Annotated in this window: 57 protein-coding genes; 23 read left to right on the top strand and 34 right to left on the bottom strand. The window is 61.4% G+C overall.

Annotation, left to right across the window (positions count from 1 at the left end; genetic code table 11):
• Positions 1–142: 142 nt before the first annotated feature.
• From A6U98_RS03230 to pcsA, 11 genes are all read right to left on the bottom strand, one after another.
• Positions 143–928, bottom strand: coding sequence for a FadR/GntR family transcriptional regulator (locus A6U98_RS03230; protein ID WP_064648023.1), 786 nt, complete (start codon positions 926–928; stop codon positions 143–145).
• 16 nt (positions 929–944) lie between these two features.
• Positions 945–1,913: a galactofuranose ABC transporter, permease protein YjfF gene (yjfF, locus tag A6U98_RS03225; protein ID WP_064648021.1), complete on the bottom strand. Its 969-nt coding sequence runs from the start codon at positions 1,911–1,913 to the stop codon at positions 945–947.
• Entirely contained in the window at positions 1,910–2,923 is a 1,014-nt protein-coding gene (locus tag A6U98_RS03220) for an ABC transporter permease (RefSeq protein ID WP_018241994.1), read from the bottom strand. The genes yjfF and A6U98_RS03220 overlap by 4 nt, the downstream gene beginning before the upstream one ends.
• On the bottom strand, positions 2,920–4,443 hold the full coding sequence (gene ytfR / locus A6U98_RS03215; RefSeq protein WP_027684735.1) for a galactofuranose ABC transporter, ATP-binding protein YtfR: 1,524 nt from the start codon (positions 4,441–4,443) through the stop codon (positions 2,920–2,922). The genes A6U98_RS03220 and ytfR overlap by 4 nt, the downstream gene beginning before the upstream one ends.
• Positions 4,444–4,672: 229 nt before the next feature.
• Positions 4,673–5,635: a galactofuranose ABC transporter, galactofuranose-binding protein YtfQ gene (ytfQ, locus tag A6U98_RS03210; RefSeq protein WP_003539585.1), complete on the bottom strand. Its 963-nt coding sequence runs from the start codon at positions 5,633–5,635 to the stop codon at positions 4,673–4,675.
• A gap of 145 nt (positions 5,636–5,780) precedes the next feature.
• Complete coding sequence (locus tag A6U98_RS03205; protein WP_062943246.1) at positions 5,781–6,857, bottom strand: BMP family ABC transporter substrate-binding protein; 1,077 nt, start codon at positions 6,855–6,857, stop codon at positions 5,781–5,783.
• A 49-nt stretch (positions 6,858–6,906) separates the two neighbouring features.
• Positions 6,907–7,827 (bottom strand): ABC transporter permease, encoded by a 921-nt coding sequence (locus A6U98_RS03200; protein WP_064648019.1) that lies wholly within the window; start codon positions 7,825–7,827, stop codon positions 6,907–6,909.
• On the bottom strand, positions 7,824–8,909 hold the full coding sequence (locus A6U98_RS03195) for an ABC transporter permease (protein WP_064648017.1): 1,086 nt from the start codon (positions 8,907–8,909) through the stop codon (positions 7,824–7,826). Before A6U98_RS03195 ends, A6U98_RS03200 begins: the two co-directional genes overlap by 4 nt.
• Positions 8,899–10,467: an ABC transporter ATP-binding protein gene (locus A6U98_RS03190; RefSeq protein ID WP_064648015.1), complete on the bottom strand. Its 1,569-nt coding sequence runs from the start codon at positions 10,465–10,467 to the stop codon at positions 8,899–8,901. Before A6U98_RS03190 ends, A6U98_RS03195 begins: the two co-directional genes overlap by 11 nt.
• Positions 10,468–10,506: 39 nt before the next feature.
• Entirely contained in the window at positions 10,507–11,487 is a 981-nt protein-coding gene (locus A6U98_RS03185) for a quinone oxidoreductase (RefSeq protein ID WP_064648013.1), read from the bottom strand.
• A 9-nt stretch (positions 11,488–11,496) separates the two neighbouring features.
• Entirely contained in the window at positions 11,497–12,225 is a 729-nt protein-coding gene (pcsA, locus tag A6U98_RS03180; RefSeq protein WP_017960412.1) for a phosphatidylcholine synthase, read from the bottom strand.
• A 357-nt stretch (positions 12,226–12,582) separates the two neighbouring features.
• Between pcsA and A6U98_RS03175 the strand changes: the two genes are divergently transcribed.
• Complete coding sequence (locus A6U98_RS03175) at positions 12,583–13,395, top strand: ferredoxin--NADP reductase (RefSeq protein WP_064648011.1); 813 nt, start codon at positions 12,583–12,585, stop codon at positions 13,393–13,395.
• Between the two features lie 49 nt (positions 13,396–13,444).
• Here A6U98_RS03175 and A6U98_RS03170 read toward each other — a convergent pair whose 3' ends face one another.
• The 5 genes from A6U98_RS03170 to A6U98_RS03145 all read right to left on the bottom strand — a co-directional run bounded on the left by A6U98_RS03170 (position 13,445) and on the right by A6U98_RS03145 (position 16,998).
• Complete coding sequence (locus tag A6U98_RS03170) at positions 13,445–14,059, bottom strand: GntR family transcriptional regulator (RefSeq protein WP_064648009.1); 615 nt, start codon at positions 14,057–14,059, stop codon at positions 13,445–13,447.
• 301 nt (positions 14,060–14,360) lie between these two features.
• Complete coding sequence (locus A6U98_RS03160; protein ID WP_064648005.1) at positions 14,361–15,263, bottom strand: NADP-dependent oxidoreductase; 903 nt, start codon at positions 15,261–15,263, stop codon at positions 14,361–14,363.
• An 81-nt stretch (positions 15,264–15,344) separates the two neighbouring features.
• Positions 15,345–15,743, bottom strand: a complete 399-nt coding sequence (locus tag A6U98_RS03155; protein WP_028734184.1) for a DoxX family protein — start codon at positions 15,741–15,743, stop codon at positions 15,345–15,347.
• Positions 15,744–15,772: 29 nt separating this feature from the next.
• Positions 15,773–16,153: a glutathione S-transferase N-terminal domain-containing protein gene (locus tag A6U98_RS03150; protein ID WP_064648003.1), complete on the bottom strand. Its 381-nt coding sequence runs from the start codon at positions 16,151–16,153 to the stop codon at positions 15,773–15,775.
• The gene (locus tag A6U98_RS03145; RefSeq protein WP_064648001.1) at positions 16,150–16,998 is read right to left on the bottom strand and encodes a class III extradiol ring-cleavage dioxygenase; all 849 of its coding nucleotides are present in this window, start codon (positions 16,996–16,998) and stop codon (positions 16,150–16,152) included. The genes A6U98_RS03150 and A6U98_RS03145 overlap by 4 nt, the downstream gene beginning before the upstream one ends.
• A 151-nt stretch (positions 16,999–17,149) precedes the next feature.
• Here A6U98_RS03145 and A6U98_RS03140 point away from each other — a divergent pair, with 151 nt between their 5' ends.
• Positions 17,150–18,046 carry a LysR family transcriptional regulator gene (locus tag A6U98_RS03140; protein ID WP_064647999.1) on the top strand — a complete coding sequence of 299 codons (897 nt, stop codon included), beginning with the start codon at positions 17,150–17,152 and terminating at the stop codon, positions 18,044–18,046.
• Positions 18,047–18,218: 172 nt separating this feature from the next.
• Here A6U98_RS03140 and A6U98_RS03135 read toward each other — a convergent pair whose 3' ends face one another.
• The 8 genes from A6U98_RS03135 to A6U98_RS03105 form a co-directional block, all read right to left on the bottom strand.
• Positions 18,219–18,578, bottom strand: coding sequence for a VOC family protein (locus A6U98_RS03135; protein ID WP_064647997.1), 360 nt, complete (start codon positions 18,576–18,578; stop codon positions 18,219–18,221).
• Positions 18,579–18,652: 74 nt separating this feature from the next.
• Positions 18,653–19,855 (bottom strand): ABC transporter permease, encoded by a 1,203-nt coding sequence (locus tag A6U98_RS03130; RefSeq protein WP_064647995.1) that lies wholly within the window; start codon positions 19,853–19,855, stop codon positions 18,653–18,655.
• The gene (locus A6U98_RS03125; protein ID WP_064647993.1) at positions 19,845–20,561 is read right to left on the bottom strand and encodes an ABC transporter ATP-binding protein; all 717 of its coding nucleotides are present in this window, start codon (positions 20,559–20,561) and stop codon (positions 19,845–19,847) included. Before A6U98_RS03125 ends, A6U98_RS03130 begins: the two co-directional genes overlap by 11 nt.
• 12 nt (positions 20,562–20,573) lie before the next feature.
• Positions 20,574–21,866 (bottom strand): efflux RND transporter periplasmic adaptor subunit, encoded by a 1,293-nt coding sequence (locus A6U98_RS03120; protein ID WP_064647991.1) that lies wholly within the window; start codon positions 21,864–21,866, stop codon positions 20,574–20,576.
• A gap of 162 nt (positions 21,867–22,028) precedes the next feature.
• On the bottom strand, positions 22,029–22,403 hold the full coding sequence (locus A6U98_RS03115) for a GFA family protein (RefSeq protein WP_064647989.1): 375 nt from the start codon (positions 22,401–22,403) through the stop codon (positions 22,029–22,031).
• A gap of 8 nt (positions 22,404–22,411) precedes the next feature.
• Positions 22,412–22,621 (bottom strand): hypothetical protein, encoded by a 210-nt coding sequence (locus A6U98_RS03110; RefSeq protein WP_018241980.1) that lies wholly within the window; start codon positions 22,619–22,621, stop codon positions 22,412–22,414.
• 32 nt (positions 22,622–22,653) lie between these two features.
• On the bottom strand, positions 22,654–22,812 hold the full coding sequence (locus A6U98_RS36630) for a hypothetical protein (RefSeq protein WP_156667809.1): 159 nt from the start codon (positions 22,810–22,812) through the stop codon (positions 22,654–22,656).
• A 211-nt stretch (positions 22,813–23,023) separates the two neighbouring features.
• Positions 23,024–23,578 carry a cytochrome c gene (locus A6U98_RS03105; protein ID WP_064647987.1) on the bottom strand — a complete coding sequence of 185 codons (555 nt, stop codon included), beginning with the start codon at positions 23,576–23,578 and terminating at the stop codon, positions 23,024–23,026.
• A gap of 228 nt (positions 23,579–23,806) precedes the next feature.
• Here A6U98_RS03105 and A6U98_RS03100 point away from each other — a divergent pair, with 228 nt between their 5' ends.
• The 8 genes from A6U98_RS03100 to A6U98_RS03065 all read left to right on the top strand — a co-directional run bounded on the left by A6U98_RS03100 (position 23,807) and on the right by A6U98_RS03065 (position 29,364).
• The gene (locus tag A6U98_RS03100; RefSeq protein WP_064647985.1) at positions 23,807–24,310 is read left to right on the top strand and encodes a cytochrome b/b6 domain-containing protein; all 504 of its coding nucleotides are present in this window, start codon (positions 23,807–23,809) and stop codon (positions 24,308–24,310) included.
• Between the two features lie 153 nt (positions 24,311–24,463).
• A complete protein-coding gene (locus A6U98_RS03095; RefSeq protein ID WP_197496336.1) occupies positions 24,464–24,877 on the top strand; it encodes a hypothetical protein in 414 nt (137 codons plus the stop codon).
• A gap of 93 nt (positions 24,878–24,970) precedes the next feature.
• Positions 24,971–25,198 (top strand): hypothetical protein, encoded by a 228-nt coding sequence (locus tag A6U98_RS03090; RefSeq protein WP_064647984.1) that lies wholly within the window; start codon positions 24,971–24,973, stop codon positions 25,196–25,198.
• Positions 25,195–26,661 (top strand): TolC family protein, encoded by a 1,467-nt coding sequence (locus A6U98_RS03085; RefSeq protein WP_064647982.1) that lies wholly within the window; start codon positions 25,195–25,197, stop codon positions 26,659–26,661. The genes A6U98_RS03090 and A6U98_RS03085 overlap by 4 nt, the downstream gene beginning before the upstream one ends.
• A 13-nt stretch (positions 26,662–26,674) precedes the next feature.
• Entirely contained in the window at positions 26,675–28,021 is a 1,347-nt protein-coding gene (locus A6U98_RS03080) for a copper oxidase (RefSeq protein WP_064647980.1), read from the top strand.
• 32 nt (positions 28,022–28,053) lie between these two features.
• On the top strand, positions 28,054–28,533 hold the full coding sequence (locus A6U98_RS03075) for a plastocyanin/azurin family copper-binding protein (protein WP_064647978.1): 480 nt from the start codon (positions 28,054–28,056) through the stop codon (positions 28,531–28,533).
• 23 nt (positions 28,534–28,556) lie between these two features.
• On the top strand, positions 28,557–28,844 hold the full coding sequence (locus A6U98_RS03070) for a copper-binding protein (protein WP_064647976.1): 288 nt from the start codon (positions 28,557–28,559) through the stop codon (positions 28,842–28,844).
• Positions 28,845–28,899: 55 nt separating this feature from the next.
• Positions 28,900–29,364: a DUF411 domain-containing protein gene (locus A6U98_RS03065; protein ID WP_064647974.1), complete on the top strand. Its 465-nt coding sequence runs from the start codon at positions 28,900–28,902 to the stop codon at positions 29,362–29,364.
• A gap of 187 nt (positions 29,365–29,551) precedes the next feature.
• On the opposite strand, the gene A6U98_RS03060 is transcribed toward A6U98_RS03065, so the two are convergent.
• The 4 genes from A6U98_RS03060 to A6U98_RS03045 form a co-directional block, all read right to left on the bottom strand.
• Positions 29,552–30,178, bottom strand: a complete 627-nt coding sequence (locus A6U98_RS03060; RefSeq protein ID WP_064647971.1) for an isoprenylcysteine carboxylmethyltransferase family protein — start codon at positions 30,176–30,178, stop codon at positions 29,552–29,554.
• Between the two features lie 92 nt (positions 30,179–30,270).
• Positions 30,271–30,978 (bottom strand): YafY family protein, encoded by a 708-nt coding sequence (locus A6U98_RS03055; protein WP_064647968.1) that lies wholly within the window; start codon positions 30,976–30,978, stop codon positions 30,271–30,273.
• The gene (locus tag A6U98_RS03050) at positions 30,975–31,907 is read right to left on the bottom strand and encodes an NAD(P)-dependent alcohol dehydrogenase (protein WP_064648297.1); all 933 of its coding nucleotides are present in this window, start codon (positions 31,905–31,907) and stop codon (positions 30,975–30,977) included. Before A6U98_RS03050 ends, A6U98_RS03055 begins: the two co-directional genes overlap by 4 nt.
• A 342-nt stretch (positions 31,908–32,249) precedes the next feature.
• Entirely contained in the window at positions 32,250–32,990 is a 741-nt protein-coding gene (locus A6U98_RS03045) for an SDR family oxidoreductase (protein WP_064647966.1), read from the bottom strand.
• 467 nt (positions 32,991–33,457) lie between these two features.
• Here A6U98_RS03045 and A6U98_RS03040 point away from each other — a divergent pair, with 467 nt between their 5' ends.
• The 8 genes from A6U98_RS03040 to A6U98_RS03005 all read left to right on the top strand — a co-directional run bounded on the left by A6U98_RS03040 (position 33,458) and on the right by A6U98_RS03005 (position 42,163).
• Complete coding sequence (locus A6U98_RS03040) at positions 33,458–33,838, top strand: DUF2255 family protein (RefSeq protein ID WP_064647964.1); 381 nt, start codon at positions 33,458–33,460, stop codon at positions 33,836–33,838.
• A gap of 91 nt (positions 33,839–33,929) precedes the next feature.
• Positions 33,930–34,913: an aldo/keto reductase gene (locus A6U98_RS03035; RefSeq protein WP_064647962.1), complete on the top strand. Its 984-nt coding sequence runs from the start codon at positions 33,930–33,932 to the stop codon at positions 34,911–34,913.
• A 135-nt stretch (positions 34,914–35,048) separates the two neighbouring features.
• Positions 35,049–35,843 (top strand): carboxymuconolactone decarboxylase family protein, encoded by a 795-nt coding sequence (locus A6U98_RS03030; protein ID WP_064647960.1) that lies wholly within the window; start codon positions 35,049–35,051, stop codon positions 35,841–35,843.
• A gap of 142 nt (positions 35,844–35,985) precedes the next feature.
• Positions 35,986–36,879, top strand: coding sequence for a LysR family transcriptional regulator (locus A6U98_RS03025; protein ID WP_064647958.1), 894 nt, complete (start codon positions 35,986–35,988; stop codon positions 36,877–36,879).
• Positions 36,880–37,708: 829 nt separating this feature from the next.
• Positions 37,709–38,086 (top strand): c-type cytochrome, encoded by a 378-nt coding sequence (locus tag A6U98_RS03020; protein WP_064647956.1) that lies wholly within the window; start codon positions 37,709–37,711, stop codon positions 38,084–38,086.
• 17 nt (positions 38,087–38,103) lie between these two features.
• Positions 38,104–38,556: a (2Fe-2S)-binding protein gene (locus A6U98_RS03015; RefSeq protein WP_064647954.1), complete on the top strand. Its 453-nt coding sequence runs from the start codon at positions 38,104–38,106 to the stop codon at positions 38,554–38,556.
• 3 nt (positions 38,557–38,559) lie between these two features.
• On the top strand, positions 38,560–40,782 hold the full coding sequence (locus A6U98_RS03010; protein ID WP_064647952.1) for a molybdopterin cofactor-binding domain-containing protein: 2,223 nt from the start codon (positions 38,560–38,562) through the stop codon (positions 40,780–40,782).
• Positions 40,783–41,215: 433 nt separating this feature from the next.
• Positions 41,216–42,163, top strand: coding sequence for an AraC family transcriptional regulator (locus tag A6U98_RS03005; RefSeq protein WP_064647950.1), 948 nt, complete (start codon positions 41,216–41,218; stop codon positions 42,161–42,163).
• 99 nt (positions 42,164–42,262) lie between these two features.
• Here the strand turns inward: A6U98_RS03005 and A6U98_RS03000 are convergent, their stop codons facing one another.
• Entirely contained in the window at positions 42,263–43,168 is a 906-nt protein-coding gene (locus tag A6U98_RS03000) for a LysR family transcriptional regulator (protein ID WP_064648296.1), read from the bottom strand.
• A 393-nt stretch (positions 43,169–43,561) separates the two neighbouring features.
• Here A6U98_RS03000 and A6U98_RS02995 point away from each other — a divergent pair, with 393 nt between their 5' ends.
• From A6U98_RS02995 to paoC, 4 genes are all read left to right on the top strand, one after another.
• Positions 43,562–43,798 carry a superoxide dismutase gene (locus A6U98_RS02995; RefSeq protein ID WP_245304480.1) on the top strand — a complete coding sequence of 79 codons (237 nt, stop codon included), beginning with the start codon at positions 43,562–43,564 and terminating at the stop codon, positions 43,796–43,798.
• A 149-nt stretch (positions 43,799–43,947) separates the two neighbouring features.
• A complete protein-coding gene (locus A6U98_RS02990) occupies positions 43,948–44,637 on the top strand; it encodes a type 1 glutamine amidotransferase domain-containing protein (protein WP_064647947.1) in 690 nt (229 codons plus the stop codon).
• A gap of 16 nt (positions 44,638–44,653) precedes the next feature.
• On the top strand, positions 44,654–45,637 hold the full coding sequence (locus tag A6U98_RS02985) for an amidohydrolase family protein (protein WP_064647945.1): 984 nt from the start codon (positions 44,654–44,656) through the stop codon (positions 45,635–45,637).
• 254 nt (positions 45,638–45,891) lie between these two features.
• A complete protein-coding gene (paoC, locus tag A6U98_RS02980) occupies positions 45,892–48,102 on the top strand; it encodes an aldehyde oxidoreductase molybdenum-binding subunit PaoC (RefSeq protein WP_064647943.1) in 2,211 nt (736 codons plus the stop codon).
• Positions 48,103–48,138: 36 nt separating this feature from the next.
• Here the strand turns inward: paoC and ugpC are convergent, their stop codons facing one another.
• From ugpC to A6U98_RS02955, 5 genes are all read right to left on the bottom strand, one after another.
• Positions 48,139–49,218: a sn-glycerol-3-phosphate ABC transporter ATP-binding protein UgpC gene (ugpC, locus tag A6U98_RS02975; RefSeq protein ID WP_064647941.1), complete on the bottom strand. Its 1,080-nt coding sequence runs from the start codon at positions 49,216–49,218 to the stop codon at positions 48,139–48,141.
• Between the two features lie 26 nt (positions 49,219–49,244).
• A complete protein-coding gene (locus tag A6U98_RS02970; RefSeq protein WP_064647939.1) occupies positions 49,245–50,294 on the bottom strand; it encodes a carbohydrate ABC transporter permease in 1,050 nt (349 codons plus the stop codon).
• Positions 50,291–51,328 carry a sugar ABC transporter permease gene (locus A6U98_RS02965; protein WP_064647937.1) on the bottom strand — a complete coding sequence of 346 codons (1,038 nt, stop codon included), beginning with the start codon at positions 51,326–51,328 and terminating at the stop codon, positions 50,291–50,293. The genes A6U98_RS02970 and A6U98_RS02965 overlap by 4 nt, the downstream gene beginning before the upstream one ends.
• A gap of 11 nt (positions 51,329–51,339) precedes the next feature.
• Positions 51,340–52,599, bottom strand: coding sequence for an ABC transporter substrate-binding protein (locus A6U98_RS02960; RefSeq protein ID WP_064647934.1), 1,260 nt, complete (start codon positions 52,597–52,599; stop codon positions 51,340–51,342).
• 65 nt (positions 52,600–52,664) lie between these two features.
• A complete protein-coding gene (locus A6U98_RS02955) occupies positions 52,665–55,187 on the bottom strand; it encodes a hypothetical protein (protein ID WP_064647932.1) in 2,523 nt (840 codons plus the stop codon).
• A gap of 244 nt (positions 55,188–55,431) precedes the next feature.
• Between A6U98_RS02955 and A6U98_RS02950 the strand changes: the two genes are divergently transcribed.
• Positions 55,432–56,487, top strand: coding sequence for a LacI family DNA-binding transcriptional regulator (locus A6U98_RS02950; RefSeq protein ID WP_064647930.1), 1,056 nt, complete (start codon positions 55,432–55,434; stop codon positions 56,485–56,487).
• The last annotated feature ends 149 nt before the right edge of the window (positions 56,488–56,636 follow it).

The raw sequence follows: 56,636 nt of genomic DNA, 5'->3' as shown, positions 1-56,636 counted from the left end.
CCATGAGGCGGCTTTATCGCCTCATACTGCAAAATTCCCTAAATCGGAATCGATTTGAGGATAAATTATGCAGCCATTCAAAGTGCTGCAGCATCCTTTGCTGCTCTTGAAAAGACGCGCGACGCTGTCGATAAGCAAGCCTTCACAAAGGTGAAATTGCGGCCGAAATTGGTCCTAAGACGGCCTCAGAACCGCGGGCTACGAAGGCTTCATGCACATGATGGCGGCCGTCCAGGATGACGTCCTCCATCGCGCGGCGCGCAGCGCTGCTATCGCCGGAAACGATCCCATCGACGATGCGCATATGGGTGTCGGCGATATTGGCGAAGCCGTTTTCGGTTGGCGGCGTGCTTATGCGGAACATGCCGACGAGAGCCGCTTCAATCAGGCTGCCCAGTGTCCGCATGAAGGGATTGTGCGAGGCTTCCGCGATCGCGAGGTGAAAACGAAGGTCGGCGAGCGCCAGACTGTCGGCCGTATGACCGGCCGCCGCCATCTCGAGCGCCAACTCGCGCAGCGTCTCGATCTCCTCGGCATTCGCCCGCTCGGCGACGAGACCGGCGGCGAAGGGTTCGAAGGCGAGACGAATATCGTAGAGCTGCAGCAGGAATTCTTCCGTCACGCCATTGTCGAAGTGCCAGGCGATAATCTCGCTGTCGAACATGTTCCAGAGGTTCTTTTCGGTCACCCGCGTGCCGACTCGCGCCTTGGCGACGACCATGCCCTTGGCGGCAAGCGTCTTCATCGTCTCACGCAAGACGGTGCGGGACACTTTGAAGCGTTGCGCCAGTTCCGTATCGCCTGGCAGGATCGAGCCAACGGGATAGGTGCCGGCGACGATCGCCTTGCCGAGTTCGTCGACGACCTGGGCATGGCTCGTCCGGGTTCTGCGCCCCGTCTTGCGTGTCTCGTCCAATTTGTAGCGCAAGCGATCCGTCTCCCCCTCAGGCGTACCTCTTGTTCAGACTGGAAACGAACAGGATGGCTTTCTGCATCAGAATGAATGCAAATAGCAGAAGGCCAATCAGGATCTTGGTCCACCAGCTCGACAGCGTGCCGTCGAAGGTGATGTAAGTCTGAATGAGCCCCTGGATCAGGATACCGATCAAGGTTCCCGCCACGAATCCCGCTCCTCCGGTCAGCAGCGTCCCCCCAATGACCACCGCCGCGATGGCATCGAGTTCGACGCCGACTGCTGCAAGAGAATATCCGGCAGAGGTGTACAGCGAAAAAACGATCCCGGATAGGCCCGCGAGAAAGCCCGACAGCGCATAGATCTGGATTGTCGTGCGGCCGACAGGCACACCCATCAGCCGGGCCGTCTGCGTGCCGCCGCCGAGTGCATAGACGTTGGTGCCGAAGCGGGTGCGCTGGGCGATGAAGATGCCGACGGCAAAGACCAGAAGCATGATACCGCCGATCAGCGTCAGCCGCCCGCCGCCGGGCAGACGGTAATAGAGGCTCGTCAGCGTCGAATAATATTCGTGGTTGATCGGGATGCTGTCGATCGAGAGCACGAAGGCCATGCCGCGCGCCAGGAACATGCCGGCAAGCGTGACGATGAAAGCCGGCATTTCGAGATAATGGATGATCGCGCCCATTATACCGCCAAAGGCAGTCGTGATGACGAGCACGATCGCAAAGGCGAGCAGCGGATGAATCGAGGTGTTCTGCAGGATCACCGCGAGGAACACGCCGGTAAAGGCGATGACCGAGCCGATCGACAGATCGATGCCGCCCGAAATGATGACGAAGGTCATGCCGACGGCGGCGATGCCGAGAAAGGCATTGTCGGTCAAAAGATTGCCGATGACACGCGTCGACAGAATGTTCGGATATTGCAGCGCGCATCCCGCGTAGGCGAGCACGAAAATGACGATGGTCGCAAGCAGCGGCAGGTATTTGGAGTTCATTTCGGCTGCTCCCTACCGCCCTGCCGGCGGCTGGCGAAGATGGCGAGCGATTGTACCGCCGGCGACTGGATGACGAGGATGACGATAATGATGACGGCCTTGATGATCAGGTTGAATTCAGGTGGGAAGCCAGCGGACAGGATGCCTGTGTTCACCGCCTGGATGATCATCGCGCCGATCAGCGATCCGAGAATGCTGAAGCGGCCGCCGAGCAGCGAATTGCCGCCGACGACGACGGCGAGGATCGCGTCGAGTTCCAGCCATAAGCCGGCATTGTTAGCATCGGCGCCCTTGATGTCGGCTGCGACGATGATGCCTGCAATCGAGGCGCAGATCCCACTCAGCATATAGACCGCCATCAGCAGCACCGGCGTTTGAATGCCGGAGAGCGTGCTGGCGCGGCGATTGATGCCGACGGCCTCGATCAGCATGCCGAGCGCCGTGCGGCGGACGAGCAGGATGACCAGCAGGCCGACGAGAAGCCAGATAACGACAGGCATCGGCAGAAGCAGCAGCGAACCGCTGCCGAAGAAGGTGAGCCCATCATCGTTGAAGGTCAGGATGGCGCCTTCGGTGATCAGCTGGGCGATGCCACGGCCGGCCACCATCAGCACCAGCGTCGCGATGATCGGCTGGATATTGAGGACCGCCACCAGGAAACCGTTCCAGACGCCGCAGGCAAGCCCGATCGCAAGTGTCAGGATAATGGTGTAGGCAACTGAATTTCCTGAGACAATCGACGAGGCGGCGACGGCTCCGCAGATCGCGATGACCGCACCGACGGATAGGTCGATGCCCTTGGTGGCGATGACCAGCGTCATGCCGATCGCCAGCAGCGCCACCGGCGCGCCGCGGTTCAGCACATCGATCAGGCTGCCATAGAGCCGGCCATTCTGAACCACAACATTAAAAAACTGCGGTGACGTGATGAAATTCAACAAAAGAATGACAACGAGTGCGATCAATTGCGGCGCCAGGCGATAGGCCAGCGCTTTCACGGAGGACCTCATGCATCCTCCATCTTGTGTTCGGCGGCGGCAATGGCTTCGACGATGCCGGCAGCGGTGATGCGCTCGCCTGTCAGTTCGGCGATATGCTGTCTGTCGCGAAGTACGATGACACGTGAACTATAGGCGACAAGCTCTTCAAGTTCCGAGGAAATCACGATCAGCGACATGCCGCCGGCACAGAGTTCTTCGATGAGCCGGATGATCTCGGCATGGGCACCGACATCGATGCCGCGGGTCGGCTCGTCGAGGATCAGAAACTTCGGATTGGTCGCCAGCCAGCGGGCGAGGATCGCCTTTTGCTGATTGCCGCCGGAGAGCAGCCGGATCGGTTTTTCGCGATCGGTAGTGCGGATATCGAGCGCCTTGATGTAGCGGTCGGCGAGCGTATTCTGCTCGGCGCGCGAGAGCGGCCGCGTCCAGCCGCGGCGTGCCTGCAGCGCCAGTGCGATGTTCTCCCTGATCGACAGGTCGCCGATGATGCCATCGGTCTTGCGATCCTCGGGGCAGAAGCCGAAACCCTTTGCGATCGCGGCGCGCGGGCTCGAAAGCGTGACCGGCTGGCCGTCGATCGTGGCGCTGCCGCTGTCGGCATGCTCGATGCCGAAAAGTAGTTCGGCGGTTTCGGTGCGGCCGGAGCCGAGCAGACCGGCAACGCCGACCACCTCTCCGGCGCGCACCTCAAGGTCGAATGGTTTGACCTTGCCGCGTTTGCCGTAGCCTGCAAAATGATATCGGACGTCGCCGGCCGCAAGGCTGCGTTCCCTGACCGTCTCCTCGACATGGGCCAGTTCGCGACCGAGCATCATGGCGATCAGGCCCTGGCGCGGCAGATCGGCGACGTCGCGGGTGCCGACGAGCTTGCCGTTGCGCAGCACGGTGATACGATCGCTGATCGCATAGACCTGCTCGAGAAAATGGGTGATGAAGACGATGCCCAGGCCGCGCTTCTTCAGATCTTCGATGATGCGGAAGAGCAGCGCCACTTCCTGATTGTCGAGGCTCGCCGTGGGCTCGTCGAGGATCAGCACCTTGCCGGAAAGATCAACGGCACGGGCGATGGCAACCACCTGCTGGACAGCGACGGAGAAACGGCCAAGTTCGGCGGTAACGTCGATATCGACGCCATAGCCGGCGAGCAGATCGCGCGCCTTGCGGTTCATCGAACGCACGTCGGTCATGCCGAAACGCCTTGGCTGGCGTCCGAGAAAGAGGTTTTCGGCGACGCTCAGATTGGAAAGGAGATTGACCTCCTGGTAAACCGTGCCGATTCCCAGCTTCTGGGCGGCGAGCGTATTGGCCGGATTGATTTCCTGGCCGTCCAGCGTCAGGCTGCCCTCGTCACGATGATAGGCGCCGGTGATGCACTTGATCAGCGTCGACTTGCCGGCACCGTTCTCGCCCAGCAATGCGTGCACCTCGCCTCTGCGGAGCGTGAAATCGACCTTATCCAGCGCCACTGCGCCGGGAAAGAATTTCGATATTCCAGAGGCCGCGAGAACGTTCTCGAAATCGTGAATCATAAGGGTCTGTTTTCCTGATATTGACGGCAAAAGCCGCGCCGCGGCCGGACATGACGTCCCAAGGCGGCAAAGGCAGTTCCGCACCGGTCCATGACGGGCCGGTGCGGTTCTACAGCGCCGCCTCGTCTTTTGAGACGCATAAGGACGCTGTAGCGCTTTGAATTGCTGCATGATTTTATCCGGAAATCGAATTCCGATTTCAGGAATTATGCAGCGGCGTCACATCAGATCAGTAGCCCTGACCCTTCTTCTCTTCGTAGACCTTCATCGGCTCGTCGGCCGGCGTGTAGAGCTTCGACTCGGTCTGGATCCACTTCGCCGGAGCCTTCTTGTCCTTCAGATAGGCTTCGAGCGCATCGAAGGCCGGACCTGCCATATTCGGCGTCAGCTCGACCGTGGCATTGGCCTCGCCTTCGGACATGGCCTTGAAGATATCGGGCACGGCGTCGATGGAGACGACGAGGATATCCTTGCCTGGCTTCAGGCCGGCTTCCTTGATCGCCTGGATAGCGCCGACGGCCATGTCGTCGTTATGGGCGTAGAGAGCGCAGATATCCTTGCCGCCATTCTCCGCCTTCAGGAAGCTTTCCATGACTTCCTTGCCCTTGGTGCGGGTGAAGTCACCGGTCTGGCTGCGAACGATCTTGAGGTTGTCGTGGCCGGCAAGGGCCTCTTCGAAGCCCTTCTTGCGAGCGATGGCCGGCGACGAGCCGGTGGTGCCCTGAAGTTCAACGACATTGCACTTCTTGTCGCCCACGGTCTTGACCAGGAAGTCGCCTGCGACCTTGCCTTCGTGGACCAGGTCCGACGTCACTGCCGTCAGGTAGAGATCGTCGGGAGCCTTGATGGTACGGTCGAGAAGAATGACCGGGATTTCGGCTTCCTTGGCTTCCTTGAGAACGTCGTCCCAGCCGGTTTCGACGACCGGAGCAATGAGAATGGCATCGACGCCCTGAGCAATGAAGGAGCGCAGTGCCTTGATCTGGTTTTCCTGCTTCTGCTGCGCATCGGCAAACTTCAGATCGATGCCGCGCTTCTTGGCCTGCTCCTTGGTCACGGTCGTTTCAGCCGCACGCCAGCCCGATTCCGAGCCGATCTGCGAGAAGCCGACAGTGAGGCCGGCGGCCGAAGCCGAACCGAACATGCAGGCAGCCAGAATCGTGGCACTCAAAAGTGCAGTCTTCAATTTCATGATTTCCTCCCAATGCCGCATCTCGCGGCGCAGGGTCAAAAAATCATATAGTATTACTTTTGTAAATCGGAATCTTGGGATGCATTGCAGCAAAAAAAGAGCGCCCACAGGGGCGCTCTTCGCATCTGCGAGATAGCTTGCGGGATTATTTACCCGGCAGCTTATCGTCCACACCTTCGACATAGAAGTTCATGCCGAGCAGCGTGCCGTCATCGGCCTTCTCGCCGGCCTTCAACCAGGGCGTGCCGTCCTGCTTGTTGATCGGGCCGGTGAAGGGATGCAGTTCGCCTGATTTGATCTTGGCTTCGGTCTCTTCGGCGAGTTTCTTCACGTCGTCGGGCATGTTGGTATAGGGCGCCATCGTCAAGATGCCGTCCTTGAGGCCGTCCCAGCTCTGCTCTGACTTCCAGGTGCCGTCGAGAAGCGCCTTGACGCGCTTGACGTAATAATTGCCCCAGGTGTCGATGATCGCGGTCAGCTGGACGTTCGGACCAGCCTTGATCATGTCGGAAGCCTGGCCGAAGGCCTTGACGCCGCGCTGCTCGGCGACCTGCATTGGAGCAGTCGTGTCCGTGTGCTGCGTAAGGATATCGACGCCCTGGTCGATCAGCGCCTTGGCGGCATCGGCTTCCTTGCCCGGGTCGAACCAGGTGTTGACCCAGATAACCTTCATCTTGAAGTTCGGATTGACCGACTTGGCGCCAGTTTCGAAGGCATTGATGCCCATCACCACCTCGGGGATCGGGAAGGAGGCGATATAGCCGGCCGTGCCGGTTTTCGAGAGCTTGCCGGCGATAATGCCACTGATGTAGCGGCCTTCATAAAAGCGGGAATTGTAGGTCGCGACATTGTCGGCGGCCTTGAAGCCTGTCGCATGCTCGAACTTCACTTTCGGGAACTTCTTGGCGACGGCAATAGTCGGGTCCATGAAACCGAAGGACGTGGTGAAAATCAGCGAGCAACCGGAGCGGGCCATGCGCTCGATGGCGCGTTCGGCATCCGGGCCTTCCGGAACGCTTTCGAGGTAGGGCGTCTCGATCTTGTCGCCGAATTCCTTCTCGACTTGGAGGCGGCCGTTCTCATGGGCCTGCGTCCAGCCACCGTCGGTGCGGGTGCCGACATAAACGAAGCAGACCTTGGTTTTGTCAGCCGCCTCGGCGGCCGAACCGATGCTCAAAACGAGGGCAGCTGTCGCTGCGAGAGCAAGTGCAAGTTTTTTCATATTGATCCCTGTTGGTTGGAAGTTTCGAAACCCGTCTTGTTATTGTTGCTCACCGGTCCGGCACGAAGGCTTTGCCGAGCGAGGCCGGCGTATTGATCAACGTCGTGCGCCGATTATGCGAGATGATGATGAGGACCACAACCGTCGCCGCATAGGGCAGCATCGAGAGGAACTGCGAGGGAATGCCGATGCCGAAGGCCTGCGCGTGCAGTTGCAGGATCGTTACCGCCCCAAAGAGATAACCGCCGGCCAGCAGGCGCCAAGGCCGCCAGGAGGAGAAGACGACGAGCGCCAGCGCGATCCAGCCGCGCCCGCCGGACATGTTCTCTGTCCATTGCGGCGTATAGATCAGCGACAGCTGCGCGCCAGCAAGGCCGGCGCAGGCGCCGCCGAACATCACGGCGAGGTAGCGCATGCGGATGACATCGATACCGAGCGCATGCGCCGAGGCGTGATTATCGCCAATGGCACGAATCTTCAAGCCGGTGCGACTCTTGAAGAGGAACCAGTTGACGGCGATAACGAGCAGGATCGACAGGTAGAAGATCAGATCCTGCTTGAAGAGGACCGTTCCGACATAGGGAATGGCGGAAAGCACCGGGATTTCGATCGGCAGCAGCCGGACGCCGGGCGCGCCGACAAAGGCCTCGCCGAGCATGCCGGAGGCGCCAAGGCCAAGGATCGTCAGCGCAAGGCCTGTCGCCACCTGATTAGCGACGAGCGTCAACGTCAGGAAGGCGAAGAACAGCGAAAACAGCGCGCCGCTGACGACGCCGCCGACAATGCCGATATAGGCCGAGCCGGTGAGCTGTGCCGCGGCAAAGGCACCGACCGCGCCCATGATCATCATGCCTTCGACACCGAGATTGAGAACGCCGGAGCGCTCGGTCACGAGTTCACCAAGTGCGGCGATGACGAGCGGTGTGGAGGCGGTGATGACGGTCAGCAGAATGGCTTCGAAGATGCTCATGCCGCCCTGCCCCTTACCCGCGACCAGACCAGGCGGATTTTGTAATAGATCAGCGTATCGCAGGACAGCACGAAGAAGAGCAGCAGGCCCTGGAAGACGCGGGTGACCTTGTCGGAAACGCCGAGCGAAAGCTGGGCTGCCTCGCCGCCAAGATAGGTCAACGCCAGCACCAGGCCCGATGCGATGATGCCAAGAGGATTGAGGCGGCCGAGGAAGGCGACGATGATGGCGGTGAAGCCGTAGCCCGGCGAGATCGCCGGCTGCAAATGGCCGATCGAGCCGGAAACCTCGCTGATGCCGGCAAGGCCGGCAAGAGCGCCCGAGAAGAGAAAGCTGAACCAGATCATCTTCTTCGACGAGAAGCCGGCAAAGCGCCCTGCCCGCTCCGATTGGCCGAGCACAACGATCTCGAAGCCTTTCAGCGTATAGCGCAGCATGAACCAGGCACCGATTGCGGCGACAATGGCGAAGACGAAGGCCCAATGGGCGCGGCCCGACTCTTCCCAGATCGCCGGCAGTACCGCTTCCGGTGCAAAATCCAGCGAAACAGGAAAATTGAAACCCTTCGGATCGCGCCAGGCGCCGCGGATCAGCCAGTCGAGGAAAAGCTGGGCGATATAGACCAGCATTAGCGATGTCAGGATCTCATTGGTATTGAAATGCGCCTTCAGCAGCGCCGGAATGGCGGCGAAGAGCGCACCGCCGAGCGCACCAAGAACCAGCATCAGCGGCAGCACGAGCGGCGAATGCCAGTCGTAGAAGACGATCGGCAGATAGGAGCCGGTGATGGCGCCGATGGTGAACTGGCCTTCGGCGCCGATATTCCAGTTGTTCGAGCGATAACAGACGGCCAGGCCGACGGCGATCAGGATCAGGGGCGCGGCCTTGATCGCCAGTTCGTGCAGCGACCAGACCTCGAGCAGCGGCTCGATGAAGAAGGCTTCCAGTGCGGCGATCGGGTCCTTGCCGAGCATGGCGAACATGATGGCGCCGAACACCAGCGTCAGAAAAAGGGCAAGCAGCGGCGAGACGAAGGCGAAAAGCTTCGAGACGTCGGGGCGTTTTTCGAGTTCAATGCGCATGGGGCGCCTCCGGAGCAGAGCTGCTCTCGTGAAGGCCGCCCATCAGCAAGCCGATCCTTTCCCGCGTCAGTTCGCCGGCCGGGAACGGGCGGGAGAGACGGCCTTCGCAGATGACGGCAATATCGGTCGCCACTTCGAAGATCTCGTCTAGATCCTGGCTGATGACGACGACAGCCGACCCGCTTCTTGCGAGATCCACGAGCGCCTGGCGAATGCGGCTTGCAGCCCCGGCATCGACGCCCCAGGTCGGCTGGTTGACGACGAGCACCGCCGGCTGGCGGTCGAGCTCGCGGCCAACGATGAACTTCTGCAGGTTCCCGCCGGACAGCGAGCCGGCGGCCGGATCATCGCCGCTCTTGCGGACATCCATCGCCTCGGAAATGCGCCTTGCGGCAGATTTCACCGCTGCGTGGCGGATGATGCCGAGCAGGCCCAGAAACGCCTTGCGGTCCGACTGGTTGCGGGCAAGGACGAGATTGTCGGACAGTTTCATGGCGGAGACGGCGGCATGGCCGTGGCGCTCCTCCGGCACGAAGCCGGCGCCGAGGAGACGGCGGGCGGTAATACCCTGATTGCCGATCGGCTTTTTGCGGATGACGATCGCCTCGGCCGAGGCGACCGGATATTCGCCCGACAGTGCGTCGAAGAGCTCGCTTTGCCCGTTGCCCGCAACGCCGGCAATGGCGAGGATCTCGCCCGAGCGCACCGCCATCGACACATCGCGCAGCGGCATGGCAAAGGGGGTGCGCGCGGTGACGGAAAGATTGGCGACGGCAAGCTGGACCTCGCCCTTGTCGCTGCGCTCCGGATGCGTCACGGTCGCCACCTCGCTGCCGACCATCATGCGGGCGAGCGAGGCAGGCGTTTCCTGCTTCGGATCGCAGGCGCCGGTCACACGGCCATGGCGCAGCACGGTGGCGCGATCGCAGATGCGCTGCACCTCCTCCAGGCGGTGGCTGATATAGAGAACCGAACGCCCCTCGGCGCGCAGTTTGAACAGCGTCTCGAACAGCCTGTCGGCTTCCTGCGGCGTCAGCACCGAGGTCGGCTCGTCGAGGATGATGAGCTTCGGGTTCTGCAGCAGCGCGCGGACGATCTCGATGCGCTGGCGCTCGCCGACCGAGAGATCGGCGACATGGGCATGCGGATCGAGCGGCAGGCCGTAGGCGATGGACAGCGCCCTCGCCTCTTCGGCGATTTTGTCAATCGGGATGGCGTGATCGAGCGACAGCGCGATGTTTTCGGCAACCGTCAGCGCCTCGAACAGCGAAAAATGCTGGAAGACCATGCCGATGCCGAGCTTGCGGGCCTCCCCTGGCGATGCGATCGCAACCGGCTGGCCCTGCCAGAGGATATGCCCGCCTGTCGGCTCGAGAACGCCGAACAGCATCTTCACCAGGGTGGATTTGCCTGCACCATTTTCGCCGAGAAGCGCATGAATTTCGCCCGGCGCGATATCGAGATCGATTTCATTGCAGGCTGCAAAGCTTCCGAAGAACTTCGTCAGCTTCTGGACCGATAATAACGCACCGGAATCCGGCACATTCAATGGCGACACGTTCCCCTCATTTCTTCTGCCAACCGGTCCGTTCGGATCTCATGGAATCAGCAGCGTCGTTCCTGTTGTTTTTCTTGTTTCCAGATCCGCGTGAGCCTGCCCAACCTCACGCAGCGGATAGGTTTGATTGATATTGATACGCACTTTGTTGCTTTGCACAATATCAAATAGCGCTTTCGCACTGTCGATCAGTTCCTGGCGCGCGGCGATGTAGGTGAAGAGCGTCGGCCGCGTTGCAAAGAGCGAGCCCCTCTGCGCCAGCGCCGCGAGGGTGAAATTCTCGATCGGACCGGAAGATTGGCCGAAGGAGGCAAAAAGGCCGCGCGGCTTCAGACAATCGAGCGACTGTGGAAAAGTATCGCGGCCGATCGAATCGTAGACGACATCCACGCCCTTGCCGCCGGTGATGTCGCGGACACGGTCGACGAAGCTGTCGCTCTTGTAGTTGATCACATGGTCGTAGCCATGGGCGAGCGCCAGCTCGATCTTGTCTTCGGAGCCCGCCGTGCCGATGACGGTCGCGCCGAGCGCCTTTGCCCATTGGCCGGCGATCAGGCCGACGCCGCCGGCAGCGGCGTGGAACAGCAGGATCGTCTGCGGACCGACCTTGAAGGTGCGGTTCAAGAGATATTCGGCAGTCATGCCTTTCAGCATCATCGCCGCTGCCGTTTCGAGCTCGATTCCCTCGGGCACATGCACCAGATGCCGCGTCTCGACATTGCGTTCTGCGCTATAGGCGCCGTCGGCGCCGGCATAGGCGACACGGTCGCCGACCTTGAAATCCTCGACGCCGGGGCCGACCGATGTCACGGTGCCGGCCCCCTCCTTGCCGGTGACGAAGGGCAGGTGCGGCGCCTTGTAGGTGCCGTTGCGGAAATAGACGTCGATGAAATTGAGACCGACCGCCGCCTGCCTGATCTGCACCTCGCCCGCCGACGGCGAAGGAAGATCGATCTCGACATAGTCGAAAACCTCCGGCCCGCCCGTCCTCGAAAATGAAACCGCCTGTGTTTTGGTCATCAGCCTATCCTAATCTTCGCGTCCAAGGGCGGGGAAGAATTGCAGCACCGCGCCGATGACGTAAAGATAGGCTCCGGTCACGATGAAGAGAATGAGCGCCCATTCTGGTGTGTCGAAATGCATCAGCAGCGAAAAAATGCCCAGCGCCGACCACAGGAAAAAGACGCCGAGATTGAGCGGGCGCAGCCTTTTCACCCGGACCGGGTGGAGGAAATTGATCGGCAGGAACGTCAGCACCACCGAAACGATGACAACAGTGAGCGCCGTCGTGGCGCTAGCATCGATGACGAACAGCGTGAAAACGATCATGTTCCAGACGACGGGGAAGCCGGAGAAGAAATACTCGTCCGTCTTCATGCCCATATCGGCATAGTAGATGGCGCTGGAGACGACGATCATGCCGGCGGCGACGAAGGACCAGGGCTCGCCGATCATGCCGCTCTGATAGAGCGCGAAGGCCGGCAGAAGCACATAGGTGACGTAATCGATGATATTGTCGAGCGTATCGCCCGACCAGTTCGGCAGCACTTCCTTGACGCGCACCTTGCGGGCGATCGGCCCATCTATGCCGTCAACGAGAAGGGCAAGTCCCAGCCACCAGAACATGTCGATGAAGCGGTGTTCGGCGGCGGCAACGACGCCGAGAAAGGCAAGGAAGGAGCCGGATGCCGTCAGGATATGGACGGAAAAGGCGCGCATCTCCGCATAAGGAACACGCTTGTAGTTGAAAATCTTCATATTCCCCCGACCGCCCTATCGCGCTCGCCCCGGCAAGCATCTTTTTTTTCGCCACTATCGCCGAACCCTGTTGCTGAATCGGGTTCGCCGCCGTAGGTCTTTGTTGTCGCACCGTTTTTGCCAAAATCGGCATCCGTTTCCGGCGTGCTGCTCTAATATGCATCCTTTGCCGGGCTTCGCCAGCGGGAAATACGACATTCCCCACCCGCCCCCTGCTCCCCATTGAATCCTGACAATGACATGCATATTTCCCTTTAGAAGCGTCGCGTGGAATGGAATGCCTTTAATTCCGGCCCGATATGTAATATCTCGCTCGCATCCGACAGTTCATCCGACGAAACGGGATCCTCTACCGCAATGAACGCGCCTGCAAAGACCGAAGACTTCGCCTCGTCCATCCCCGCCGGCGTTTATGCCGAGACGGTGCTCGATGTCACGCACTATACCGACCGGCTCTTTCGCTTCACGATGACCCGGCCGCAGGGCTTCCGTTTCCGTTCCGGCGAATTCGCGATGATCGGCCTGATGGTCGAGGGCAAACCGGTCTTCCGCGCCTATTCGATCGCCAGCCCCGCCTGGGCCGAAGAGCTTGAATTCTTCTCGATCAAGGTGCCGGACGGTCCGCTCACCTCACATCTGCAGGCGATCAAGCCGGGCGACCAGGTGCTGATGCGCAAGAAGCCGACGGGCACGCTGGTGCTCGACGCGCTGACGCCCGGCCGTCGTCTCTACATGTTCTCGACGGGAACGGGCATTGCGCCTTTCGCCAGCCTGATCCGCGACCCCGAGACCTATGAGAAGTTCGAGGAAGTCATCCTCACCCATACGACACGTGATGTCGCCGAGCTGAAATACGGCTTCGACCTCGTGCACGAGATTCAGAATGACGAGTTGCTGAAGGAAGTCGTCGGCGACAAGCTGCGCCACTATCCGACAGTCACGCGCGAGGATTTCGAATATCGCGGCCGCATCACCGACCTGATCTCGTCCGGCAAGCTGTTCACCGATCTCGGCGTGCCGCCGCTCGATCCGGAAATCGACCGCGGCATGATCTGCGGTTCCTCGGCCATGCTGAAGGATACCAAGGAACTGCTCGAAAAGGCCGGCCTCGATGAAGGCGCCAACAGCAAGCCCGCCGAATTCGTCATCGAGCGCGCTTTCGTCGGCTAAAGCATTTGTGACAATCAGACCTGTGGCGGCTCCGGAAACGGAGCCGTTTCTATGTCTGGCTGAGGTAATCGATCAGCACCGCCATGGCGGCGCGTGCCTCATCCGGCCTGCCCTGGTGGATGGCGCGGATGACGGCGACGTGCAGCGCGATGGCGCGGTCCATGCGCTCCGGGCTTGCCTTGGAGTACCAGAGGCGACGTGAATGGGTCTGCACCGGGCCGAGTGCTGCCGTGATGAAGCCGTTCGGGCAGGCATCCTCGAGAATTTCGTCGAAGGCCTTGTCGGCGGCAAAGAAGCCGGCGAGATCGCCGGTCACCGCGCATTCCTCCATCGCCCGGGCGCAGTCGATGAGGCGGACGCGCTGCTCGTCGCTCGCATGTTCAGCGACAAGGCTTGCCGCGATCGGCTCCAGCTCGCGGCGCACCTGCATGACATTGCCATGATCGTCCGGCGCGATCTTGGCGACCTGCAGCCCGACGCGCGGCTTCACCAGGATCAGCCCCTGCCAGGCGAGCTTCTGGATCGCCTCGCGCACCGGTGTCCGCCCATGGCCCGCCATATCGATCAGCTGCTTTTCAGTGACAAGTGCGCCGGGCTTCAGCGCCAGCGTCACGACCAGATGCTCCAGCGCGAGATAGGCAAGATGGCTCTGAGAAGTCTGCATGCCAGCGGATCCATCGCTCAAGACTGATATATCACATTCTTGCACGCCCAACAACTGCGGGCAAGTTATGCTGATATATCAATACTTGGCTACGGAAAAGTGTCGACGACAACCTGTCCGGGGTTGCCTGGATGCTGGACTGCGTTGTCCCAAGGACCAGATCGTCTTCGGCAATAAGCCGATGGATATTGTGCTGCAACTGTGGATGAGCCGCCTTGAAGCCCTTCGCGAAATAGCGCAGTTGGCGCGGCGCGTTTTGCTGGAGTGACAGGGCCCCGACGGTCGGCCCTGTCTTGATCCCTCAATGTTTGAGCACGACTTTGCCGGGGGCTCCCGCTGCGACAGCATTCTGCGCCGCACCAATCTCATCCAGGGTGAAAGTATGGGAAATCGGGATGACCAGGAGGCCGCGCACGGCAGCATCCAGCACGGCGTCGAGCGTCGCCGCATCGGTGCGGTGGAAGAGTTCATGGATGGTGACGCGGTCTGCGGCATTGGCGCCTTCCGGCACCGGAACGATGCTGGCGACCGTGCCGCCATCACTGATATGGCCGATGAGATTGCCGGCCACCGGGCCGGCCGTGCTGATCGCGTAGGCAAAGTCGGGGCTTGCGGCAGGCAGCGTGATGTCGAGCGCTTCGCCGGCCAGGGCCTGACCTTCGCTCAGCCGCTCGGGACGGACGCCGGCTACCGGCTGGGCGCCGATCTGCTTGAGATACTGGATGGCGGAACGGCCGACTGTCCCGAGGCCGCCGGAGACCAGAACCCGGTCCCCAGCCTTGACGCCAAGCGCCTCGACGGTCTGGCGCCCGGTCAACCCGGCCTTGACCAGCGATGCACCCTCTTCGAAGCTGAGGCCAGCCGGCAGCTTGGCGACGGAGGTGGCGGGAAGCACACCATATTCGGCATGGGCGCCTTTGCCGTTTGCCGCGAAATCGGCGACAACCCGATCACCGACCGCAAAACCGGTGACGCCGTCGCCGAGTGCTGAGATGGTGCCGGCCGCATCGCCCCCGAGCACAGCCGGCAGCGGAAGCGGGATGAACTTGGCCATGAAGCCCTGGCGAAGAATGAGGTCGAAAGGATTGACGGCGGATGCCTCGATCTTGATCCGGATTTCGCCCGGTCCGGGCATCGGCGTCGGGATATCGCCGATTTCGAACTGATCGACATCGCCGTAGGATTTGAGAAGGGCCGCTTTCATTGTGGTCTCCAGATTTTGTCGTCGCGTTTGGGCGTGAGACCAGGCTGCCGGCTGGCAGCCCGGTACAGGCGCTTCCCGCCGTTATGCCGTGGCCGGACGACGCGCGGTGTCCAGCGTCCATGCGCCACCACCGGCAAAGGCGATGTAGAGGAAGATGAAGCAGAACAGGATGGCGACTTCGCCCATGTTCAGCGCCGGCCAGAAGCCATAGGGCATATGGCCCATGAAGTAGGCGGCCGCCATTTCGCCCGAGGCGATAAAAGCGGCGATGCGCGTTTGAAAGCCGACGAGCATCAGAGCCGAGGTGATCACCTCGATGGCGCCGGCGATGATCATGATCGTCGGAAGCGGATAGGGCACGCCCTGAATCGGACCCGGAAATTGCAGGAATTTCATGGTCGCGTGTTCGAGGAAGAGAAGCGCAGTGATGATGCGCAGGATTGCGAGGACGTATGGCGTCCATTTGCTGATATCGGTCATCGAGACTTTCCAATGTGTGTTATGGGAGATCAGGCGGCGGATGCCGCTTTCTTCAGTTCCTGGTTTTCTTTCCAGAGCTTCATCGACATGGCGAAGACGCCGTCGACATAATTCCGGTAGACCGTCATGCCGGCCGGATCGCGGCCTGCCTTGGCTGCAAAGAACGCAACGATGTCGTCGGATTCCGTGACGTATCGGCCGGGCTCAAGCTGCGCGGAGGGAAAGCTCACCTTGTCGAGATGCGGCTGAAGCTCGGCGCGGATCTTCGCCTCCTGCTCGCTGTCGGGAACGAAGTCGCGGGTCTCAACTTCCGGGGCCAGTCCCGATTCCAGAAGAAACAGGCGAACCTTGAGGCAGAAGGGGCAGTTTTCCTTGAGATAGACGATCGGCTTGAACGTTGCGCTGGTCATTGCGCTTCTCCTTTTGATTGAGGGACGGAGGGAATATCGCCGAAGCGGAAGCTCGACGCGGTCAGGCCGCCGGCGAAGTCTTTCTGGTGATAGGTGACGGCGCCCGGTTCGTCCTCGGCCGCACCCACCGCCACCATCAGGGGGATCAGGTGGTCTTCCCGCGGATGCGCCGCGCGGGCAGCGGGCGCCTTCTCCCATTCGACAAGCCGCTCGGTGCGCTTATCGACCGGCGAGCGGATCAGCGTCTCCTGCAGCCAGGCGTCAAACTGACGGGAGGGGCCATGTCCGGCCGTGCCCTGTATGGCTGACAGGTTGTGGTAGCTGAGGCCGCTGCCGATGATCAGCACGCCTTCGTCGCGCAGCGGCTGGAGCGCCCGGCCGACCTTGAGATGCAGCGCCGGATCGTAGCCGGCATCCAGCGAAAGCTGGACAACAGGGATGTCTTCGTTGGGATAGAGCGGCTTCATGAGGCTGAAAGTGCCGTGATCGAAGCCGCGAATGGGGTCGGGCCTAGCATCGATGCCCGCGGAATGCAGCAGATCCTGTACGTGACGCGCCAGCTTGGGGGAGCCCGGCGCACCATATTTGATCTGGTAGAGATAGTCGGGGAAGCCGCTGTAGTCGTAGACCATTCCCGGGTTGCTGCCCGAAGAGACGGCAAAGCCCCTCTCCTCCCAGTGGCCCGAAACGACCAGCACCGCCTTGGGCAGATCTTGAAGCTCGGCCCGCATCTCGATCAGGGATTGCTCGAGCTTGTCGAAATTGCTGCGAAAGCCACCGGTCATATAGGGCCAGGGGCCGCCGCCATGGCTAAGGAAATAGGTGGGCAGTCTCGATGTCTTCACGTCGCCATTCCTTTTCGGCACCACCGCTGCGGCTGAACGTCCGGCGGATCGATCACCTCAGTCCGCCGGTCTTGTCAGCGACTGTCTTGGTTTTCCCTGGATTGATCAATCGGCTTTGCTAACATGCATCATTTCCTCTAGGTTGATGATCATGGACACGATGATGAGCCTGCGGGTATTTTGCTTGGTCGCGGAATTGAAGAGCTTCACCGCAGCAGCAGGCCGTTTGAATCTGTCGCCGGCGATGGTGAGCAAACACGTGATGCATCTGGAGACGCGCCTGGGAAGCCGGCTCTTGAACCGGACCAGCCGGAGTGTCACCCTTACCGAAGCCGGCGCGCTTTATTTCAACCAGACCAGGCAGATGCTCGAAGGCCTCGACGAACTGGAAGCGTCGATCGGCAATGTCACGGTCGCGCCGCGCGGAACGCTCAAATTCAGTGCTCCGGTGTGGGCGGCCAGTTCAGGCTTTGTCAATATACTGGCCGAATACAACAAGCGTTATCCGGATGTCAGCCTGGATATGGATCTGAGCGGCCGGATCGTCAATCTGGTCGAGGAGGGCTTTGACCTTGCGCTGCGGGCAATGTCGTCCGAGCGGCTTGATCCCGGTCTGGTTGCGCGCCCATTGGCGAAGATAGAATTCCGCCTGATGGCATCGCCGGATTATCTCAGGCGCGCCGGGCGCCCCCAGAGCATCGCCGAGTTGAACGGCCATGCGCTGCTTCGCTATAATGGCATCAATGTCAGCGAAAGCCTGCTGCTGGGCCGCCAAAACGATCGGCATAAGGTCACCTACCGCAATGTGCTGCTGAGTGCCAACGAGACGCTTCTGCACCTGGCGGCCTTGCGGGGAATGGGGCTGGTCTTCCTGCCGGAATGGCTGGTGGAAGAGGATCTGAAATCAGGCCGGCTGGAGGTGGTGCTTGCCGGGGCGCTCGGCATCAGCAACACGCTGCATGCCGTCTACCCGAGCCGGAAATACCTTTCCGCCAAAGTCCGCACCTTCATCGATTTTCTCGTCCTGCGCTCGCCAGAGGTATTCTGATGCATCATTTTATTCTTAAATCGATTTCGATTTACGGAATTATGCAGTAGTCGCAGCGATCGAAGCGGAAGTGCCCACGGAGAAGCCCGTCTACGTCGTTCTCGACAACGACGCGACCTGTGAGCAGGCTGATCGCTGCGACGGCCCCGAGCAGGCCGGCACTACCCCTCGGTCACTCCTTGCGAAAAGCCCGGCTGGAAACCGAGATCGAATTTTGACATGGGTCTTTTGCATTGGCGAACTGGTAGCCATCGGCGTTATGGATGGCCCCGAACTTGAGGCCATTCTCCGCGCATCGTCTGCAAAAAGCCTCGACGTCCTCCACGTCGAAGACGAGCTTGACGGTGGATTGGCCGCTCCGCTGGCCCTTGGCGGCCTGGTGCAGCATGATATTCGCACCGCCGTCCTGAGCGATCAGTTCAATGATCCTGTCGCCAGGCAGGCTGGTCGCCTTGAAACCGAAGTGCTTCTCATAGAAGCGTGCCGTTTCCTCGACATTCCCAGCGTAGATCACCAGCCTGTTGAGCGGCATGACGCTTAGCCTCCGATAGCCGTTGCGTTCGATTGACACGAGTAGAGAGACATCATGCGTTTTGCCACGGTGCATTATTCATGCCGCAGCGCCTCGATGGGGTTCAACTGCGCTGCCCTTCTCGCCGGGAAATAGCCGAAGATCATGCCGATTGCCGCGGAGAACAGGAAGGCGACGGCGACCATCAGGGGACTGAAGACGAAGGGCACTTTCAGGAGCGTCACGACGCCGAAGCCGAGGCTCAAGCCAAGTACGATGCCGGTGGTGCCGCCGAATAGCGACAGCGCCACCGCTTCGACGAGGAACTGGGTGAGCACCTGGTTTTCGAGGGCGCCGATCGCCAGGCGGATACCGATTTCGCGGGTTCGCTCGGTGACGGAGACCAGCATGATGTTCATGATGCCGATGCCGCCGACGAGCAGGCTGATCGCCGCGACGGCGCCGAGCAGGCCGGTCAGCAGCGTCGTCGTGCCGGTCATCGCCTCGGCGATCTGCGTCATGTCGTTGACATTGAAATCGTCCTGGCGGCCGGGCACGATCTTGCGGCGCTCGCGCAGGAGATTTTCGACATCGGACTGCACTTTGGCTGTGGAGACGCCGTCGCGCGCCGAGATGATGATCTGCGGCACGTTGCTGCTGCCGCTGATGCGCCGCTGGAACACCTTGACCGGCATGATGACGACATCGTCCTGGTCGTTGCCCATGCCGGACTGGCCGCGCTTGGCCAGCACGCCGATGACGGGGCATGAGACCTTGCCGACGCGGATCTGCTGCCCGGTAGGGTCGGCGCTGCCGAAGAGCTGCGAGCGCACGGTCTCGCCGATGATGCAGCGCGCCTGGCCGCGTTCCTCGGCGGGGAGGAAATTGCGGCCGAGCGCCAGATTCCAGTCCTGCGCGATGAAATAGTCGTTGGTGGTGCCCGACACGCTGGTCGAATGGTTCTGGCCGCCGAATATCACCGTCGCCGTCGACTGGTTGAGCGGCGCCACGGCCCTGAGGCCGCCGATCTGGTCGCGGATAGCCGCGACGTCCTTGACGCTGAAGCGCTTTGCCTCGGAACTTGCCCGGCCGGGGCCGAACTGGCCGGGACGGACGAACAGCATGTTGGTGCCGAGCCGCGACAGCTCGGTCGAAACCTGTGCGGTGGTGCCGTTGCCGATCGTCACCAGCGCGATAACGGCGGCAACACCGATGACGACGCCGAGCACGGTCAGGAACGAGCGCAGCATGTTGCGGCTGATGGCGCGCAGCGCCAGCTTCAGCGTCTCAAAGAACATGATCCGCCCTCCTCCGGTGCTCGACCTCAGTCTCCAGCTTGCCGTCGACGAAGCGCAGCAGCCGCTGGGCATAGGCGGCAATATCGGGTTCGTGCGTGACCATGACGATGGTGATGCCCTGCTCGCGGTTCAGCCGCGTCATCAGATCCATGATCTCGACGCTGGTCTTCGTATCGAGATTACCTGTGGGCTCATCGGCGAGGAGCAGTGCCGGCTCAGTGACGATGGCGCGGGCGATGGCAACGCGCTGCTGCTGGCCGCCAGACAGTTCCTGTGTCTTGTGATGTTCGCGCCCGGTGAGACCGACCAGCGCCAGCGCTTCACGGGCTCGCTCACGCCGCTCGCGCACCGCCATTCCGCGATAGATCAACGGCAGTTCGACATTTTCGACGGCCGAGGTGCGCGACAGGAGGTTGAAGCCCTGGAAGACGAAGCCGAGCATATGGCGGCGCAGCAGCGTCAGCTGGCTGCGGTCGAAGCCGCTGGTCGGAATGCCTTCGAAGATGTAGTCGCCTGATGTCGGCACGTCGAGGCAGCCGAGAATGTTCATCGCCGTCGATTTGCCGGAGCCAGACGGCCCCATGATCGCGACGAATTCATGGGCGTTGATCGCAAGGTCGACGTGGTCGAGCGCGCGGATCGCCGCCTCGCCCTCGCCGTAGATTTTCGAGACCTGTCTGAATTCGATGAGCGGCGGGCTTGCCATCCGTCTCTCCGCCTAGTTCGCACGCGTCGTGGCGTCGGTCACCAGTGCGTCGTTTTCCTTGATGTCGCCGGAGACGACCTGGGTGAACTGGCCGTCGGATGAGCCGACCTGGATGACAACAGGCGCCGGGCGACCATTGCGCAGCACCCAGACACGGCGCTCAGCGCCCTTCAGCGCCGGGCCGGCATTGTTGTTGCGCTGGCGTGACGGGCCGAAGATACCGAAAATGCCGCGGCCGCGCCTTTCTGCCTGCGCCGGGGCGTAGCGCAGCGCAGCGTTCGGCACCATCAGCGTATCCTTGACGGCCTCGACGGTGACATCGGCCGTCGCCGTCATGCCGGGGCGCAGAAGCAGGTCGGCATTGTCGACGGATAGAACCGCCTTATAGGTCACGACATTGTTGACCACTTCCGAGGCGAAGCGGATCTGCTCGATCTCGGCAGGAAAGGTGCGATCCGGATAGGCATCGACCGTGAACTTCGCCTTCTGGCCGACGGCGATCTGGCCGACATCGGCCTCGTCGACATCGACCTGCAGCTCCATCTTCTTCAGGTCGCCGGCGATGGTGAAAAGGATCGGCGCCGAAAGCGAGGCTGCGACCGTGGCGCCCGGATTGACGGAGCGGGTGAGGATGACGCCGTCGATCGGCGATATGATCTTCGCCTTGGCGAGATTGACTTCGGCAAGCTGCAGGTCGGCCTCCGAGGCCAGGACCTCGGCCTCATTGATCTGCTTGGCGGCGACGGCGGAATCATATTTGTAGCTGGCGTCGTCGAGGCTCTGCTGGGTGGAGACGTTGCTCTTTACCAGACTTTTCAGCCGCTCGAGCGAGGTGCCTGCCGATTGCATATCGGCATTGGCTTTGATGACGTTCGCCTTGGCCGAATTGAGCTTGGCGCGCGAGCTCTTCACATCCGCCTCGAGCTTGTTGGTATCGAGGAGAGCGAGCACTTCGCCTGATTTGACCGTGCTGTTGTAATCGACATTGACGTCGCGAACCGTGCCTGACAGTTCGCTCGATATATCCACCTGCTCGGTCGGCTGTACCGAGCCGGTGGCTGTGACGAGCACCGTCAGGTCACCGCGTTTTGCCGGCTGGGTGGCATAGCTCACTTCGCCTTGCCCACGACCCATATAGAAATAAGCAGCGACGGCTGCGGCAACGATGAGGATCAGCAGGATGAGCAGGCGTCCGCGCCAGCGGCTGCGCTTGCCCTGCCGTCCCGATGCAGCAAGGACCGCGGCGAGATCGGACGCTGCGCCTGTCTTTGCTCCGGTTTCGCTGCCGCTTACGATTTTGTTCATGTCGTCCTCAATTCGTCAGTGGCCGCCTGCGGCCTCTGCGGTGAAGTAATCACAACGCAGATGAACCGGCGATTAGCGTTGCCGCCGAACTGGCACGGAATTGCGGATGGGTGAAATGAAATATTGGTAAGGAAAGTCAGGTTTTCGATGAGCAAGCGTCCGTCAGTTCGCATCCTCGGCAAATTGGCCCGCGTCCGGCAAAGGATGCAGCCACGGTTCACGCCGCTTGATCCAGACTTCATAGCTAGGCGCAAGGTCGGTCGGTGGAGTGTCCAGGGACCCCAGGCGGAGTTCGGCCTCATCTTCCCTGAGGCAGAAAAGCCTGCCGCCGCAGGTGGGGCAGAAGCTGCGGCCGGCGAAAGTGGCGATCTCGCCGCTGTGGGAAAAAGCCTGGCGCGGCCAGACCGCGAAGAAGGTGAAGGCGGAGCCGCTCGATTTGCGGCAATCGGCGCAGTGGCAGAGGCCGGTGCGAAGCGGCTCGCCTTCCACCCGGTAGGCGACCGCCCCGCAAAGGCAGCTCCCGGTTCGGATCCCCATGGCGCCCGTCAGGCGTCGAGATTGGTCGGCAGGCCCGGTGGGCGCCGCTTTGCCGCCATCAACAGGTCGAGTTCGGTGGCGGACGGGCCAAACTTCTCATAGAGGCGTTTTGCCTCCTTGTCGTCGAGCCGATATTTCCTGGCAAATTCGCCGATGCTGTAGGGGCGGCCCCGCAACACTCTGCGCGCCGGGGTCGCCGTATTCGGTGCGTCGGTCATGGTCTTCTCCTTTTCGTCAGGTACCCTTTAAGTTAGAGCGACCCGTCGATTTGGAAAGAGCCGGCGAGCCGCATCGAGGCTTCCGGCATGGGGAAATGCAGTTGTTTTCCTGGAACCTTTTCGCCGAAATGGACATTTTCAGACCGAGGTTGCGGGCCGCGCCAAGCGGACGCGGCGGTGCCGGAGAACATCGGGATTTTTCCGCTTTCTCCCGATGGCCAACGAAATGGCAGTCGAGCTCCCTACCCGCCCGGTTCGCTTCCTCATCCTACTGTTTTCGACCGGCGCGACGACAATGGGGCGACCGCCGTTGGGAGGCCGATCTTTCCTCAATGAATATTCGGGCGTGTTGCGTGTAGACGCGCCAATCAGGCAGACAATTCCAATCGCGAGTGGCCGCCGTCATTCCATCCTGAACCGGGTGTGACAGGTCGTGCAGGTCTGCAGCATGAGGTGGAACGCGTGTTCCGCCGGCATCGCCGACAGTTCGTGCTCGTTGCGGATATGAGTGCCGAAAGGACCACCACCCATAGCCTCTCCGGGCTTCATGCGCATCCCGGCAGTCATCGGCCCGGGGTTCTTTTGCGCGGCGGCATCCAGCGCGACGGCGTAGTCGCGCAGGTCGTTGGCGATGCGGTCGAACCGGTCGCGCTCATTAAGAATGTTCGGTCCGGCCTTCGACTGCCGACTGTCGGCCGCGGATGCGAAATGTGCAGAGAGAACGCCTCCAGACTTGTCGCGGATGGTGTCAGCCGCCCATTTGAACTCGCTGGCCTTGTAGGTCGTCGAATCCTTGAACATGCCGGAGATCGTCTTTGCCGCTGCGGCCATGGCTTTCATGTCCGCCTGCCGAATGGCGACGATGTCCTCCTCGGCCGTAGACACGGCTGCTACCATCAGGACCGCCGCCATGAAGGCGAACAGTCCGAATCTGTTCGCGTCAGCTGTTAATCTCATCGACGAAGCCGCCTGGATTAGTCACCATGATGCTGCAACGGATATCCGATGCCGTGACCGGATATCCGTCTTTATCTGGGCAGCAAGAGGGCGGATGCGCGCCCGTCAGGCGGCCGGCGCATCCCAGCTTCCCGTCGGATCTGTAGCACTTAGATCTTTTTGCAACCGAGCGATGAGAAAGCATTAACTGCCGCCGGTTAGTCTGCGCCTCTCGCTCGGAGAGGATCGATGAAGAGTGGCTACTCGCTCGCCGAGATAGGACTCCACTGGCTCGTCGCCTTCATGGTGCCTGTTCAGTATCTGACCGGCGGCAGCATTGAGAGAACCCACCACGCCGTGCACATGGGTCTCACACCATCCTATTGGGACGTCGTCCAGCACCAGCTTCACAACTATGCGGGAATGGTGATCGGCCTGCTGATGGGCGTGCGGCTGGTTCTTCGTCTCCTTCAACCGCCCGAAACCAACAGGCCGGATTCATGGGCCGGGCGAGCCGCTAAGGCGCTGCACTACGGCTTCTACGTCGCAATCATCGGACAGGCCTGCATGGGGTTCGTCGCGAGCTATCTCTCGTTCGCCATCGCGCCGTATCACGTGATCGGGTCGAGGATTATCCTGGCGATGGTCGCGCTGCACCTCGCCGCAGCGGCCTGGCACACGCTGGTCGCCCGTGACGAGACGGTCGACCGCATGGTGTTCTCGCGGCGGAAGCGGTCAGCCGAGAATTTCTAGAGTGGCCAGCGTCAGCAGGACATAGCGGCCGGTCTTGGCGGCGAATACCCGGATCGTGAACGGGATGATGTTCGTGCCACATAAAGGACTCGAACATTGACGACAGATGAGTTGCAATTGAAATCGAGCTGCTTTTCATGTAGTTCGAGGAGCATGGGCAAGATGTACCGAATCGCAATGAGCAGGCTGCTCGTGATGATGCGGCTGGTGATCATCGTATCACTGGCGGGGTACTCGCTGTCGAACGCCAGCGCCGCCATGCATGGCTCGTCGTTCCCCGAAATGGCTGCGGCCGTGTCAGAAACCGATGCCATGCAGCATCACGATGGCCATGACATGACGAAGATGGCTGTCCATGACCACTCCCAAGGCGATGCCAGCGGTGACGCCGATGGCGTATCGAAGCCCGTCAAGCAAGAGTGCTGCAAGGATTTCTGTGGCGGGGTCGGCATTATTTGTGAAGGCCAGAATGTCGGCGGGCCCGTCGTAACTTCGATCCGCCAGTTCATCGACGACCGGACGACCCTTGGCGAACTGCCGACCCTCCACCGTCCCCCGAATATCTGAATAGAGAAGCACCCGCTTAATCGGGTCTAGTCGGACGCTTGCCTGCTTCTGGGCGAGCGCGCCGTAGGCTATCTCCTATTCGGATATTTCAAAATGAAACCCTCGCTTTTCGTGGTGGGGCTGCCGCTTGTTGCCGGCGGCTGCGCATCCACGCTTCCTCCCGACGTGGTGGCGTTTCCCACCGCGGTCGTTCAGCCGTCCGCGCTTCCGGCGGCATACAGGTCGCCGCTCACAGGTTACGTCGCCCGCCAGCCGGTCGATCCCAAACCCTGGCGCAGACAGAATGATCTGCAGTCTCCCATGAATGGAGACGGCTCATGATCGGCACCACAAGACTGATCGCGGCGCTGGCATTTCCGCTCGCGTTGAGCGGCTGCGTTACAGGCGCCGACTATTCCCGCAAGGAGGCGGGCTTCACCTCCGTTGCCAACAAAACCGCCACGGTCACGGCGAAAGAGACCGTCTGGATCCAAGACCAGAACCAGGCCCGATCGGCGGCGGCGCAGGTCAAAAGCCTGCTTGCTCGAACGAAGCCTCTCGACGTCGAGACGGCCGTCCAGATCGCGCTGCTCAACAACAAGGGCCTCCAGGCCGCCTATGCCGATCTTGGCGACAGCGCCGCCGACGCCTGGCAGTCGACGATGTTCATCAACCCGACCGTCTCCATCGGCACAACCGGGATCGGAACTCCGGAGCTGCAGGCGTTCAAAACGATCGAAGGGATGATCACGACGAACATCCTGGCGCTCGCCACGAAGAACAGGGACATAGCGATAGCCGACACCCGCTTCCGGCAGGCGCAATTGATCGCGGCAGTGAAGACACTTCAGGTCGCCGCTGACACCCGGCGCGCCTGGATTAGCGCGGTCGCGTCATGGGAGAACGTCGGGCAGCTTCAGCACGCTCAGGCGGCTGCCGACGCAGCCTCGGAACTCGCCGAGAAACTCGGCGAGACAGGCGCGATGGCCAAGGGCGCCCAGGCCCGTGAACATGTCTTCGTCGCCGAACTCGCCGCAGAAACGGCGAAGGCCCGGCTGGCGGCCCGTCTTGCCAAGGAGGATCTGACGCGGCTGATGGGCCTCTGGGGCTCCGATCTGGACTATCGGGTCCCGAACGGCCTGCCGCCGCTCCCCAAATCCGTCGTCAGACGCGATACCATCGAGGCCGAGGCTCTCAGGAACCGCATCGATCTGCAGATCGCTAAGCTCGAACTTGAGGCCACGGCCAGGTCCTACGGCCTCACCGAGGCGACACGCTATGTGACAGACCTCGAAATCCTGACCGGTTTCGAAACAGAACGCGAAATCGAGGACGACGAGAGGAAAACACGAACCACTGCGCAGTTGGAGCTTGAGTTCGCCATCCCGATCTTCGACACCGGCAAGGCCCGGATGCGCAAGTCCGAGCTGGCCTACATGCGGGCGGCGAACCTCTTGGCAGAGAAAGCCGTCAACGTCCGCTCGGAAGCACGCTCCGCCTACGAGGCTTACCGCTCGCACTACGATATAGCGCGGCACTACCGCAACAGCGTCGTGCCGCTGCGCACCAAGGTCGAGGAGCAATCCCTGCTGACCTATAACGGCATGATCTCGAACACCTTCGAGCTGCTGACAGACACCCGCGACAAGATCAACTCCATCCTGCTCTCCGTCAACGCGAAGCGAGATTTCTGGCTGGCCGAAGCCGACCTGGCGCCTGCGATCTACGGGGGCGGCGCGACGAAGGCGGCGGCGGAGACCGAGGTCGCCGCTGCTTCCGAAAACAGCGCTGGCGGCGGTCATTGAGAAAGGACACACCATGTTCAACAGACGACAACTTTTTGGAGCCAGCGCTGCTCTGCTCACCACGGCCGCCTGGACGAAGACGTCGGCGATGGGGCTGCCCGAGGCCCCGACGATGCAATCGGCAGACATGCAGCCGCCAATCCACCCCAGCTCAGGTCCGGACTACCAACCCGTGGTCACCCTCAACGGCTGGACCTTGCCGCACAGGATGAACAATGGCGTCAAGGAGTTCCACCTCGTCGCCGAGCCGGTCGAGCGCGAGATGGCGGACGGCATGACCGCCTATCTGTGGGGCTACAACGGACAGTCACCGGGACCGACGATCGAGGCGGTCGAGGGCGATCGCGTCCGCATCTTTGTTACCAACAAGCTGCCCGAGCACACGACGATCCACTGGCACGGCATGATCCTGCCGTCGGGCATGGACGGCGTCGGCGGCCTGACGCAGCCGCACATTCCAGTCGGCAAGACCTATGTGTACGAGTTCGACCTCGTGAAATCCGGCACCTTCATGTACCACCCGCATTCCGACGAGATGGTGCAGATGGCCATGGGCATGATGGGTTTCTTCGTGATCCATCCGAAAGATCCCAAGTTCATGCGCGTCGACCGAGACTTCGTCTTCCTGCTCAACGCCTACGACATCGACCCCGGCTCCTACGTGCCGCGGATCATGGAGATGACCGACTTCAACATGTGGTGTTGGAACAGCCGCGTGTTCCCGGACATCAGCCCTCTCGTTGTGTCCAGGAATGACCGGGTGCGCGTCCGCGTCGGCAACCTGACGATGACCAACCATCCGGTCCACATGCATGGCTACGATTTCGAAGTGACCTGCACCGACGGCGGCTGGGTGCGGCCGGAAGCGCGGTGGCCAGAGGTGAGCATCGACATCCCCGTCGGCGCGATGCGCGCCTACGAGTTCGACGCCAAGTACCTCGGCGACTGGGCGATCCACTGCCACAAGTCGCACCACACGATGAACGCCATGGGGCACGACATCCCGACCTTCATCGGGGCTGACAAGTCCAAGGTCGCCGAGAAGATCAGGAAGCTTCAGCCGGAATACATGCCCATGGGCACAAAGGGCATGGCAGATATGGGCGAAATGGAAATGCCCATCCCCGAGAACACCGTTCCGATGATGACCGGCTGGGGACCGCATGGTCCGATCGAAATGGGCGGCATGTTCTCGGTCGTCAAGGTCCGCGAGGGGATCTCGGCAGACGATTACTCAGATCCCGGCTGGTACGAAAACCCGCCCGGAACGCAGGCCTGGGAGTGGACCGGAGAACTTCCGGACGCGACCAAGGCCAAAGACGCGGAAACGCAAATCACGCCGAAGCCGACAAACGGCTGAGGTCCAATCTCAACATCGAAAAGGAATTACGGATGAAGAATTATCTCATGGCACTGGCCCTTGCAGCACTCGCGTCGCCGGCACTTGCCTCAGGCAATCATGCCGGTGGCCACGGCGAGAAGATGGCTATCGGAGAACCAGGCGACAAGGCCAAGGCGACACAGACCATCCGCGTCACGATGAAGGAAACCGATGACGGAAAGATGCTGTTTACCCCCGCGGCCTTCAACGTCCGCAAAGGGCAGACGGTCAAGATCGCGATCAAGAATGCCGGAACCGTCGACCACGAATTCGTGCTCGATCAGGAAGACAAGATCCTGGAGCACAAGAAGGTCATGGAGAAATTCCCGGAAATGGAACATGCCGACGCCAACTCCATCCGTCTTCCGGCTGGCCAATCCGGCGAGATCGTCTGGAAGTTCACCACCGACGGCGAATTCAAGTTCGCCTGCCTGATCCCCGGCCACTACGAGGCCGGTATGCACGGCGACGTCACCGTCGCCGGCAAGTAGTCTGCAACAAAGGAGCTACACGCATGAAAACTGCAATGATCAAAATCGGCCTCGCCGCCCTGCTCTGCACCAGCGCAGCCTTCGGCGCATTCGCCGAGGAATTCACCAAGGGTGTCATCAACAAGGTCGACACAAAGGCAAAGAAGGTCACCATCAAGCATGAGGACCTGAAGAACCTCGACATGCCCGCGATGACGATGGTCTTCCGTGTCGAAGACCCGGCTCTGATCGAGAAGCTGAAAGAAGGCGCGAATGTCGAGTTCGTTGCCGAGCGTGTGAATGGCAAGCTGACCGTCACCAATGTAAAATAGCGACCTCCTGCCGCCCGGGTCTATCCGGGCGGCAGGACATCGAGGAGCGCAGACGATGCACGGAAGAAGAAGTTTCATTGCAATGGCGGGCTCTGCCCTGGTGTTCCTGAGCGCAAGGGCTCGTGCCACGGCTCCGGCAAAAATGACCGTCTATAAGGACCCGAATTGCGGTTGTTGCCACGAATGGGCGAAGGCGATGGCAGAGGCAGGTTATTCCGTCGATCTCCACGACACCGACGACCTTGCCGCAGTCAAGGCACGGCTTCGCGTGCCTGCCGAAATGGAAGGATGCCATAGCGCTGTCGTCGAGGAATACTACCTTGAGGGACATGTTCCTCTCGAAGCAGTGCAGCGCCTGCTCCGAGAGCGACCGCCGGTCCGCGGACTGGCCGTGCCGGGCATGCCGTCCGGCTCATTGGGAATGGGTATCGATCCGGCCGCGGTCTATGATGTCTATGCGATCCCCTCGGGGACCGGCGCGCCATACGTGTTTATGGAGGTTCGTCCCCGGAAGGGCTGACGCATCGATCAATCAAACCCGAGCTCGGCGGTTTATCGAAGATCTGGACCTCTGCGCGTCGCCGACAAGGCGAAGTTCGCGCATGCGAATTGGGAGCGCACGACTGGAAGCTGACGAGCGGTTTGTCACAGCCTATTAGGACAGAGGCCACCGTTCTCGCCTCGAAGTGCTGTTCACACGGTCACTTTCAAGGAACAATAATAGCCATGGCTAGAAAGCCGCTTTCTCGAAGGTATTCGACCAGTTCGGAAAATGGGATCATGGCGATGGTGAAGAGAGAATCTCTTGATGTCACCAGCAGCGCCCGGTTGGAAATCACCGGAGCCTGCCCCCACTCAAAATTGGAGAAATTGGGCCAGAACAATGGTGTGCGCCGGGCGTATTCCGCGTATGGCTCGGCAAAGAGGTGAGACAGATATATGGCCTCCCGCTTCGCCGTATATCTGAACACAAGATAGGCGAGCAGCGTGAAAATTCCGGTGAAAAGCAGACTACCAAACACCAGGCAGACACCGCTGATCATGCAGAGCGAAAAGAGATAAAGAGGGTTGCGGGTGATCGAATAGGGTCCCTGGGTCACAAGCGCGGAATTTTTTCGACCTCCAATATAGATGGTCGACCAGATTCGTCCGATTATGCCAAAGGCGATCAACAACGTACCGAACTGAGCGAGCAGGGTCAGAAAAAGGCTTTCAGATCCGAAGCTTGGATGCGCGATGAGCTGGAAGGTGACAAAGGCAACGGTCAGCGCCCAAAAGGCCCAAATTCGCCGCTTCTGCTTGAAGGGGCGGTCAGAGGAAGTCGTATAAGCCATCAATATTTCCGATCTCTATAAAGTCTTCGAAACGCTCTGCAGGCTGCTGCCTGCAGAGCGAGGTTGAATTCGGGGGCCGAGGCAACAATCAGCTATCCGCAATCCCTCTGTTTGCAGGGATGCTGTTCCTGAGCGCGCCACTCCTTGACGAGTTGGCGGCGGTTTCCCGGATAGTGATCGTCCAGGAAACTGACGGTCATGACGTGGTCAGCTTGGAAGATGCGAAAGTTGCCCTGCAGTTCGCACCAACCCGCGATAAATCGCTGTGAATCAATGAAACCCAGCATGATTGGCCATATGGTCCTTTCGGACACGGCCCCGCTTCGATCTTTGTACGTGATGCTTATCTTTCGCTGCTCGCGCATCGCTCGCCTGACCTGCGCCAGATCAACAACCGATGAACCTTTTTCAGAACGACCAACAAAGAACGTATTATCGTCCAAGCCCCGTCGTAGGTCGGGGGGAAGCACGCCCCCGATTTTTGCAAGCGCATTTTGAACAGCGTGCGCCAAAGCATCGTCCGTGTGTCGGCTGACCCACTGCGCGCCAGCGACAAGCGCCTGGATCTCTTCTTCCGTGAAAGACAGAGGCGGCAAAAGGAAGCCCGGCTGCAGTATGTAGCCGACCCCGGGCTCTCCATCGATATCGGCGCCCATGGCCTGTAGCGTCACGATGTCACGACGGATGGTCCGCAGCGAAACGCCGAGCTCGCGCGCAAGCGTCAAGCCGGGCACCGTTCCGCGGTGACGACGAAGAACTTGCATCAGGTCAAATAATCGATGGCTTCGTGACACGCTCACTCCATCACGACGAGGGCTTTTCCGGCGAGCTTTCGTCCGGACTCAAGAGCCGTGATGAGTGGAATCGCTTCGCTGAGAGGCACGATCTCGGCGATCGGAAGGCGAAGATTTTCGTCCTTGGCGGCACGAGCAATTCTATCGAGGATCTCGGACCTCGGTGTGCACACCACAACCTTCAGTCTTCGGTTGAACAGCGACCGAATGAATTTTCCCGGCGTGGGATTGAGGTCGACGAACCGACCATTCTGACGCAAGAGCCCAAGCCCCACTGCGTCCGTCATCGTCGCAGCCGTGTCGTAGACCACATCGAAACGCTCGCGAACCGTCGACAAATCAGTTGTCCGATAGTCGAACACGGTTTGAACGCCGAGGGCCCGCGCCCGTTCCGTCGCCACCGCGCTGCAACTGCCCGAGACCTTTGCGCCCAGAATCTGCGCGATCTGCACAGCCGCTTCGCCCACCGCACCGGTACAGCCATTGATGAAGACGTGCTCGCCGGCAGTCAGCTTCGCTTTGTCGACCAGCCCGTTCCAAGCAGTGGCTCCAGGCGTTCCGAGACAAGCCGCCTCCTCAAACGAAACGGTGTCGGGCTTCTTGGCCAAGAAGCTGTCCTTGGTGACGACAGCCTCTCCCAGGGCGCCGCTCTCCTTGAACCGGGCAAGACCGAATACGGCATCGCCGATCTTGAAGCGCGTCACCCCTTCACCGACCGAAATGATCGTCCCGGAAATATCCATCCCCATTGCACGAGGAAAAGCCCTCCCCGTAACAATCTTCATCCGTCCCGCCCGCAGCTTCCAATCGATGGGATTGATCGCTGCGAACTTGATCTTGACCGCCACTTGTCCTTTACCAGGCGAAGCCAGTTCGAACTCCTCGAGCCGCATTAGATCGGGGCCGCCGTACTGGTGATATTGAATGCGTTTCATAGTGGGCCATTCTTCCTGTTTTGCTGAAGGCACGATTGTGACAGTGGCAGCCGCCGCGGGCCCGGGCAGCGCCAGCGGCCCGATGACCAGGCGACCCCCCTGCCCGCGTTTGACGGGGATGCTTGGGGATCGCATGGACATCCGCGGAGGCAATTTCCGGCGTCGCCGCGAAGTCTGATGGCCATGGCTTTCCTCAATTCCGTCACGTCGATGCAGGTTAGAGCACCACGGTGCCAGATTCTGGCACCATCGTTGGTGTGACGTCGTCCGCTTGGAGATCTAGCGGCCCAGCAGAGATCTTCGGGAGGGATTGCCGCGACCGGTCACGGCAATCCACACCCATCAGGAGCGGCTGTTCATGCGCTCGAACAGGGCTTCGCCCATCCGACGCGTGTCCGCGGAGATGCCGACGAGGATCTCGTCCTTATCCGCTTCAAGCTGCGCCAGCGCTTCGGCAGCGAACTCTTCCGAGGAGACCATCATGCGGCTTGCTGTCCCTTCGCTGCGCGTACCACCGCCGAGAGCGGTATCGACGATCGGTGGTGCGACCTCGATCACCCGAATTGCCGTCGATTTCAACTGATGGCGCAGGCTGAGCGTAAAGGAGTGGATTGCGGCCTTCGTGGCGCAATAGACCGGCACATCGGCCATCGGCGAAAAGGCGAGGCCCGAGCTGACGTTGATGATGAACGCATATTCTTGCTGCCGCAAGGTAGCGAGCAGCTCGGCGATCAGATGGATCGGCGCCGTAAGATTGATCGCCACTTCCTGATCGAGAGTTTCGATCGCCGGATCGGTATTGAAATCGCGCCGATGCTGAACGCCGGCGTTGTTGACGACGACGTTGAGTGCCGGATGCTCCGCCTTCAACCATTCAACCATTGAATGGCGGCTCTCGCCGTTGGCAACGTCGCAAATGCGGGTGATCAACGCAGGCACATCCTCCTGCGCCTTCCGGAGCGCGGCTTCGCTTCTACCGCAAATGATGACGTGATTGCCCTTTTCGGAAAGGCGCCGCGCCAGCGCAAAACCGATGCCGGTTGCGCCGCCAGTAATGAGAATTGTGTTTCCTGTGAGCTTCAAGGTCGTCCATCCTTCCAACAGTTGAGAAGGTGCGCCGACGATGACGTGGTTATCAGCGGACACACCTTTGCGACCGGCAAGCCGGTCTCGGGTGTCGCGGATACCCTTGGAGGGAGAATTGCCGTCCCTTGAGACGGCGACCGGGCTACCATCCGGTCAGCACTCTTTCGACAGGCCGTTCGTAGCAGAATGCCGATCGAACCGCAATCGATCGACATTTTCCGGTGCGCCGAGTTGCGCCCCTACTGATGTGAGCGAGGACGGATGTCCGTTTAGCCACCTTTCCAGCCGAGCGCCGTAAGAGCAAAAGGCCGAAACTCCGCATGTGACCGGCCCACATTAATGATTCACACTCATAAGTTCATGCGATTTGCGGCGCCTAATCATGGCTGGGCGCGCGCCCTATATTCAGAGCACAAGATTGAGAAGCAGTATGACGGCTTCGGCCGCATAAGCGGAGAGCGAAGATGGACTGGTCGGACGACGAACTCAGCAAGATCGATCAGGCCGACGATCTGAAAATCGCACCGTTTCGCGAAGATGGCGCCACCTATGGAACCCCGACCTGGATCTGGGAGGTCGTCGTCGATGCCGCGCTCTATGTACGCGGCTACCATGGTCAGAAGTCCAGATGGTATCAGGCGGCGGTCCACCAGAGTGCCGGACGGATCATTGCCGCCGGGATGACGCGCACGGTCGCTTTCGCGCCAGTTGACGGTCCGATCAACGATCGCATCGATGATGCCTATCGCGCCAAATACGGCAAGAGCCAGTATCTACCGCCAATGGTCAGCGCCCGAGCACGCGCGGCAACCGTCCGGATCACGCCACGCGACGAAAATACCTGACGGCGGTCGGATCGCATGAGATCGGCATGCGATCGCCTCAGGGCGCGCGTCGTCGATAGCTCTTCAAATCAACCTGAAAGAGGAAAAGCAAATGATCAAGCGCACACTCGGCCAGGGCCTGGAAGTCTCCGCTTTGTCGCTGGGCGCCATGGGCTATGGCAAGGCCCGCGAGCTTCCCGACCGGGCCGAGATGATCGACCTGCTTCGCACCGCCGTCGAACACGGCATGGATTTCTTCGACACCGCTGAAGTCTACGGCCCCTGGACGAACGAGGAGATGGTGGGCGAGGCGCTTGCTCCGGTTCGCGCCAAGGTCAAGATCGCCACGAAATTCGGCTGGGACATCGACCAGGAGACGGGCAAGCACCGCGGTGGCGTCAACAGCAAGCCGGCGCAGATCCGCCGTGCCATCGAGGGCAGCCTGAAACGTCTGCGTACCGAACACATCGACCTCTACTACCAGCACCGGGTCGATCCAGACGTGCCGATGGAAGATGTGGCCGGGACGGTCAAGGAGCTGATCGCCGAGGGCAAGGTGCGGTGGTTCGGCCTGTCGGAAGCCGGTGCCCAATCGATACGCCGGGCGCATTCGGTACAGCCGGTTACCGCGCTGCAGAGCGAATATTCCTTGTGGACCCGCGAGCCGGAAGCCGAAATCATCCCGACGATCGAGGAGCTCGGCATCGGGCTCGTGCCTTTCAGCCCTCTCGGCAAGGGATTTCTGACCGGCAAGGTCGACCTCAACACCACATTCGACAGTTCCGATATCCGAGCGGGAATCCCCCGCTTCTCCGAGACAGCGCGTCTTGCCAATCTGAAGCTGGTGGAGCTGATCGGCAAGATCGGCGAGAAGCATGGTGCGACACCGGCGCAGGTCGCGCTAGCCTGGCTGCTGGCGCAGAAGCCCTGGATTGTTCCGCTGTTCGGCACCCGCAAGCTTGAACGGTTCGAGGAGAATATCGGGGCGCTGAACGTCACCCTGGACAAGGCCGATCTTGACGAGATCGAGCGTGCCAACATCGTCGTTCAGGGAGCTCGTTACCCCGAAGAAATGCTTCGCCGATCCGGTCTCTAGCGTCACATTCTGCAGCAGCCGATACCACAGCCCCCTGCTTCGACGCTGACGACGGCGCTTTGCAGCTTTCGTTGTTGCGCCGTTACAGGCCCAGTCCAAGCGATGCCAGAACAAGCAAGTTGGAAGGATATCATCATGAAACGAATTTTGGCCGCCACGGCAATCTCGCTCACGATGGGCGAGCCTCTCATGGCCCAGGAAGGAAGTGGAGGCGGAGCCATGCCGGCAAGTGCTTCATCATTGTCGGTCAGCGACATCCAGGCCGTATCCCCGGCTCTTGGCCGATACGCTGAAGAGGACGTGCTCGGAAATCTGTGGCAGCGGCCGCAACTGTCACGCCGCGATCGCAGCATCGTCACGCTCGCCGTTTTGATAGCCCGAAACCAGGCAGTCGATCTAAGGCACTACCTCGACGTCGCTCTCGATAACGGGGTGGCCCCGACGGAGGTCTCCGAGATCATCACGCATCTGGCTTTCTACGCGGGCTGGTCGAACGCGATGTCGGCAGTCGCCGCGACCAAGGACGTCTTCAAAGATCGGGGCATCACGTCCGACCAGCTGCCTGCGGCCTCTCCGCAACTGCTGCCGCTCAACGAAGAAGCCGAGCGCCAACGCGCCACCGGCGTCGAGAAGAATGTCGGTCCGATCTCTCCGGGGCTGGTGCAGTTTACGACCGACCCGCTGTTCCTCGACCTCTGGCGGCGGCCGGGCCTTGCACCGCGAGACCGCAGCCTGGTGACGGTCAGTTCGCTGATAGCATCGGGCCAGAGCGCCCAGATCACCTATCACCTTAACCGCGCCATGGATAACGGCCTGACCGCCGACGAAGCCGGCGAGGTCGTTGTCCATACGGCCTTCTACGCCGGCTGGCCGAACGCCTTCTCTGCGTCGCCGGTTGTCGGGGAGGTGCTGCGCAGCCGGGCGAAGTGAAGCTCCGGCCTGCAGCAAAAGCACGCCGGTGCGGCGCAAAGGGGTCCGGCGTTCTTGCTGCTCCAAAGCTCCAAGGCTTCATTGCTACCATTTCATAGGCAGGCGTTTATGATGAGCGTCGGTCTATGAGGAGGAATCATCAGTGGAGCGCCAGAATATCAATGACCTGATGGTGTTCCTGGTGGTCGCGAGGGAGCGCAGTTTCACCAAAGCCGCCGCCAAGTTCGGCGTCTCGCAGTCGGCGCTGAGCCATACGCTCCGTCAACTCGAGCAGCGGCTGGGCGTGCGCCTGCTGACGAGGACGACGCGTAGCGTCTCGCCGACCGAGGCCGGCGAACGGATGCTGCAGAGCATCGGTCCGCTTTTCGACGAGATCGGATCTGCGCTCGATGGGCTCAACATTCTTCGGGACCAGCCGGCCGGAACCGTCCGCTTGACCGCCGGCGACTATCAGATCCAGTGCTACATATGGCCGAAGCTTCGAACCTTTCTCCAACAATATCCCGACATCAGGCTCGAACTGGACGTGAACTACGGTCTGCAGGACATCGTCAGTGAAGGCTATGATGCCGGCGTGCGCTTCGGCGAACAGATCGCCAAGGACATGATCTCGGTGAGGATCGGGCCGGATGTCCGTTTCGCCGTCGTCGCAGCAGAATCCTATTTTGCCTCACGCGATATTCCTACACATCCGAAGGACCTCATGCAGCACAGGTGCATCAATCTGCGCCTGCCCACCTATGGCGGTCTTTATGCCTGGGAGTTCGAAGAGAGCGGCCGCGAGATCAAGGTTCGGGTGGACGGGCAACTCGTCTTCAACACGATCTACAACGTTCTTGAGGCGGCTCTCGACGGCTTCGGCTTCGCCTATGTCCCGGAAGATATCGCCAAGCTCCATCTCGGAACCGGTCGCCTCCACCGGTTTCTGGAGGATTTTTCTCCCTATTGGGAGGGCTTCCATCTCTACTACCCAAGCCGACGCCAGTCTTCGCCCGCTTTTTCCCTTCTCGTGAACGCGTTGCGTTATTCAACGTGAGCGGCTGCGACGGCACTGTGGAGGGCCGCCTTTTGCACCGTTGCGCGGCTCCTGCGGGAAATGAAGCGCAAAGGGATCCGCTTCAGACCACGAAACGCTTTGGCAATTCGGTGGCAAGCGCATCGATCGCCAGTCGCGACCGCAACAGATCTCGTGGCGTCCGGCCAAGCGCTGTCGATTAAGGACGGAGTCGCGCTATCGCCGAACTGTCAGCGATAGGTGATCCTCTCTCGCGAAAAACTGGTGGCCTTGACGGCTCGCTTCAATCTGCGCAAGTGCCTCTGTGACAAACTCTTCCGCGTTCACCATCATCTGATTGGCTGTCCCCCAACGCCGATATTGCCACCGAGCCCAGTGTCGACAATCAGTGGAGCGAGTTGCACCACCTTAATGCTCGACGATTTCAAATGGTGGCGCAGACTGGCCTTCGTCGCACAATCTGCGGGATCGATGGCGGGATAATGTAGAGTGGTCGCGATCTGCGCGAAAACACAATGATGGCGAGATGCGGGGTTAAGCCGCCGCTGCCAAATCGGTAACGCGCATCGGAGCGGGCGCGCCACCTCGCTCCTTCTCCAGCCAAAATAGCGGCTGGGACCATAGGAGCCGACATGATACCCAGCAGTCGCGCATGACTCTACGTGGCTTCCCTATTCCCCACCTGGTAGATCGGCTCGGGGACGCTCGCGAAGAAAAACGGGACGCTGCAGCATAGCTTGTGCGGAGCTGCATTGTTAGCTTGGTTCAAGAGTGGAGGTGGCTGGTGAGCGTTACGTTGTTCAATGATCGACTTCCACACAGAACGATCGGCCCTCGTCTTCTGTGCAAAATGAGTGCGTTGTCGGCCGCAGCAACGGCGCTCGCTGCATTGCTAAACCCGACAACGGTGTCCGCTCAGCAGGCCGACGGGGAGCGTATGTTCCGACAGCGCTGCGGGGCCTGTCACAGTATGGACCCCGGCCAGAAGAGCGGCCCGCATCTTACCGGGGTGATCGGGCGCACGGCCGGCAGCATCGAAGGCGCTCGCTATTCGGGGGCCATGCGAGCCTCGGGCATCATCTGGGATAAGGCGACCCTCAACACCTTTCTCGCCACGCCGCGCCGGCTGATTCCGGGCACAACAATGACAGTCGCCGTCCCTGATGCGACGCAGCGGGCGGCAATCATCACCTATCTCGAAGGCCAACAGCCAAAAGCCAATAACTGACGAAGGAGACGCGATTCATGACTGCGTTCACGATCAATGGGCGCGCCGTCGATGTCGCCGCCGAACCCGACACGCCGCTCCTGTGGGTCATTCGCGAGCATCTCAAACTCACTGGCACGAAGTTCGGCTGTGGTGTCGCGCAATGCGGCGCCTGCACGGTTCATGTCGATGGAGCACCGACCCGCTCCTGCGTAACCCTGCTTCAGGACGTTTCCGGGCGCGCGGTCCTAACGATCGAGGGCCTTTCGCCGGACTCAGACCATCCGCTACAGCGGGCTTGGATCGCCGAACAGGTCCCGCAGTGCGGCTATTGCCAGTCGGGCCAGATCATGCAGGCAGCCGCGCTCCTTCAGAGCACTCCAAAGCCCACGCGGGAGCAGATCATCGAACACATGGACGGCAATATCTGTCGGTGCGGAACCTATGGGCGGATTATCAGTGCCATCGAACGCGCCGCGCAGGAGGCTTAAGCGATGACAAAAACATCCCTACCTCAAGCCGTTGCCCTGTCACGACGCAGCTTCCTCGTGACAGTCGGCGGTACAGCCGTGACGGTCGCATTCGCCAGCCTGTCCTCCGTCGCGCTGGGAGCTGCGACCGCTCAAGCGGCGACGGGGGATTTCACCCCCAACGTTTGGGTCACCATCGCGAGCGACGGCATCGTCAGCATCATCAGTCCGGCCTCGGAGATGGGACAGGGTGTCATGACATCAATTCCGCTGCTTATCGCAGAGGACATGGACGCGGACTGGGATATGGTCCGCATCGTCCAGGCTCCGGCGGACGCCGAGAAGTACGGCAATCCCAATTTCGGCGGTGCGCAACTCACCGCCGGCAGCGACACCACGCGCGGCTATTATCTGCCGCTGCGGCTGGTGGGCGCCCAGACACGCAAAATTCTCCTGGCGATTGCCGCCGACCGGCTGAATCTCCCGGTGGGCGAACTCACGACCGAGCCAAGCAGGGTGGTCCATCTGCCATCTGGCCGCTCGCTGGGCTACGGTGAGATCGCGGCCACCGGTGAACTTCCCGATGTGTTGCCGCAGGTCAGCGAAGCCGACCTGAAGCCCATCGATCAGTGCCGCTATATCGGCCGCATGGATGTCAACCGCATCGACGTGCCCTCCAAGGTGAACGGCACGGCAAGGTTCGGCATTGATGTGGAACTGCCGGACATGCTCTACGGCGCGGTGCTGCGCTCACCGGTTCCTGGCGAGGCGCCGGAAAGCATTGATGACGCCGCGGCCAGGGCCGTAAAGGGCGTCATCCAGGTCGTTCCCCTGCGCAACGGCGTCGGCATCATCGGCGAGAGCTACGATGCCGCCCGGCGGGCAAAGGAGGTGCTGAACGTCACCTGGACAAATTCCTCGTCAGTCCGGCGCTACAACAGCACTCGCCTGGTAGAGGCCTATCGAGATGTCGGCCGCGATCTCGCCCAAGCGGGCGTCATCTCGCATAAGCAGGGTGCTGACGCCGCCGATGCCATCGCAGGTGCAGCGCGCGTCATCGCCGCCGACTATCTCAGCGATCACGTCCACCACGTAACCATGGAGCCGATGAACGCAACGGCGCTGGTCTCGAACGATAGTGTAGAGGTCTGGGCGCCAACCCAGGGGCCGGGCACGGCGCGGGACTTGGCCGCTCGTATCGGCGGCACGACGCCAGACAAGGTCAAGGTCCACACCACTCTGCTCGGGGGCGGTTTCGGCCGCAGGGCCGAACAGGACTTCGTCATAGAAGCTGTGATGCTTGCCAACGCGGTCCAGGGCCGGCCGGTCAAGGTCATCTGGAGCCGCGAGGACGACTTCCGGCATGGCAAGTACCGGCCGCTTGCGGCCCAGCACCTGCAAGTCGGCCTTGACGCATCCGGCAACATCGTCGGTTGGCACCACCGACTGGTAGCAGACTCGATCTTGGCTCGCATATCGAAGGACCGGTTCCAGCGCGCGGGTGGCCAGGACAGCTTGGTAACCGACGGCGCGATCCACAATTATCGCGTTCCCGCGCATCTGGTGCAGTTCGTCCGGCAGGATAACGGCCAGGACGTCGGCTCTTGGCGGGCGGTCGGTAACGGTTACACCAAGTTCGCCATTGAATGCGTCATCGACGAGGTGGCCGCAGCGAAGGGGGTTGACCCGGTGGCGTTCCGCTTGGAATTGCTGAGCGAACAGCCTCGTGCGCGGAAGGTTATCGAGGCCGTCGCCGCGATGGCCGAATGGGACAGCCCGCGCGACGGGCGGGCGTTGGGCATCGCCTATTCTGACGCCTTCGAAGCGCATTGCGCGGAAGTCGCCGAGGTGTCGCTCGACCGGGAGAGCGGCGAGGTACGAGTGCACAATGTATGGTGCGCGATTGATCCGGGGGTGGCGATCCAGCCGCTGAACATCGAGGCGCAGGTCGCAGGCGCGATAGTGCACGGCGCCAGCCACGCGCTCTACGAGCAGCTCAACATCGTCGATGGCGAAGTCCAGGAATCAAACCTTGACACCTATCGGGTGATGCGGATGTCCGAAATGCCACAGATCCATGTCAGGATAATGCCGACGCCCGAGAACAGACCGGCCGGCATCGGCGAAGCCGGGCTTCCCCCAGTCGGGCCGGCGATCGCGAATGCCGTGGCGCGTCTCACTGGCGGCGTGCGCCTGCGGCACTATCCGTTCCTGCCGGAGAGGGTCAAGGCGGCACTCAGTTCCTGATCTTAGCTTGGAGTGCTCGATCACAAAGGATCACAAATTGGCAAGTCTTCCTCCCCTGCCCCGAAAGTCGCCACACGAAGAGGCATACGGTCGCAAAGCGATTGAGCCGCTTCGTTTTTCCGCGTGAGGAGCTTCCGCGACCGGCAAGCAATCCGTTCGACCGGCATGATCTGAGCTCGTCGTAGGCGGTGTAAAGCCAACACCATGGCGGTTGGCGCGGAGCGCGTTTTCGAGAATCGCCATTGATCAAGTTTTTCCGTTCAACCGGCATCCCCGGATGTGCGGAGATCGCCGGCTACGGTTGTGCGTTTACCAGCTCCGTTCCCAGATTAAATTGCTCCGGATCCAGCTGACGCGGGTGCCATCAACGTGATTGGGAAATCACAATCTGTGTTGTTAGCTTCCTTGTTTCGCGTTCATCCGGAGGGGGCCCATGGACCCACTGTCAGAAGTGCTCTCGCTGCTAAAGCCACGCAGCTATCTCTCGTCCGGTATCGATGCAGGCGGCGAATGGGCCGTCCAATTCTCTAACCAGTCCGACACGATCAAGTGTTATGCGGTCGTCTCCGGGGAATGCTGGCTCGCCATGGAGGGCGTCCTTGAACCATTACGTCTTGAAAAGGGAGACTGTTTGATATTGCCGAGCGGACGCTCCTTCCGCCTGGCGAGCGATCTGGCAATCCCGCCGGTTGATTCCAAAACGATTTATCAGTCGGTGCGTTTGGGGAGCGTTGTTCGGGTAAACGATGGCGGCGGTCTGCTTCTGGCAGGCAGTCGCTTCGCCGTCGCCGGCAGGCATGCCGGATTTCTCTTGAGCATGCTGCCGCCGATCGTACGCATACGCAAGGAATCCGAACAGGCGGCCTTGCGCTGGTCGATGGAGCGCATGATGGCGGAGATGTACGAAGGACAACCGGGCGGCCTTCTCATCGCGCAGCATCTCGCACATATGATGCTCGTGCAGGCCTTGCGGGTGCATCTGACTGAAGGTGCGAGCGGCGACGCGAACTGGTTTGTCGCGCTAGCGGACAAACAGATCGGCGCTGCGATCAACGCCATGCACGCCGATCCCGCATTTCGCTGGACACTGCAGGAACTCGCCGACCGCGCAGGCATGTCACGATCGAAATTCGCGCTGAGATTTAGAGAGATCGCGGGCGAAACACCAATGGAGTATCTCGTGCGCTGGCGCATGCTTTTGGCGACTGACAAACTCGAGAACTCCGGCGATTCCATCGCAATGATCGCAATTGCCGTGGGGTACGAATCGGAAAGTGCGTTCCGTACGGCATTCAAGCGCATCATGGGCTACACGCCTCGGCAGTTCTGCCATGGCAGGGAGCAAATCGCGCAAACCGCTGACTTAGGGACGGGGCGTTAAGCACCTGAGGCTTCGGAAAGGCTAGAGTTGGATGAGCCAGCACCGAAGCGAACCTTCAAGGTACCTGAATAAAAGGCCTCTACAGCATATGGCTCGGCTTCAAAGGTCGAAACGCTTCGGCAATTCGGTGGCGAGCGCATCGATCGCCAGTCGCGACCGCAACGGCAGATACTGCGTGGTTGGCCAGACGGCGTAGCATTCCATCGCCGCCCTCGGTCGATCGGTCCAGAGTTCGATCAGTTCGCCCGCCTGCACGCGGTCATGGATCAGCCAGTAGGGAAGCCAAGCCAGGCCCATGCCATCGACGGCGGCATCGGCGATCACTTCGAGATCGTCAAAGCGCAGTCTTGAAGTGACCGACAGGTCGATGAGAGCACCGGTCGCATCGGGAAGCTGCCAGGTCAAGCCATAATCGTTGCGCCAGTATACGAGCGTGTCATGCTCTGGCAGATCCGCCAGAGAATGTGGCTCCCCTCGTGCGGCAAGATAGGCTGGAGAGGCGCAGAGCGCCTTGCGTGGGCTGACCAGCCGCCGGGCGTGGAGCGCGGTTCCTTTGCCTAGAACGCCATTGCGCACCGCCAAATCGAAGCCGTCGGCGATCAAATCGATCTGGCGGTCACTGAAGCTGAGTTCGAGTTCGAGCCTCTCGTGCTGGCGCGCATAGGCACGCAAGATGGGTGCGGCGCAGTAGCGGCCAAACAAGACGGGCAGCGACACGCGCAACTTGCCGACGACCTCACGCCGGCCGGATTCCAGGAGAGATTCGCCTGCGCGCAGTTCCTCGATCGCACGCACACACCGCTCGTAATATTGCTGACCATCCTCGGTCAGGCTCTGCGTCCGCGTGGTCCTGTGAAATAGCCGGACGCCCAGGCGCACTTCGAGACGCGCGATGGCCTTACCGACTGCGGAGCGCGTCAACGACAATCGTTCGGCCGCTTTGGCAAAGCCGCCCGTCTCGACCGCCTCGACAAAAACTTGCACTCCATCAAACCTGTCTCGCACCGAGCGGATCCTCGCGAAGAACGGTCCTGCGATTGAAGAACCCCAGGAACCAAAGAAGAGAAAAATAACTTCTAATCGCCAACTGCATTCTACGATATAACGCCGGCCAAGCAAACGATATTTCCTGGCAACCACGGCAGCACAGACGACCTCAACCGGCTCGGAAGCTGGTTTGGTGTCATAACCCAATCGAAGACTGACCAGGCGCCGGATGTCGCGCCTGCCGGAAGCGATCTCCGGACGGCAGGCTACCTCGGCCGTCCGCGTGGCCGGGACCGTGCGCCGGTTCCAACCCGCCTGATCCATCTTTCTCAACCAAGGAATCCTGCCATGAAACTGCTTTGCCTCGATATTCCCCAGCCCGGCGCCAGTCTGGAAAAATACCAGCCGCATATGTCGGATGAAGCCCGACACGCCTGGCAGATGTACAAGGGCGGAATCATCCGCGACATCTATTTCCGCCAGGACCGTCCGGGTGTCGCCATCATCGCCGAATGCGAGTCGGTCGAAACCGCCAAGCAGGCCCTGAGCGAATTCCCGCTGGCCAAGGCCGGGCTTCTCGACTGGGAGGTCATCCCGCTTGGCCCCTTCCTCAATTGGGAAGCGCTGTTTGCGCCCGGCAACGCCTGAGATTCCTTGTCCACGATACAACGGAACACTTTGCGCCCGATCGCGAATTTCGGCCGGCGCAGCAGAGCCTACGAGCGCATGTTGAAGAGCGATATGAAGTTCGCGTCGTCATCGACATGGCCTCGCTCAATTCCTGAGGAGCCAAGACAATGGCAAATAACATCAAGCCCATCCTTTGCGTGGTCACCAGCCATCCGATCAGGGGCGACACCGGCGAGCCCACCGGCTTTGCGATGGTCGAACTCACGCATCCGCTCGACGTTTTCCGCGCGGCCGGCATCCCGACCGAGATCGCCTCGATCCGGGGTGGCCATCCGCCGATCGACTTCTTCGACCTCACTGATCCGGTCAACGCCCGCTTCTGGAGGGACCGCGAGTTCCGCGATGCGCTCGCCCACTCGCTCATCCTCGACGAACTCGATCCCTCCCGCTACTCAGCGGTGTTCTTCGCCGGCGGTCATGGCACGATGTGGGATTTTGCCGACAGCCCGGCTGTGCAACGCGTGATCCGCGATATCTACGAAACCGGCGGCATCGTCTCGGCGGTCTGCCACGGCCCCGCTGCATTGGTGAACGCAACGCTCTCGGACGGCAACCATTTGGTCGCGGGCAAGAAGCTCGCCGCCTTCACGGACGAGGAAGAGGCGGAGGTCAAGTACACTGAGGTCGTGCCCTATCTGCTGGCAACGACCCTCAAGGAGCGAGGCGCGCTGCATCAGCCGGCGCCGAACTGGACGGAGAAGGTGGTGGTCGATGGCCGTCTGATCACAGGCCAGAACCCGGCTTCCGCACACGGCGTCGGCCAGGCGATCGTCGATCAACTCACCCAGAAGTCCTGACCGAAGGAATTCACCAATGAAGATCATCGCAATCGAAGAGCATGTCCTGCCCGATGAGGTGAAGCATGGGTGGAACACGATCCCCGGCGCCGACGATGGGACGCTTGGGCTCAATCCGGGTCTGCTCGGCGAACGGCTGGCGGATGTTGGAGAGCAGCGGCTGGCTCTGATGGACGAGACCGGCGTCGATGTGCAGGTTCTCTCGTTGACGACCCCGGGTCTCAACAATCTCGGCCGTCACGGCGTCGAACTCGCTCGTCGCGCCAACGACATTCTGGCCGGCGCTGTTTCGGCTCATCCCTCCCGCTTCCAGGCGATGGCGGCTCTCTCCTTTGCGCAACCGGACGAGGCGGCGCGGGAGCTGCGGCGAGCCGTCGAGGAACTCGGCTGCAAAGGTGCCGTTCTGTTCGGCCGGGTCGGCGACAAGAATCTCGATCATGTGATCTTCGCGCCGACATTCGCCAGCGCAGCGGAGCTCAATGTCCCACTTCTGATTCACCCGCAGATCCCGCAGACGAGCATTCGCGACACCTATTATGCGGGCTTCGGCGCTCCCATCGATCTCGCCCTGTCCACGTTTGCCCTCGGATGGCATTTCGAGGCAGGCATCCAGTTCGTGCGTCTGATCCTGGGCGGCGTCTTTGACCGTCACCCGAACCTCCAGGTCATCCTCGGACACTGGGGTGAGCTGGTGCTGTTTTATCTCGAGCGGCTCGTCATGCTGGATCGGGTGTCCAAACTCCAGCGGCCATTCCTCGACTATGTCCGCAACAATCTCTATCTGACGGCCAGCGGCATGTTCAGCCCCGCCTATTTGCGGCAGGCGATCGATACCGTCGGCGTGGACCGCATCCTGTTCTCGACAGACTACCCATACCAGTATCGCCCCGGAGGCGATGCGCGGCGATTTGTCGAAGATCTGGAGCTCGACGCCGCCGACAAGGCGAAGTTCGCGCATGCGAACTGGGAGCGCCTCACCGCAGGCCGCTTGCTCTCCTGATCTCGGCAGGAAGCTCCCGTTTCGTGAGGCAGACTCATAAGGTCTTGCAATTTACAGCCGCTAATCCTTTCCGATGCGTGACCCATTTACTCACGTGAGCGATCCACTGCTTCGCCCCTGAGCACGAGTCCCAGCATCGACTATACCGGCTGACGGACTACTGAAGGCGCGGAGCCGCCAGCCAAGAACCCGTTCAAGCTGTTGTTGGTGGAGCGGACGCTCAGCGACGTGATAGCGCAAGCGAGGGCTGATCCATGAAGTTCGACACACCTGCAGGACCGAACCCGATAGACCGGATGACCGTCCTCGGCCAGCCTCACAACCGCTTCGAGGCAGAGCTCAAGACGACTGGGACGGCGACTTACGCCTACGAATATCACAACGTCGCACCAAACGCTGCCTACGGCTATATCCTTGGCGCGGCAATTGCCAAGGGCCGGATTTCATCGATCGACACCCGGCGCGCCGAGGCCGCACCGGGCGTGCTGGCCGTCATTACTCACCGCAATGCCGGTCCGCTTGGTGTCGGAAAATTTTATGTCCAGCGCATGTTGGCTGCCCCTGATGTCGATCACTACCATCAGCCTGTTGCAGTCGTGGTGGCCGAAACCTTCGAACAGGCACGCGCGGCTTCCTCGCTGATCCGCGTCGACTATGCGCGCAGCCCGGGCCGATTCGATCTCGCCGAGCAACTGGACAGCGCGCCGGTTGCACCGCAGATGGAGTTTGGTGGACCGACCGAGACGCAGGTCGGAGACTTCGACCAGGCTTTCGCAGCCGCGGAGGTGAAAGTTGACGAGACCTATACTGTTCCCGACCAGGCGCATGCAATGATGGAGCCGCATGCGACGATCGCGACCTGGGATGGCGATCGGGTGACGTGCTGGACCTCAATCCAGCAGATGAATTGGGGAACCCGCGATCTCGGACTCATTCTCGGCATTCCGCGCGAAAACGTTCGGCTGATCTCACCCTTCATCGGCGGCGGCTTCGGCGGCAAGGGCACGGTGCAGTCAGATCTCGTGCTGGCGGCCGTTGCCGCGCGAATGGTGCGGCGACCGGTGAAGATCGCGCTTCAACGTCCGATAATGTTCAACAATACGATCCATCGGCCGAAGACGATCCAACGAATCCGGCTCGGCGCCACGCGCGACGGCAGGCTGACGGCGGTCGGTCATGAGAGCTGGTCGGGCAATCTCGCCGGCGGCCGCACCGAGCCGACCACCCTTTCGACACGGTCGCTCTACGCGGGAGCGAACAGGATGACAGCTGTCCGGCTGGCGACGCTCGACCTGGCCGAGGGTAATGCCATGCGTGCGCCGGGAGAGGCACCCGGTTTGATGGCGCTCGAGATCGCCATGGACGAGATGGCCGAGAAGCTCGGCATGGATCCGGTCGAGTTCCGCGTCCTGAACGATACCCAGGTCGATCCAGAAAATGCCGATCGGCCTTTTTCCTCGCGTCCCTTCGTCGAATGCCTGCGCACTGGCGCCAAACGCTTCGGGTGGAGCATGCGGAAAACGGGGACGGGTCAAGTCCGCGATGGCGACTGGTTGATCGGCATGGGCATGGCGGGTGCGATCCGCGGGGCACCGATTTCAAAGGCCGGAGCGCGGGTTCGTCTCGATCGCCAGGGCATGCTAACGGTCGAGACCGACATGACGGACCTTGGCACCGGCAGCTATACGATCGTGCAGCAGACGGCGGCCGAGATGATGGGGCTGCCGATCGAGCGCGTGGTGGCAAAGCTCGGGGATTCGAGCTTTCCGGAGACACCGGGATCTGGAGGACAGCAGGGCGCACCTTCCGTCACCGCAGGCGTCTATGCTGCCTGCACGAAGCTGCGGTCGGTGGTCGCCCAGCGTCTGGGCTTCAACACCGCACAGGCAGAGTTCATTGGCGGTGAGGTTCGGTCCGGAAATCGAAGGGCGCTGCTCGCCAGCGCTGCCGCCGATGGCGATCTCGTCGCCGAAGACATCATGGAATTCGGCGATATGGCGAAGCGCTTGGCGATCCAGACCTTCGGGGCGCATTTTTCCGAGGTCGGCGTCGACGTCTATACCGGCGAAATCCGCGTTCGCCGCATGCTCGCAGTATGCGCCGCCGGCCGCATCCTCAACCCCAAGACCGCGCGCAGCCAGGTGATCGGCGGGATGACGATGGGGATCGGGGCGGCTCTGATGGAAGAGATGGTGGTCGATAAGAGATCCGGCTTCTTCGTCAATCACGATCTCGCCGGCTACGAGGTTCCGGTCCACGCCGACATCCCTCATCTCGAAGCCGTGTTCCTCGACGAAGTAGATCCAGCGATATCGCCGGTGAAAGCGAAAGGCGTCGGGGAACTGGGACTGACTGGTGTCGCGCCGGCCGTCGCAAATGCGGTCTACAACGCAACAGGCGTGCGGGTGCGGCAATATCCGATCACACTGGAGAAATTGCTCGACCGGTTGCCACATCGCGAGTGATAGTCCCGGCGAAATGACAACAGGTCTCAAAGGACATCAGGACAGACGCCGGCCGTCCTCGCCGAAGAGGTGCAGCACATCGGGATCGAGATGCAGCGGCAGGCTGTCGCCCGATCTCATCCGCTGCTGGCCGGCAAAGACCGCAATCAGCTTCTTCCCGCCTGCGTCGGCGTGGACGACGGTCTCCGAGCCCAGTTCCTCGACAAGGGTAACGCGGGTGTCCAGTCTGCTCGCTGAGTCCGCATCGGCAAGGGTGATGTGTTGCGGGCGGATCCCGATGCTGACCCTTTCGCCCGTCGGGCGTGCCTCCTTGGCAGTGACGGAAAGACGGTGGCCGCCGACGGTTTCGACCTCGGCGAAACCGCCCTCGTGACTGACAATCGCGCCCTCCAGGAAATTCATGTGCGGCGCGCCGATGAAGCCGGCGACGAAACGGTTGGTCGGCCTGTTATAGAGTTCGAGCGGTGTTCCCACCTGCTCGATCCTGCCGCCTCTCAACACGACGATGCGGTCGGCCAGCGTCATTGCCTCGACCTGATCGTGAGTGACATAGATCATCGTCGCCTTCAGGCGGGCGTGAAGGGCCGCTAGTTCGGCACGCATGCTGACCCTGAGTTCGGCGTCGAGATTGGACAGCGGCTCGTCGAGCAGAAAGGCATCCGGCCGCCGCACGATGGCGCGGCCGATGGCGACGCGCTGGCGCTGGCCGCCGGAGAGCTGGCCCGGGCGGCGCTGCAGAAAGGGCTCGATCTCCAGCATGCGTGCGGCGTCGGTGATGCGCGCTTCGATCTCGGCCTTCGCCACCTTGGTGTTCTCGAGACCGAAGGCGAGGTTTTCCCTGACACTCATATGCGGATAGAGCGCATAGGACTGGAAGACCATGGCGAGGCCGCGATCGGCGGCGCTGATAGCGGTAACATCCTTGCCGTCGATGGCGATGCTGCCACCGGTGGGCTTATCGAGGCCGGCGATCAGGCGCAGCAGCGTCGATTTTCCGCAACCGGAAGGGCCGACGAAAGCGACGAACTCGCCGTCGTTGACATGAAGCGAGACATCGCGAATGACCTCGACGGCGCCGAAATTCTTGACGATGTTTCTGAGCTCGAGCCCGCTCATGCACTCTCCTGTTTCTTAAACTTGGCTTATTTGAGCCCCGAGCCGGCGATGCCTGTGGTGATGAAGCGCTGCAGGAAGACGAAGATCAGCACGACCGGGATCATCGAGACGACGGTCATGGCGAGGATGTAGTGCCATTGCACATTGAGTTCGCCGGCATAGACGTTGAGGCCGACCTGCAGCGTATAGAGTTCCTTGCGCGAGAGCACGATCAGCGGCCAGAGGAAGTCGTTCCAGCGCCAGACGACCGAGAAGATCGCCAGCACCGCCAGCGCCGGCGCCGAAAGCGGCAGGATGATGCGCCAGTAGATCTGCCATTCGCTGGCCTTGTCCATGCGCGCGGCGTCGAGCAGTTCGTCGGGGATCGTCAGCATGTATTGCCTGAGCAGAAACACGCCTGTCGGTGTCGCGACCGTCGGCAGGATGACGCCCCAGAGGCTGTCGAAGAGGTTCAGGGTACCGATGACGGAATAGAGCGGCACGACGATGACCGAGAGCGGCACCATCAGCGTCGCCAGGATCATCAGCATGACGGCGGTGCGGCCGGGGAACTGGTATTTCGACAGCGCGAAGGCGGCCATGGAATTGACGAGCAGCGTAATCGCCGTCGCGACGACGGTGACGAAGACGGAGTTGCGCAGGAACAGAAAGAAATCGAAGCGCTGGAACGGTTCGGTGTAGTTGCCGCCGGCGAATTCGACCTGGCGCACCGGCGTGCGGTCCTTGATATTCGCCTTGACGATTTCGCCCGGCTGTTTCGGATCGACCATCTGGCCGATGATGCCGATGCGGCGCACTTCGGCGAGCACGCGGGTGCTGCCATCCGGCATTGCGACATTATAAAGCGGCAGCTGCTTGTCGTAGCCCGGCACCACTGCCTGCTCGGTGACATAGGGCAGGAAGGACGGCGGGTACTCGGCTAGGGCCGCCGGCGTCTTGAACGATGAGAAGACCAGCCAGACGGCCGGGCCGAACATCAGGAAGACGCCTGAGATCAACCAGATCCAGGTGACGACATCGGTCCAGTGCCAGCCTCGGCCGCGGCGGCGGAGCAGAAAGGCAGAGACAGCGCTCATTGGCGTGCTCCTTTCTTCTCGTTGCGATTACTGACGCCGAGCTGCACCAGCGTCAGGATGACGAGCACGAAACCCATCAGGATCGAGGCGGCGGAAGCCAGCCCCGGATTGCGCAGCGAACTCGCAAAGCCGGTCTCATAGATATACTGGGTGATGTACATGGTGCTGGTGCCCGGGCCGCCGCCGGTCAAAACGAAGACCTCGTCGAAAATCTGCACGGCGCGGATCAGCGCCAAGACCAGCACGACAATGAGGTTCGGCATCAGAAGCGGCAGGGTGATGCGCCGGAAGATGCGGATCGGACGGGCGCTGTCCATTGCCGCCGCCTCGTAGAGATCCCGCGGGATCGCCTGCAGGCCGGCGAGCAGGATCAGCGCATAAAAGCCCATATGTGCCCAGACCGAGACGAAGACGGCGAAGAAGAAGGCCCAGAAACGATCGCTGAGCCAGGAGAACGGCTCGAAGCCGAAGGGGCTCAGCGCATAATTCAACAGGCCCTCGCGCTGAAGGATCCATTTCCAGATCAGGCCGACAACGACAGGCGACAGAAGCACCGGGAAGAAGAAGACGGCGCGCCAGAAGCCGCGATTGGAAAGCTCACGGTTGAGGATCAGCGCCGTTGCGAGCGCTGCGACCAGCATCACAGTCACCTGGAAGACGACGAAGACGGCGGTGTTGCGCACGGCCGCCCAGAAGGTGTCGGCCGCGCAGGTCGAAGGGTCGAGATAAGAGCCGCAATCGAAGAGGATACGGTACTGGTCGGCGCCGACATAGGTCCTGTTCTGCAGGAAGATGGCGCTGCCGCTCGTCGTCGAATAGATGAAGTTGATGACCAGCGGCAGCAGCACGAAGACGGTGAAGATCAGCATGTTGGGCGCCAGGAAGACGCCCGCCATGCCATTCAGCCCGGTCAGCTTCTGCCAGCCGCGCATGGGAATGTCGACGAGCCCCATGGCAAGCCGGACAGGCGCAAGCAGCGCCTGTCGCAGACCGGTTTTGACAGGTGGTTCAGAAGAAACCGTCTTCGCCGTCATCTGTTCTTCCGTCAGTTGCCGGCGACCTTGGCCTTGATGTCCTCGTCGATGCGGGCATAGGCGTCGTCCAGCTTCATTTCGCCGGCGATCACCTGGCTGATGCGGGCGACGATGGCGCTGTAATAGGCATCCGACCACTTCCAGCCCGGCAGCTTCATGGCGGGTTCCGCCGTCTGGCCGGCCGCTTCGACGAAGGCCTTCAGCGCCGCCTGCACATGCGGATTGTCGGTCTTGAAGTCCATCTGCCCGGCGGCGACGCCCTTATGCGCCGGAATGAACAGGCTGCGTTCGGCAAATTCCTTCTGCACGTCGGCACCTGCAAGGTAATCCATCACCTTGGCGACGTCCTTCGGGTTCTTGGTGTATTTGACGGCAACGAGACCGGCGCCGCCCTGCATGCCGGAGCAAGCGACCGAACCGCAGGGGCTGCCCGCCATCACCCAGTCGAAATTGTCGCCAATCTTCTGGGCGAAACCCGAAACCTGCCAGCTGCCCGAATAAAGATAGGCAAGGCCGCCATTGATGAAGTCCTCGGCGGCGGAGCGGTAGGTGGTGCCGGCAGCACTCACCCAGACATCCTTGTTGATGGTGCCGTCCTCGTTCCACTTGACGAAGCGGCTGAGGAAGTCCTTGGCGCCCTGATCGATCGGCGCCGGCTTGCCGTCGGCGGCGATGTAGTTGGCGCCGTACGAGATGTTCGGGCCGGAGACGCGGTGGCCGGAGCGGTCGATCGCCATGGCGAAGACCTTCTGGCTGTCGGCGACCTTCTTGGCGGCCGCCGCCCAGTCGTCCCAGGTGGCTTTCGGGCCGGGGATCTCGACGCCGGCCTGCTCGAACAGCGTCTTGTTGACGAAGCCGCCGGTCAGCGTCAGCTGCGTCATGAAGCCGGTGATGGCATTCGAGCCGTCCGGACGCATCCAGTCGGCCTGGGCGCCGAAATTGTCGTCCCAGTATTTCGCATCAGCAAGGAGTGGCCGAAGATCGAGCCAGTGCTGGGCCGGCGCCTTCAGATTGGTGACGCGGGCGATATCCGGCCCCTGCCCGGCTTCGAGCTGCACCGGCAGCTGTTCCTTGACGACGTCGTAGGAAACCTCGTCGAGGATGACGTTGACGTCGGGATTGGCCTTGGAGAAGCGCGAGAGCAGGTCCTTGATCACCTCGCCTTCGCCGCCGTCGGAATACCACATGATGCGTACGTCGCCGGCATGGACGGCAACGGAACTCAAGAGAATTGCAGCAAAAGCCGCGCCGATCGATTTCATTCTGGTCATTTTCTCCTCCACTGGACCGATGAATTCCTGCGCCCGGCCGGTCCTCCACCTGCCGGACACGTCGTCTACGAGGCCGCGCGCCGAGGCTGCCTGCCCGGTATCTTCAGATGTACCGCGTCTCCCCGCACCGACCAGTCCGTCGGGCGAAGAATCCGGCCTTCGGCGCGCACGGTGCCGTCTTCTTCGAAGACGACCCGGCCATAATCCGGATCGATAACGATCAAGGCGCCCTCGTCGTCGCGGCGGGCCGAGAGCGTGGCGAAACGCGCCTGCATGCCGTCAAGGCCACCCTCGCGCCCGACATCGGAGAGACGGACGATCCAGCGGCCCTCGCGGCCGGCCAGACGCAGCTCGATATCTGTCGTCGGCCCTTGTTTCACCGGCTGCAGCGCGCCGTTGCCGATCAGCATCGCAATTCCCTTACCGGAGCGGGCGAGTGCCAGATTGCCGTCGACCACCGTGTCGTCGAAGGCCTCGAGCGGGAACCAGGCATGGGTGAAATCCGGCTGGCCCTCATGGATCTCGAAATCGAGGATCGCCAGATCACGATACTGATGCACGCGCGGCAGCGTTCCGCAGCCGCCCCAGAAGCTCGGCCGGCCATAACCGAACTGGATGGTTTCGCCGGGGTGATTGATCCAGATCTGCGCTTCCGGCCGGTCGCCCAAGCGCAGATGCAGCACCGTCTCCTGGTAACCCCAGGCGCCGGGACGATAATGGGCGATGGTGCCGAGCGCCGTGTCACGGGTCTTATAGTGGTAGAGGGCGGCAAAACGGTTCTCGCCCTGGGAAAAGGTCCATTCCTGCGCGTCGTCGGACTGGTGCGCCGCAATCGCCGCAAGCGCTTCTGGAAAACGCAGGCCATGATCGCGCATGCAGACGGCAAGCTGCGGCAAAGAGTGGACACGCCGGCCGTACCAGCCGCGGCCCCAGAGCAGCCGAGCAATGGCGGAGAGTTCGACCGAGCGGCCGGGGCGCAGCGTATGTTCGTAGGAGCGGCCCTGGCTACCGGTCAGCATGCCGTGATGGGCGGAGCGGGCGACGATCTCCATCAGGCGGACGATGCTGGCACTCGCCCGGTTGCGGATGGTCTCATCCGGGGCGCAAGCGGCCAGCGCCGTCAGGCCCTTGAGGTCGATCGGGAAATAGGGAACGGAGTTCCACTCGGCCATTTCCCAGCGCTCGAAATGATCGAGCCAGGCGCGAACACGCTGCTCGCCGACCTGCATCTGCTCGGCGCCGGTGCGGCCGGAACGGACGAAGACGGAATCGGGGAAAAGCCTGCCGCCGAGATAGGCGGCAGTATGGAAGAGAAGCGCGTGGTTTTCCGAAAAATACCACTGAACGTCGTTGCCCGGTTCGTCCATCCAATAGCGGTAGTGGAGAACGGCCTGCTCGATCCTGTCGCGCAGCTCCGGTGACAGCAGATCGCTCCAGCGTGTATAGGCAAAGAGCAGCGGCACCAGCACGAAATCGGCGCAGTCGTGACAATCCTCGATGACCGGCAGCATGGCCGAGATCATCGCTTCGGTTTCCTCGCCGCCCTGCCCCAGCGCAAGACGTGCGAAAGCGCAAACCGTATCAGGCTCGGAATGGCCGGCGACCTCAGCCAGCGCCTCGGCGACGCGGTCCTCAAGGGCGGCGGGTGCTTCCCCCTGGCGTTGGGGATGACAGATCTCGACGCCAAGCGTGCGACCGAGCGAAAGTGCGCCTGTTTTGAAGGTGATGCGGAACTGGCGGAAATCGGCGGGCATATCCGCCGAAGTGCCGAGTTCCAGCTTGGTTGCTCCCGCTTCCATCTCGAAATCATAGTCGAAGCGCTCGATCGACATGAAGTCGCCTTCGATCTCGACATGGCAGCTCAGCGCCACCGGCAGCGGCACGGGGAAGAGGATCGTCACATCTTCGCCGAGATAGGCGGTGCGGTCGAAGCGCATGCCTTCGAGGATGACCTCCAGCGCATCCGCATCGCCGGCGGCGATGGGAACAGGCAGAGCGGTTTCAACTTCCGGCCCCTCGACATAGTCCAGCTGGAAATAGAAGCGGGCGTCGCGCTCGGCGAGATCGTCGAAATAGACTCGGATCTCGTTGAGGCCGGCCGCCAGTTCGATCTCGAAGAGCTGCTGGGCTTCAAGATTGCGCTGATACGGCGCCATGAAGCCCTGCTCGCGGCCATTGACGAAGAGGATCGCGCCGCCGCAGGTCGACAGGCGAAGCGTCGCAGGCCCCACTGAGCGGGCATCGAGGAAGGTGCGCGCCCAGCAGCCGATGCGCGTCGGGCGAAACCAGAAGCCGGAGAGATCGACACGCGGGGAGGCAAAGGGAAGCCACCAGCGGACAGCGTCGAACTCGGCAGCCGGCTGCGGCCGCCGGCCGGAGAAGGATTTCTTGAATTCGGTGCGGCAGGGATATTCATGCGGGATGAAGTTCTTCGTCTTGGTGACAAAGAAGAAGGGATCCATGCTGCCGTCCATCGGACGGTCGGCGACGTCATAGCGCTCCTGCCACAGGTCGGCGAGCTGCCAGTAGACGATCGGGCTATCTTTCGCCGTTGCGCGGCGGAGATGGGATTGCTGCTCAGGGGTCATATTTCAGCCGGCCTCAGAACAGTTGGAGCATGATGTCGCCCGAAAACCGCTCACACTTTTCGGCATCATGCTCAAGCCTTGGGACGCCGGGTAAAACGCCGACGCTTGGACGGACCGTCGCCACATTTCAAAGCCTCCCTGCTCTGCCGCTTGTTGCGGACTCCTCAGGCAACAATTGTGCATAGGCATCCCATTTGCGCAATCTGAAAGATTTTTGCATAGTCGTTGGGAGCAAGGAGACGACATGGCGGCGGAAGAGAAAAAAGGCAGGCGCACGCGCCTCGACGATATTGCCGCCCGATGCGGCGTCTCTATCAGCACGGTGTCGCGTGCGCTGGCCGGCGAAAAGGGCGTCAGACCGGAGATTCGCAAGCTGGTGCTGGAAACGGCAAGTGCGGTCAGTTACGCGCTGCCGGCGAGCGTTGCCGGCAAGAAGGTCATGCTCGTCGCCTCCGGCGCGGCAATGATCGACTATGTCCGCAACCAGTTCACTCTCTATGTGCTCGAAGGATTGAATGCGCGTGCAGCCGCCCTCGGCATCGAACTGGCGATGCGCCCTATCGCCGACAAGGGGGATGAAGCCCGCGTCGTCGCCGAGATGCGTGACGATCCGAATTTCGGCGGCATGCTGATCCTGACCGTCGACGAAGAGGAAATGCTGGCGGCGGCCGCCGATCTTGGAAAGCCCGTCGTGCTCGTCAACAGCGACGATCCCTATATGCGGCTTTCGAGTGTGACGCCCTGCAACCGATCGGCCGCCTTCATTGCCGCCGAGCGGCTGATCATGGCCGGGCATCAACGCATCCTGTTCATGCTGAGGCCGGGGCGACGGACGATCGAGCGGCGCCTGGAGGGTTGGCGCGACGCCCTGCAGCATCATGGGCTGACGGCCGATACCGATCTGGTACTCGAGGTCGACGACTGGTTGCCGGAACTCGGCGCGGAAGCCGTCACCCGTCTTGTCCGCGAGAAAGGCCTCACCTTCACCGCCATCCTGACGGCGGGCGACAGTCTTGCCAATGGCGCGGTGCGCGGATTGCAGGCGATGGGTTATGCCGTCCCGCAGGACATCTCGGTCATGGGCATAGACGACCTGCCGCAGTCGGCCTTTCTCAATCCGCCGCTGTCGACGGTGCATATTCCGATGCGCGAACTCGGCGCCACCGCCCTCGATCTGCTGCGCGACATGATGCTCGGCCTTGCCGCGCCGCGGCGCCGGGTCGAGCTTGCCTGCCATCTTGTCGAAAGGGGTAGCGTCGCAGCGGTCAGGCACGTGCCTGCCGTAACGGAAGGTCGCTGAGGAGCCACGTCACTAAGTGCATGTCATCTTCGACGCCTCGGCCCTGGAGATTGCAGAGACCGCCCCTCATCCGGCTGCCGCCACCTTTGTAACTTCCCTTTACCCGCTCTTGGCGCTGTAATGCCTCTTGCGGTGGCGGATGGAAGACC

This window comes from Rhizobium sp. WYCCWR10014, assembly GCF_001657485.1.
Lineage (GTDB): Bacteria > Pseudomonadota > Alphaproteobacteria > Rhizobiales > Rhizobiaceae > Rhizobium.
Note: the sequence above shows the minus strand (reverse complement) of the source record. Positions and strands in the feature narration are given on the sequence as shown.

Coding starts and splice junctions, on each gene's coding strand:
- yjfF (WP_064648021.1), bottom strand. CDS start 1,913: ATGAACTCCAAATACCTGCCGCTGCTTGCGACCATCGTCATTTTCGTG.
- A6U98_RS03220 (WP_018241994.1), bottom strand. CDS start 2,923: ATGAGGTCCTCCGTGAAAGCGCTGGCCTATCGCCTGGCGCCGCAATTG.
- ytfR (WP_027684735.1), bottom strand. CDS start 4,443: ATGATTCACGATTTCGAGAACGTTCTCGCGGCCTCTGGAATATCGAAA.
- ytfQ (WP_003539585.1), bottom strand. CDS start 5,635: ATGAAATTGAAGACTGCACTTTTGAGTGCCACGATTCTGGCTGCCTGC.
- A6U98_RS03205 (WP_062943246.1), bottom strand. CDS start 6,857: ATGAAAAAACTTGCACTTGCTCTCGCAGCGACAGCTGCCCTCGTTTTG.
- A6U98_RS03200 (WP_064648019.1), bottom strand. CDS start 7,827: ATGAGCATCTTCGAAGCCATTCTGCTGACCGTCATCACCGCCTCCACA.
- A6U98_RS03195 (WP_064648017.1), bottom strand. CDS start 8,909: ATGCGCATTGAACTCGAAAAACGCCCCGACGTCTCGAAGCTTTTCGCC.
- A6U98_RS03185 (WP_064648013.1), bottom strand. CDS start 11,487: ATGACCAAAACACAGGCGGTTTCATTTTCGAGGACGGGCGGGCCGGAG.
- pcsA (WP_017960412.1), bottom strand. CDS start 12,225: ATGAAGATTTTCAACTACAAGCGTGTTCCTTATGCGGAGATGCGCGCC.
- A6U98_RS03175 (WP_064648011.1), top strand. CDS start 12,583: ATGAACGCGCCTGCAAAGACCGAAGACTTCGCCTCGTCCATCCCCGCC.
- A6U98_RS03170 (WP_064648009.1), bottom strand. CDS start 14,059: ATGCAGACTTCTCAGAGCCATCTTGCCTATCTCGCGCTGGAGCATCTG.
- A6U98_RS03160 (WP_064648005.1), bottom strand. CDS start 15,263: ATGAAAGCGGCCCTTCTCAAATCCTACGGCGATGTCGATCAGTTCGAA.
- A6U98_RS03155 (WP_028734184.1), bottom strand. CDS start 15,743: ATGACCGATATCAGCAAATGGACGCCATACGTCCTCGCAATCCTGCGC.
- A6U98_RS03150 (WP_064648003.1), bottom strand. CDS start 16,153: ATGACCAGCGCAACGTTCAAGCCGATCGTCTATCTCAAGGAAAACTGC.
- A6U98_RS03140 (WP_064647999.1), top strand. CDS start 17,150: ATGGACACGATGATGAGCCTGCGGGTATTTTGCTTGGTCGCGGAATTG.
- A6U98_RS03135 (WP_064647997.1), bottom strand. CDS start 18,578: ATGCCGCTCAACAGGCTGGTGATCTACGCTGGGAATGTCGAGGAAACG.
- A6U98_RS03130 (WP_064647995.1), bottom strand. CDS start 19,855: ATGTTCTTTGAGACGCTGAAGCTGGCGCTGCGCGCCATCAGCCGCAAC.
- A6U98_RS03125 (WP_064647993.1), bottom strand. CDS start 20,561: ATGGCAAGCCCGCCGCTCATCGAATTCAGACAGGTCTCGAAAATCTAC.
- A6U98_RS03120 (WP_064647991.1), bottom strand. CDS start 21,866: ATGAACAAAATCGTAAGCGGCAGCGAAACCGGAGCAAAGACAGGCGCA.
- A6U98_RS03115 (WP_064647989.1), bottom strand. CDS start 22,403: ATGGGGATCCGAACCGGGAGCTGCCTTTGCGGGGCGGTCGCCTACCGG.
- A6U98_RS03110 (WP_018241980.1), bottom strand. CDS start 22,621: ATGACCGACGCACCGAATACGGCGACCCCGGCGCGCAGAGTGTTGCGG.
- A6U98_RS36630 (WP_156667809.1), bottom strand. CDS start 22,812: ATGTTCTCCGGCACCGCCGCGTCCGCTTGGCGCGGCCCGCAACCTCGG.
- A6U98_RS03105 (WP_064647987.1), bottom strand. CDS start 23,578: ATGAGATTAACAGCTGACGCGAACAGATTCGGACTGTTCGCCTTCATG.
- A6U98_RS03100 (WP_064647985.1), top strand. CDS start 23,807: ATGAAGAGTGGCTACTCGCTCGCCGAGATAGGACTCCACTGGCTCGTC.
- A6U98_RS03095 (WP_197496336.1), top strand. CDS start 24,464: ATGGGCAAGATGTACCGAATCGCAATGAGCAGGCTGCTCGTGATGATG.
- A6U98_RS03090 (WP_064647984.1), top strand. CDS start 24,971: ATGAAACCCTCGCTTTTCGTGGTGGGGCTGCCGCTTGTTGCCGGCGGC.
- A6U98_RS03085 (WP_064647982.1), top strand. CDS start 25,195: ATGATCGGCACCACAAGACTGATCGCGGCGCTGGCATTTCCGCTCGCG.
- A6U98_RS03080 (WP_064647980.1), top strand. CDS start 26,675: ATGTTCAACAGACGACAACTTTTTGGAGCCAGCGCTGCTCTGCTCACC.
- A6U98_RS03075 (WP_064647978.1), top strand. CDS start 28,054: ATGAAGAATTATCTCATGGCACTGGCCCTTGCAGCACTCGCGTCGCCG.
- A6U98_RS03070 (WP_064647976.1), top strand. CDS start 28,557: ATGAAAACTGCAATGATCAAAATCGGCCTCGCCGCCCTGCTCTGCACC.
- A6U98_RS03065 (WP_064647974.1), top strand. CDS start 28,900: ATGCACGGAAGAAGAAGTTTCATTGCAATGGCGGGCTCTGCCCTGGTG.
- A6U98_RS03060 (WP_064647971.1), bottom strand. CDS start 30,178: ATGGCTTATACGACTTCCTCTGACCGCCCCTTCAAGCAGAAGCGGCGA.
- A6U98_RS03050 (WP_064648297.1), bottom strand. CDS start 31,907: ATGAAACGCATTCAATATCACCAGTACGGCGGCCCCGATCTAATGCGG.
- A6U98_RS03040 (WP_064647964.1), top strand. CDS start 33,458: ATGGACTGGTCGGACGACGAACTCAGCAAGATCGATCAGGCCGACGAT.
- A6U98_RS03035 (WP_064647962.1), top strand. CDS start 33,930: ATGATCAAGCGCACACTCGGCCAGGGCCTGGAAGTCTCCGCTTTGTCG.
- A6U98_RS03030 (WP_064647960.1), top strand. CDS start 35,049: ATGAAACGAATTTTGGCCGCCACGGCAATCTCGCTCACGATGGGCGAG.
- A6U98_RS03020 (WP_064647956.1), top strand. CDS start 37,709: ATGAGTGCGTTGTCGGCCGCAGCAACGGCGCTCGCTGCATTGCTAAAC.
- A6U98_RS03015 (WP_064647954.1), top strand. CDS start 38,104: ATGACTGCGTTCACGATCAATGGGCGCGCCGTCGATGTCGCCGCCGAA.
- A6U98_RS03010 (WP_064647952.1), top strand. CDS start 38,560: ATGACAAAAACATCCCTACCTCAAGCCGTTGCCCTGTCACGACGCAGC.
- A6U98_RS03005 (WP_064647950.1), top strand. CDS start 41,216: ATGGACCCACTGTCAGAAGTGCTCTCGCTGCTAAAGCCACGCAGCTAT.
- A6U98_RS02995 (WP_245304480.1), top strand. CDS start 43,562: ATGTCGGATGAAGCCCGACACGCCTGGCAGATGTACAAGGGCGGAATC.
- A6U98_RS02990 (WP_064647947.1), top strand. CDS start 43,948: ATGGCAAATAACATCAAGCCCATCCTTTGCGTGGTCACCAGCCATCCG.
- A6U98_RS02985 (WP_064647945.1), top strand. CDS start 44,654: ATGAAGATCATCGCAATCGAAGAGCATGTCCTGCCCGATGAGGTGAAG.
- paoC (WP_064647943.1), top strand. CDS start 45,892: ATGAAGTTCGACACACCTGCAGGACCGAACCCGATAGACCGGATGACC.
- ugpC (WP_064647941.1), bottom strand. CDS start 49,218: ATGAGCGGGCTCGAGCTCAGAAACATCGTCAAGAATTTCGGCGCCGTC.
- A6U98_RS02970 (WP_064647939.1), bottom strand. CDS start 50,294: ATGAGCGCTGTCTCTGCCTTTCTGCTCCGCCGCCGCGGCCGAGGCTGG.
- A6U98_RS02965 (WP_064647937.1), bottom strand. CDS start 51,328: ATGACGGCGAAGACGGTTTCTTCTGAACCACCTGTCAAAACCGGTCTG.
- A6U98_RS02960 (WP_064647934.1), bottom strand. CDS start 52,599: ATGACCAGAATGAAATCGATCGGCGCGGCTTTTGCTGCAATTCTCTTG.
- A6U98_RS02955 (WP_064647932.1), bottom strand. CDS start 55,187: ATGACCCCTGAGCAGCAATCCCATCTCCGCCGCGCAACGGCGAAAGAT.
- A6U98_RS02950 (WP_064647930.1), top strand. CDS start 55,432: ATGGCGGCGGAAGAGAAAAAAGGCAGGCGCACGCGCCTCGACGATATT.